60 protein-coding genes, 1 pseudogene and 1 other annotated feature (1 of these 62 only partly in view) are annotated in these 57,671 nt (G+C 39.4%); of the genes and pseudogenes, 4 read left to right on the top strand and 57 right to left on the bottom strand.

Annotation, left to right across the window (positions count from 1 at the left end; genetic code table 11):
• Nucleotides 1-50: 50 nt before the first annotated feature.
• From EDD71_RS03710 to EDD71_RS03510, 41 genes are all read right to left on the bottom strand, one after another.
• A complete protein-coding gene (locus EDD71_RS03710; RefSeq protein ID WP_166636328.1) occupies nucleotides 51-863 on the bottom strand; it encodes a M23 family metallopeptidase in 813 nt (270 codons plus the stop codon).
• A 114-nt stretch (nucleotides 864-977) separates the two neighbouring features.
• Nucleotides 978-2,024 carry a stage II sporulation protein D gene (gene spoIID, locus EDD71_RS03705; RefSeq protein WP_166636327.1) on the bottom strand — a complete coding sequence of 349 codons (1,047 nt, stop codon included), beginning with the start codon at nucleotides 2,022-2,024 and terminating at the stop codon, nucleotides 978-980.
• A 224-nt stretch (nucleotides 2,025-2,248) separates the two neighbouring features.
• Nucleotides 2,249-3,508 (bottom strand): UDP-N-acetylglucosamine 1-carboxyvinyltransferase, encoded by a 1,260-nt coding sequence (gene murA / locus EDD71_RS03700; protein WP_133627396.1) that lies wholly within the window; start codon nucleotides 3,506-3,508, stop codon nucleotides 2,249-2,251.
• 19 nt (nucleotides 3,509-3,527) lie between these two features.
• The gene (locus tag EDD71_RS03695) at nucleotides 3,528-4,232 is read right to left on the bottom strand and encodes a YwmB family TATA-box binding protein (protein WP_166636326.1); all 705 of its coding nucleotides are present in this window, start codon (nucleotides 4,230-4,232) and stop codon (nucleotides 3,528-3,530) included.
• 151 nt (nucleotides 4,233-4,383) lie between these two features.
• Nucleotides 4,384-4,788 (bottom strand): ATP synthase F1 subunit epsilon, encoded by a 405-nt coding sequence (gene atpC / locus EDD71_RS03690; RefSeq protein ID WP_133627394.1) that lies wholly within the window; start codon nucleotides 4,786-4,788, stop codon nucleotides 4,384-4,386.
• Between the two features lie 12 nt (nucleotides 4,789-4,800).
• A complete protein-coding gene (gene atpD / locus EDD71_RS03685; RefSeq protein WP_133627393.1) occupies nucleotides 4,801-6,198 on the bottom strand; it encodes a F0F1 ATP synthase subunit beta in 1,398 nt (465 codons plus the stop codon).
• Between the two features lie 10 nt (nucleotides 6,199-6,208).
• Entirely contained in the window at nucleotides 6,209-7,057 is an 849-nt protein-coding gene (gene atpG, locus EDD71_RS03680) for an ATP synthase F1 subunit gamma (RefSeq protein WP_133627392.1), read from the bottom strand.
• Between the two features lie 20 nt (nucleotides 7,058-7,077).
• The gene (atpA, locus tag EDD71_RS03675) at nucleotides 7,078-8,583 is read right to left on the bottom strand and encodes a F0F1 ATP synthase subunit alpha (RefSeq protein ID WP_133627391.1); all 1,506 of its coding nucleotides are present in this window, start codon (nucleotides 8,581-8,583) and stop codon (nucleotides 7,078-7,080) included.
• Nucleotides 8,580-9,140: a F0F1 ATP synthase subunit delta gene (locus tag EDD71_RS03670; RefSeq protein WP_133627390.1), complete on the bottom strand. Its 561-nt coding sequence runs from the start codon at nucleotides 9,138-9,140 to the stop codon at nucleotides 8,580-8,582. Before EDD71_RS03670 ends, atpA begins: the two co-directional genes overlap by 4 nt.
• Before the next feature lies 1 nt (nucleotide 9,141).
• Nucleotides 9,142-9,621, bottom strand: a complete 480-nt coding sequence (locus EDD71_RS03665; protein WP_133627389.1) for a F0F1 ATP synthase subunit B — start codon at nucleotides 9,619-9,621, stop codon at nucleotides 9,142-9,144.
• Between the two features lie 246 nt (nucleotides 9,622-9,867).
• Nucleotides 9,868-10,113: an ATP synthase F0 subunit C gene (gene atpE / locus EDD71_RS03660; protein ID WP_133627459.1), complete on the bottom strand. Its 246-nt coding sequence runs from the start codon at nucleotides 10,111-10,113 to the stop codon at nucleotides 9,868-9,870.
• A 24-nt stretch (nucleotides 10,114-10,137) separates the two neighbouring features.
• Complete coding sequence (locus EDD71_RS03655) at nucleotides 10,138-10,839, bottom strand: F0F1 ATP synthase subunit A (protein WP_133627388.1); 702 nt, start codon at nucleotides 10,837-10,839, stop codon at nucleotides 10,138-10,140.
• Nucleotides 10,840-11,199 carry an ATP synthase subunit I gene (locus EDD71_RS03650; protein WP_133627387.1) on the bottom strand — a complete coding sequence of 120 codons (360 nt, stop codon included), beginning with the start codon at nucleotides 11,197-11,199 and terminating at the stop codon, nucleotides 10,840-10,842.
• Nucleotides 11,200-11,623: 424 nt separating this feature from the next.
• Nucleotides 11,624-12,781, bottom strand: coding sequence for a non-hydrolyzing UDP-N-acetylglucosamine 2-epimerase (gene wecB, locus EDD71_RS03645; RefSeq protein ID WP_133627386.1), 1,158 nt, complete (start codon nucleotides 12,779-12,781; stop codon nucleotides 11,624-11,626).
• 17 nt (nucleotides 12,782-12,798) lie between these two features.
• Nucleotides 12,799-13,830, bottom strand: a complete 1,032-nt coding sequence (locus EDD71_RS03640) for a glycosyltransferase family 4 protein (RefSeq protein WP_133627385.1) — start codon at nucleotides 13,828-13,830, stop codon at nucleotides 12,799-12,801.
• 193 nt (nucleotides 13,831-14,023) lie between these two features.
• Entirely contained in the window at nucleotides 14,024-14,443 is a 420-nt protein-coding gene (locus tag EDD71_RS03635) for a deoxycytidylate deaminase (RefSeq protein WP_133627384.1), read from the bottom strand.
• 8 nt (nucleotides 14,444-14,451) lie between these two features.
• Complete coding sequence (upp, locus tag EDD71_RS03630) at nucleotides 14,452-15,084, bottom strand: uracil phosphoribosyltransferase (protein WP_133627383.1); 633 nt, start codon at nucleotides 15,082-15,084, stop codon at nucleotides 14,452-14,454.
• A 12-nt stretch (nucleotides 15,085-15,096) separates the two neighbouring features.
• On the bottom strand, nucleotides 15,097-15,546 hold the full coding sequence (gene rpiB / locus EDD71_RS03625; RefSeq protein ID WP_133627382.1) for a ribose 5-phosphate isomerase B: 450 nt from the start codon (nucleotides 15,544-15,546) through the stop codon (nucleotides 15,097-15,099).
• 106 nt (nucleotides 15,547-15,652) lie between these two features.
• Nucleotides 15,653-16,105 carry a low molecular weight protein arginine phosphatase gene (locus tag EDD71_RS03620; RefSeq protein ID WP_133627381.1) on the bottom strand — a complete coding sequence of 151 codons (453 nt, stop codon included), beginning with the start codon at nucleotides 16,103-16,105 and terminating at the stop codon, nucleotides 15,653-15,655.
• A gap of 12 nt (nucleotides 16,106-16,117) precedes the next feature.
• Nucleotides 16,118-17,161, bottom strand: a complete 1,044-nt coding sequence (locus EDD71_RS03615) for an L-threonylcarbamoyladenylate synthase (protein WP_133627380.1) — start codon at nucleotides 17,159-17,161, stop codon at nucleotides 16,118-16,120.
• 43 nt (nucleotides 17,162-17,204) lie between these two features.
• Nucleotides 17,205-17,936, bottom strand: a complete 732-nt coding sequence (locus EDD71_RS03610; protein ID WP_133627379.1) for a ZIP family metal transporter — start codon at nucleotides 17,934-17,936, stop codon at nucleotides 17,205-17,207.
• 124 nt (nucleotides 17,937-18,060) lie between these two features.
• The gene (locus EDD71_RS03605; RefSeq protein WP_133627378.1) at nucleotides 18,061-18,750 is read right to left on the bottom strand and encodes a hypothetical protein; all 690 of its coding nucleotides are present in this window, start codon (nucleotides 18,748-18,750) and stop codon (nucleotides 18,061-18,063) included.
• A gap of 12 nt (nucleotides 18,751-18,762) precedes the next feature.
• Nucleotides 18,763-19,140 carry a hypothetical protein gene (locus EDD71_RS03600; RefSeq protein WP_133627377.1) on the bottom strand — a complete coding sequence of 126 codons (378 nt, stop codon included), beginning with the start codon at nucleotides 19,138-19,140 and terminating at the stop codon, nucleotides 18,763-18,765.
• A gap of 398 nt (nucleotides 19,141-19,538) precedes the next feature.
• Nucleotides 19,539-20,606 (bottom strand): peptide chain release factor 1, encoded by a 1,068-nt coding sequence (gene prfA / locus EDD71_RS03595; RefSeq protein WP_133627376.1) that lies wholly within the window; start codon nucleotides 20,604-20,606, stop codon nucleotides 19,539-19,541.
• Nucleotides 20,607-20,676: 70 nt separating this feature from the next.
• Complete coding sequence (locus EDD71_RS03590; protein WP_133627375.1) at nucleotides 20,677-21,198, bottom strand: chromate transporter; 522 nt, start codon at nucleotides 21,196-21,198, stop codon at nucleotides 20,677-20,679.
• Nucleotides 21,182-21,730, bottom strand: coding sequence for a chromate transporter (locus tag EDD71_RS03585; RefSeq protein ID WP_133627374.1), 549 nt, complete (start codon nucleotides 21,728-21,730; stop codon nucleotides 21,182-21,184). Before EDD71_RS03585 ends, EDD71_RS03590 begins: the two co-directional genes overlap by 17 nt.
• A complete protein-coding gene (gene prmC / locus EDD71_RS03580; protein WP_133627373.1) occupies nucleotides 21,720-22,580 on the bottom strand; it encodes a peptide chain release factor N(5)-glutamine methyltransferase in 861 nt (286 codons plus the stop codon). The genes EDD71_RS03585 and prmC overlap by 11 nt, the downstream gene beginning before the upstream one ends.
• Nucleotides 22,577-23,494, bottom strand: a complete 918-nt coding sequence (locus tag EDD71_RS03575) for a DUF1385 domain-containing protein (protein ID WP_133627372.1) — start codon at nucleotides 23,492-23,494, stop codon at nucleotides 22,577-22,579. The genes prmC and EDD71_RS03575 overlap by 4 nt, the downstream gene beginning before the upstream one ends.
• Nucleotides 23,495-23,689: 195 nt before the next feature.
• Complete coding sequence (locus tag EDD71_RS03570) at nucleotides 23,690-23,899, bottom strand: DUF3006 domain-containing protein (RefSeq protein ID WP_133627371.1); 210 nt, start codon at nucleotides 23,897-23,899, stop codon at nucleotides 23,690-23,692.
• Nucleotides 23,900-23,908: 9 nt separating this feature from the next.
• Complete coding sequence (locus EDD71_RS03565) at nucleotides 23,909-24,487, bottom strand: thymidine kinase (RefSeq protein WP_133627370.1); 579 nt, start codon at nucleotides 24,485-24,487, stop codon at nucleotides 23,909-23,911.
• A gap of 77 nt (nucleotides 24,488-24,564) precedes the next feature.
• Nucleotides 24,565-24,780 carry a 50S ribosomal protein L31 gene (gene rpmE / locus EDD71_RS03560; protein ID WP_133627369.1) on the bottom strand — a complete coding sequence of 72 codons (216 nt, stop codon included), beginning with the start codon at nucleotides 24,778-24,780 and terminating at the stop codon, nucleotides 24,565-24,567.
• Nucleotides 24,781-24,948: 168 nt separating this feature from the next.
• Nucleotides 24,949-26,358: a transcription termination factor Rho gene (rho, locus tag EDD71_RS03555; RefSeq protein WP_133627368.1), complete on the bottom strand. Its 1,410-nt coding sequence runs from the start codon at nucleotides 26,356-26,358 to the stop codon at nucleotides 24,949-24,951.
• Between the two features lie 452 nt (nucleotides 26,359-26,810).
• Nucleotides 26,811-27,776, bottom strand: coding sequence for a class II fructose-bisphosphatase (glpX, locus tag EDD71_RS03550; protein ID WP_133627367.1), 966 nt, complete (start codon nucleotides 27,774-27,776; stop codon nucleotides 26,811-26,813).
• Nucleotides 27,777-28,128: 352 nt separating this feature from the next.
• Complete coding sequence (fsa, locus tag EDD71_RS03545; protein ID WP_133627366.1) at nucleotides 28,129-28,776, bottom strand: fructose-6-phosphate aldolase; 648 nt, start codon at nucleotides 28,774-28,776, stop codon at nucleotides 28,129-28,131.
• A 26-nt stretch (nucleotides 28,777-28,802) separates the two neighbouring features.
• Nucleotides 28,803-29,189, bottom strand: a complete 387-nt coding sequence (locus EDD71_RS03540; protein ID WP_133627365.1) for a hypothetical protein — start codon at nucleotides 29,187-29,189, stop codon at nucleotides 28,803-28,805.
• A 188-nt stretch (nucleotides 29,190-29,377) separates the two neighbouring features.
• Complete coding sequence (gene nrdG, locus EDD71_RS03535; protein WP_133627364.1) at nucleotides 29,378-29,908, bottom strand: anaerobic ribonucleoside-triphosphate reductase activating protein; 531 nt, start codon at nucleotides 29,906-29,908, stop codon at nucleotides 29,378-29,380.
• A 25-nt stretch (nucleotides 29,909-29,933) separates the two neighbouring features.
• Entirely contained in the window at nucleotides 29,934-32,042 is a 2,109-nt protein-coding gene (locus EDD71_RS03530) for an anaerobic ribonucleoside triphosphate reductase (protein WP_133627363.1), read from the bottom strand.
• Nucleotides 32,043-32,260: 218 nt separating this feature from the next.
• A complete protein-coding gene (locus EDD71_RS03525) occupies nucleotides 32,261-33,862 on the bottom strand; it encodes a CTP synthase (RefSeq protein WP_133627362.1) in 1,602 nt (533 codons plus the stop codon).
• Between the two features lie 426 nt (nucleotides 33,863-34,288).
• Complete coding sequence (locus tag EDD71_RS03520) at nucleotides 34,289-34,930, bottom strand: MBL fold metallo-hydrolase (protein WP_133627361.1); 642 nt, start codon at nucleotides 34,928-34,930, stop codon at nucleotides 34,289-34,291.
• A gap of 312 nt (nucleotides 34,931-35,242) precedes the next feature.
• On the bottom strand, nucleotides 35,243-36,919 hold the full coding sequence (locus EDD71_RS03515) for a putative ABC transporter permease subunit (protein WP_133627360.1): 1,677 nt from the start codon (nucleotides 36,917-36,919) through the stop codon (nucleotides 35,243-35,245).
• Nucleotides 36,916-37,641: an ABC transporter ATP-binding protein gene (locus EDD71_RS03510; RefSeq protein WP_133627359.1), complete on the bottom strand. Its 726-nt coding sequence runs from the start codon at nucleotides 37,639-37,641 to the stop codon at nucleotides 36,916-36,918. Before EDD71_RS03510 ends, EDD71_RS03515 begins: the two co-directional genes overlap by 4 nt.
• Nucleotides 37,642-37,868: 227 nt before the next feature.
• Nucleotides 37,869-38,082: a binding site (T-box leader), on the top strand.
• Nucleotides 38,083-38,131: 49 nt separating this feature from the next.
• On the opposite strand from EDD71_RS03510, the gene proS reads away from it, so the two are divergent.
• From proS to EDD71_RS03500, 3 genes and pseudogenes are all read left to right on the top strand, one after another.
• Nucleotides 38,132-39,568, top strand: coding sequence for a proline--tRNA ligase (gene proS / locus EDD71_RS03505; protein WP_133627358.1), 1,437 nt, complete (start codon nucleotides 38,132-38,134; stop codon nucleotides 39,566-39,568).
• A 214-nt stretch (nucleotides 39,569-39,782) separates the two neighbouring features.
• A pseudogene (locus EDD71_RS16080) lies at nucleotides 39,783-39,881 on the top strand (flavodoxin domain-containing protein); the annotation flags it as partial.
• The gene (locus EDD71_RS03500; RefSeq protein ID WP_243116390.1) at nucleotides 39,882-40,142 is read left to right on the top strand and encodes a hypothetical protein; all 261 of its coding nucleotides are present in this window, start codon (nucleotides 39,882-39,884) and stop codon (nucleotides 40,140-40,142) included.
• Between the two features lie 252 nt (nucleotides 40,143-40,394).
• Here EDD71_RS03500 and EDD71_RS03495 read toward each other — a convergent pair whose 3' ends face one another.
• Entirely contained in the window at nucleotides 40,395-41,387 is a 993-nt protein-coding gene (locus EDD71_RS03495; RefSeq protein WP_133627356.1) for an NADH:flavin oxidoreductase, read from the bottom strand.
• Between the two features lie 241 nt (nucleotides 41,388-41,628).
• Here EDD71_RS03495 and namA point away from each other — a divergent pair, with 241 nt between their 5' ends.
• Nucleotides 41,629-42,651, top strand: a complete 1,023-nt coding sequence (gene namA, locus EDD71_RS03490; RefSeq protein ID WP_207669275.1) for an NADPH dehydrogenase NamA — start codon at nucleotides 41,629-41,631, stop codon at nucleotides 42,649-42,651.
• A gap of 290 nt (nucleotides 42,652-42,941) precedes the next feature.
• Here the strand turns inward: namA and EDD71_RS03485 are convergent, their stop codons facing one another.
• From EDD71_RS03485 to EDD71_RS03415, 15 genes are all read right to left on the bottom strand, one after another.
• Nucleotides 42,942-43,364, bottom strand: coding sequence for a YwiB family protein (locus EDD71_RS03485; protein WP_133627354.1), 423 nt, complete (start codon nucleotides 43,362-43,364; stop codon nucleotides 42,942-42,944).
• 21 nt (nucleotides 43,365-43,385) lie between these two features.
• The gene (murI, locus tag EDD71_RS03480; RefSeq protein WP_133627353.1) at nucleotides 43,386-44,192 is read right to left on the bottom strand and encodes a glutamate racemase; all 807 of its coding nucleotides are present in this window, start codon (nucleotides 44,190-44,192) and stop codon (nucleotides 43,386-43,388) included.
• 14 nt (nucleotides 44,193-44,206) lie between these two features.
• Nucleotides 44,207-45,166, bottom strand: coding sequence for a tRNA 4-thiouridine(8) synthase ThiI (locus tag EDD71_RS03475; RefSeq protein WP_133627352.1), 960 nt, complete (start codon nucleotides 45,164-45,166; stop codon nucleotides 44,207-44,209).
• Nucleotides 45,167-45,273: 107 nt separating this feature from the next.
• Nucleotides 45,274-45,459 carry a small, acid-soluble spore protein, alpha/beta type gene (locus EDD71_RS03470; protein WP_133627351.1) on the bottom strand — a complete coding sequence of 62 codons (186 nt, stop codon included), beginning with the start codon at nucleotides 45,457-45,459 and terminating at the stop codon, nucleotides 45,274-45,276.
• Nucleotides 45,460-45,600: 141 nt separating this feature from the next.
• Nucleotides 45,601-46,956: a germination protein YpeB gene (gene ypeB / locus EDD71_RS03465; RefSeq protein WP_133627350.1), complete on the bottom strand. Its 1,356-nt coding sequence runs from the start codon at nucleotides 46,954-46,956 to the stop codon at nucleotides 45,601-45,603.
• Nucleotides 46,957-47,125: 169 nt separating this feature from the next.
• Nucleotides 47,126-47,863, bottom strand: a complete 738-nt coding sequence (gene spoIIR / locus EDD71_RS03460; protein WP_166636324.1) for a stage II sporulation protein R — start codon at nucleotides 47,861-47,863, stop codon at nucleotides 47,126-47,128.
• Between the two features lie 142 nt (nucleotides 47,864-48,005).
• Nucleotides 48,006-49,178: a Ger(x)C family spore germination protein gene (locus EDD71_RS03455; protein ID WP_166636323.1), complete on the bottom strand. Its 1,173-nt coding sequence runs from the start codon at nucleotides 49,176-49,178 to the stop codon at nucleotides 48,006-48,008.
• Nucleotides 49,168-50,274: a GerAB/ArcD/ProY family transporter gene (locus EDD71_RS03450; RefSeq protein ID WP_133627347.1), complete on the bottom strand. Its 1,107-nt coding sequence runs from the start codon at nucleotides 50,272-50,274 to the stop codon at nucleotides 49,168-49,170. Before EDD71_RS03450 ends, EDD71_RS03455 begins: the two co-directional genes overlap by 11 nt.
• Nucleotides 50,261-51,790, bottom strand: coding sequence for a spore germination protein (locus tag EDD71_RS03445; RefSeq protein ID WP_341472331.1), 1,530 nt, complete (start codon nucleotides 51,788-51,790; stop codon nucleotides 50,261-50,263). The genes EDD71_RS03450 and EDD71_RS03445 overlap by 14 nt, the downstream gene beginning before the upstream one ends.
• A 48-nt stretch (nucleotides 51,791-51,838) precedes the next feature.
• Entirely contained in the window at nucleotides 51,839-52,051 is a 213-nt protein-coding gene (locus EDD71_RS03440) for a CLC_0170 family protein (protein ID WP_133627346.1), read from the bottom strand.
• A gap of 112 nt (nucleotides 52,052-52,163) precedes the next feature.
• A complete protein-coding gene (locus tag EDD71_RS03435; protein ID WP_133627345.1) occupies nucleotides 52,164-52,898 on the bottom strand; it encodes a nucleotidyltransferase family protein in 735 nt (244 codons plus the stop codon).
• Nucleotides 52,899-52,903: 5 nt separating this feature from the next.
• A complete protein-coding gene (gene ispE / locus EDD71_RS03430; RefSeq protein WP_133627344.1) occupies nucleotides 52,904-53,764 on the bottom strand; it encodes a 4-(cytidine 5'-diphospho)-2-C-methyl-D-erythritol kinase in 861 nt (286 codons plus the stop codon).
• Between the two features lie 148 nt (nucleotides 53,765-53,912).
• Complete coding sequence (gene cphA / locus EDD71_RS03425; protein ID WP_133627343.1) at nucleotides 53,913-56,585, bottom strand: cyanophycin synthetase; 2,673 nt, start codon at nucleotides 56,583-56,585, stop codon at nucleotides 53,913-53,915.
• A complete protein-coding gene (locus EDD71_RS03420) occupies nucleotides 56,572-57,408 on the bottom strand; it encodes a cyanophycinase (protein ID WP_133627457.1) in 837 nt (278 codons plus the stop codon). The genes cphA and EDD71_RS03420 overlap by 14 nt, the downstream gene beginning before the upstream one ends.
• Before the next feature lie 99 nt (nucleotides 57,409-57,507).
• On the bottom strand, nucleotides 57,508-57,671 hold the final stretch of the coding sequence (locus EDD71_RS03415) for a DUF3794 and LysM peptidoglycan-binding domain-containing protein (protein WP_133627342.1). 1,402 nt of this gene lie beyond the right edge of the window; 164 of the gene's 1,566 nt are visible here — the last part of the coding sequence; its start codon lies off the right edge, out of view; it ends in the stop codon at nucleotides 57,508-57,510.

Genomic DNA, 57,671 nt, shown 5'->3' with positions numbered 1-57,671 from the left:
GCTTGACAAACCTTCCAGAGAAAGTTTGCAAGCCCCCTTCAAGTTCCACATTATTTCTTAAGGATTAAGTATTTTGATGGATCGACTATATCGTATGTTTTATTACCCTTTGTTTTCTCCAATACTACAAAATGTAAATGGGGACCATCGGATTCGGCTAACTCCTTGTAATAGCTGTCTCCAACATAGCCTATTACATCGCCTTTTTTAACTTTTTTACCTGCCTTGATGCCTTCAGGTACTTTATCCGGGTCAAGGTTGCAGTATACTGTCTTAACTCCATTTCCATGGTCTATTTCTACACTGAATCCATATGCTGTAACTGCGTTTCCTTCCAGCACTGGATCGGCACTAACTCTTGAAATCGTTCCAGCTTCAGCAGCCTTAACCTCTGTCCCTATCTCGGCCCTAATATCAATGCCCTCATGAACTTCCAGTGCGCCTCCAATGGCCGGATACTGCACAGGAGCGGTATTGCTAAATGGTCTGCTTATCTCCCCTTCTACAGGCATCTGTAGTTTAAAGCTTGACTTTACAGTACTTGTCTGTTTGGAGGAATTACTACTCGTTTTATTTGCTGTGTTTGTTATTGAGCTTGTTTTTGAATTATTGTTTGAGCTATTAGTTGAAGCCGGAACTGTTTTATTATCAGTGTCTTCAACTAAATCAGCGTTTGGCTTGTTGTCGGTTTGCTCAACATTTGTTTTGTTGTCCGATGTCAGCTTTTTATTTATGTTTGCATTATTCCTTGAAATATAGACTGCAGCTACAGCCACTATGCAGAGACAGACAAACAGAACAATGTAGAAACCCTCCCTGTCAAATATTTTTGATGATTTCTTAAACATGTTTTTTACTCCCATTTTTACACCTCCATTATGTAGTTTGTCCAGATTATGGAATATCATACATGGGATACAAAAAAATTTTTGAGCATCTTATATTTGTAAGATGCTCAAATTTCACAGTTTTTATTCCTATTTTTTTGAAATATCGCTAATCTTATTTATTGCTATACCTGTGTAATAATGCTTTAAAATTTCATCATACTTACTTCCTTTGTCAGCCATTGCCTTTGCTCCCCACTGGCTCATTCCCACTCCATGGCCGTTCCCCCTGACATCAAAAATAACCTTGCTGGATGTCACCTTTACATTAAAATCAGCTGAACTAAGGCCCATGGCCCATCTTACATCCACGCCGGAGTAGGTTTTATTTCCTATTTTAATTGCTTTGACCCTTTTTCCTTCGGTCCAGCCAAGTATTTTTATTTCGGTAGACAGGGTTTTACTCGATAGCTTAAGTTCCGGCTCCCCTTCCTTCTTTATTTTGTTATCATATTCAACCATTTTTTTAATGAAATCTGCTTTGCTTATTTCCTTTGTGGATTTAAAGGTCTTTGACACCTCCTCGCCAGAGCTTTCTACACTTACAAGATAGGGTGCTTCATATCCGAACACCTCTTTACTGTTTTCTGTCCATCCGTTGCTTGTTGAAAAATACTTAACCAGAGAAGCCAGTTTTCCATCATATGTCATTATCTGTCCCCTGGTAGCCTCAACTGCATTTTCTATTTTATTCCAATATTCAGAAGCTACACTTAAGTCCCAGTTTTTCATCCTGTCCTCCTTGGATATCCACGCCTGACAGTGTACATCATCACAAACAGCCGCCCCTTCATGGCTTTCTTTTCCTCCAAACTGACTCATGCGCGCTACAGCATAGGTTCTTGCAGCAATCGCTTGAGCTTTTAAGGCCTCTATACCCCATGATGCTGGCATTTCAGCAGCAACAACCCCCTTTACATATTCTTCAAGATCCATCTCCTCTATCTTTTTAGTTGTTTTGGACATATAAACCTTTATCTTAATAGATTCATCGTTACCCTTGCTGCTATTCGATACAGCCTGTGGTATTATATTTTGGGGAAGCCCTATTCCCTCGCCTATATTTCCCAGGATTATAATTGGTATGAATAGTGTTAATAAAATCACTGAAAGTATGTAAATCAATATCCTTCTCAATAACTTTCCCCCTTTCATAGACAGGGACAAACTCCTATATAGAATTTTATTTTCAAAGAGAAAATTTTATGACAAAAAACAAACTCAAGCCAAAAGAAGGTCAAAACTTAAAAGGGCTGACAAGCCAGATGAATTCGTTAAAACATAACGAATTTACCCGGACTTATCAGCCCTTTTCTATAAGAACTTCCGCCGTGCGGGAAGTTTTAGAGCATGGCAGCCACTTACTCAGATATTCTTTCGATATCTGCCCCAATATTTTTAAGCTTACCTACCATATCAACATATCCTCTGTCAATATGATGAACGTCATAAATTTCCGTTTTCCCCTCTGCCATAAGGCCGCCGAGAACCAGCGCAGCACCTGCTCTTAAGTCCGTAGCTTTAACCTTTGCACCGGTTAAGCCTTCTACGCCTTCCACCACGGCGCTTCTTCCATCTATCTTTATATTGGCTCCCATCCTCTTAAGCTCAGTTACATGCATAAACCTGTTTTCAAACACGGTCTCAGTTATAATTGAAGTCCCCCTTGCTATGCTCATAAGTGCCATGAACTGCGCCTGCATATCCGTTGGAAAGCCGGGATACGGCATCGTCTTAATATCAACGGATTTGAACCTTGCATTTGATACAACCCTTACCCTGTTCTGCTCCTCATAAACCTGAACCCCTGTCTCCTGAAGCTTTGCAATAATAGGCCTTACATGTTCGGGGATAACATTTTCAACAGTAACATTTCCTCCCGTTATAGCAGCTGCCACCATATAGGTTCCGGCTTCAATTCTGTCCGGAATAACCTGATGCCTTGTACCTTTAAGCTCCGTAACCCCTTCTATCTTTATCTTGTCGGTTCCAGCACCTGTAATATTTGCGCCCATGTTGTTCAAGAAATTTGCAAGATCTACTATTTCCGGCTCCTCTGCAGCATTTTCTATAACAGTCTCCCCATCCGCCAGCACCGCAGCTGTCATTATATTTTCAGTTGCTCCTACCGACGGAAAATCCAGATATATATTTGCTCCTTTGAGTTTTTTGCATATTGCCTCTACATAGCCATGTCCAAGTATTATATCGGCACCAAGGGCAGCAAACCCTTTTAGATGAAGATCAATAGGCCTTGTTCCTATGTTGCATCCCCCTGGAAGTGAAATTTTAATCCTTCCAAACCTGGATAGAATTGGCCCCATAACTAAAAATGAAGCCCTCATTTTCCTTACAAGGTCATAAGGAGGCTCCGTTGAATTTATATTATGGCCTTTTATTGTTATCTGATCCATTTTTTCATCTATCTTTATAGATGCACCAAGTGAATTAAGTACGCTGCAAATTACATAAACATCATCTAAAAAGGGTATATCATCTAAAACACATTCACAAGGGCACAGTAGTGATGCCGCTATAATAGGAAGCACCGAGTTTTTGGCTGCACTGATTTTAACCTTTCCTGTTAATCTGCTGCCTCCATTGATGACTATTTTATCCATTTATATTCCCCCATTCATATTAATATTCTGTCAATATGATTGGACTTCCTATCCATATGTAGGTGCAGCCCTTTGTTTCGCTATACCTTAAAGCCATATTCAAATTTATATACTTACCCTCTATTTCAACTCTGTCACTTATTCCTTTAACATAGCCGGTCAAGCTAACCATGTTTCTTTCATCCATTCCCTCTACAAGTCTCGCTCCAATGGAGGAAAATGCAGAGGATATTCTTTCCTTCATCTGTGGAACGCTGAGTTTCTCGTTGAACCTGCCCATGATTAACGAAGAAAAGGAGGGCTCAACCTTATAAACTTCGAAGGCTTTTGCCACAGTCCTCCTTATATTATTATTAATATTCTCGCCCAACCTATATTGTGATAGGGTAACCGAAGCATAGGTTAAATTTTCGCCGGGTATTTTCCTTACCCTGACTTTAACTTCCGTATCTTCATTTCTATAGTTTAATTCAGACCATTCATCCATCCTTGACTGAGAATACTCCCCTTCAAGCGTTAGGGCCTTAAAAATGTTTTCAGCGGTTTTTTCTATGCTTTCCCCTGATATGAAGCTTGCATGACCTTCAATTTCCATCTTCATAAATTCAGCTCCGGTATTGTTAAAGGATTTATATAAAATAGATAAGCCATCCCTTGAATTAAAAGACCTATTTAAATATAGTATTAGCAGAAGTACTGCCATTAAAACACCCCATTTTTTCATTTCCATCCCTCCCATTTGGTATTAGTAAGTATAACCAAATGGGAGAAAATTTATTCAATGATACTTACAAATTATTCCTTTTAAAACGCACAAAAAAACCCCGAAGTCAACCTTCGGGGTTTTTAAAAGATCAGGGCACAGAATTTCTGAACTATTTTGCCCTTTCCACAGCTTTTAGCCTTGCCTCGGCACGCCTTAAGGCAAGCTTTGCCCTTTCCTTATTTACCCTTTTATCGCCTGATTTAAGCCTTTCCTCTGCCCTCTCCTTAGCTTTTTTTGCCCTCTCTACATCGATTTCCTCCGGCCATTCTGCTGAATTTGAAAGAACAATAGCCCTGTTGTCCTTAAACTCCAAAAGCCCTCCCGAAAGGGCAGCGTATTTTACTTCATCGTCTTTTTTTATCTTTAACACCGTAGGTACTATACCTGCTGCATATGGAATGTGGTTTGCAAGTATTTCCACCCTTCCTGTGGTGGTATCAAGCAGGATGGAATCAACATCTCCTTCAAAGAAGCTCTTTTCCGGAGTTACGATCTTAACATTGAATTTAGCCATCCACTTCACCTCTTACCTGCCCATCATCTGCTTCGCCTTTTCCACTGCTTCATCTATTGTTCCAACAAAAAGGAAGGCAGCCTCCGGCAGATCGTCATGTTTTCCATCAAGTATTTCCTTAAATCCCCTTACTGTTTCCGACACAGGAACGTATTTTCCAGGTATTCCTGTAAACTGCTCTCCAACGAAGAAGGGCTGCGACAGGAACCTTTGAACCTTTCTTGCCCTTGATACTACAAGCTTATCATCCTCTGAAAGCTCATCAATTCCAAGTATTGCAATGATGTCCTGAAGCTCCTTATACCTTTGAAGAATGTTCTTTACCCTCTGGGCTGTTTCATAATGCTCCTCTCCAACTACCCTGGGATCAAGAATTCTGGAGGTTGAATCCAGCGGGTCAACGGCGGGATATATACCAAGCTCAACTATCGATCTTGATAGAACCGTTGTGGCATCAAGATGTATAAACGTAGTTGCAGGCGCCGGGTCTGTAAGGTCGTCTGCAGGTACGTATACAGCCTGAACCGATGTTATGGAGCCGTGCTTTGTTGATGTTATCCTTTCCTGAAGGGCCCCCATTTCAGTTGCAAGGGTTGGCTGGTATCCAACGGCTGATGGTATTCTTCCAAGGAGGGCTGAAACCTCTGAGCCTGCCTGGGAGAATCTGAATATGTTATCTATAAACAGGAGCACATCCTGTCCCTGGTCCCTGAAGTATTCAGCCATCGTAAGGCCTGTAAGTGCAACCCTCATTCTAGCTCCTGGCGGTTCGTTCATCTGTCCAAATACAAGGGCTGTTTTATCGATAACTCCGGACTCCTTCATTTCGTTGTAAAGGTCATTTCCTTCCCTCGTCCTCTCACCAACTCCTGTAAAAACGGAAAGTCCTCCGTGCTGCTTTGCTATATTGTTTATAAGCTCCTGAATGAGCACCGTCTTACCTACACCTGCACCTCCAAAGAGCCCTATCTTTCCACCCCTTGGATATGGTGCTATAAGGTCAATAACCTTTATTCCCGTTTCAAACATTTCAGGCTCAACTGCCTGCTCTTCAAAGGATGGTGCCGGCCTGTGGATTGGATAGTATTCATCTGCCTTTACCTCTCCTGCATTATCTATTGGCTGGCCTAAAACGTTAAACAGTCTTCCAAGTGTTGACTTTCCAACTGGAACAGAAATTGGCTTTCCTGTATCAACAGCTTCCATTCCTCTAACAAGGCCATCAGTTGGCTCCATGGAAACTGTCCTTACTATGTCATCTCCTACGTGTTGCATTACCTCTGTTACTATAGTTTTACCATTAAAATTTATATGAATGGCATTATATATGTTTGGAAGCTGGCCGTCTTCAAACCTTATGTCAACAACAGGCCCAATAATTTGAACTATTTTCCCTTTATTTAGTGCCATGCTCTCCCTCCTAATCCTTTAGTGCTTCTGCGCCGCTTACTATTTCGGTTATTTCCTGGGTTATGCTGCTCTGCCTTGCCCTGTTGTACTCAAGGTTTAGCTTATCCAGTATATCTCCTGCGTTTTTGGTTGCAGCATCCATAGCCGTCATCCTTATGGAATATTCGCTGGTAGTGCTGTTTGTTAGTGCATTAAATACAGCCGCCCTTAGAAAACTGGGAATTGCATAATCAAGAACGCTATCCGGAGAAGGATCAAACTCCATTTCGCTCCTTGAAGTTTCCCCCGGTCTTTCAACGGGAAGAAGTTTAAGAACCTCAACTTCCTGTTTAACCGGGGAATAAAATCTTGTATAAACGATATATATATTTCTGACCTTTCCCTCTCTGTAAACTTCTAAGGCAGGCCTTAAAATTTCTTGTGCATCCTTAAGGGATGGGGTATCTCCAACCTCAACGAACTCCGCAAGGGTTTCATATTTGTTTCTTGTAAAGAAGCTCTTTCCCCTTTCTCCAACGGTTATAAGAAGAACCTTCTTTCCATACATATGCTCTAAGGCTTTATTGATTACATTGGCGTTGTAGCTTCCGCAGAGCCCTGAATCTGAAGTAATAACTATATATACATCCGTATCGGAATTGTTTTGTCTAAAGTATATGGAATCATTTAAATCGATGCTTAAAGCAATATTTTTTATGGCTTCATTAAAGACCTCATAAAAAGGGTTGGAGCTATCAGATCTTTCCTTGAGCTTTCTAACCTTAACGGTTGCAACAAGCCCCATAGCCTTTGTTATCTTCTGTGTGTTTCTTATGGACCTTATTCTCCTCTTTATCTCTAAAAGTCCCGCTCCAGCCATGGACTTCACCTCCCTGCCCTTTACTTAAAGGTTTCTTTAAACTCCTCTATGGCAGAGTTTAGATTCTTCCTTATTTCATCATCAAGGGCCTGTTTTTCGTTTAATGTATTCCACAGCTCCTTGTGATGTGTGTGAATATATTCTATAAGTTCATGCTCAAAAACCCTTACCTTTTCAACGGGTATATCGTTAAGATAGTTATTAAGGGCAGCATAGAGTATTAAAACCTGATCTATTACATTCATAGGCTTATACTGCTCCTGCTTCAAAACTTCAACTAGTCTCTGCCCCTTTTCTATTCTAAGCCTTGCTTCCTTATCAAGATCTGAACCGAACTGTGCGAAGGCTGCAAGCTCCCTGTACTGTGCAAGCTCAAGCCTTAAGCTTCCTGCAACCTGCTTCATGGCCTTTATCTGAGCGCTTCCTCCAACACGGGATACCGATATTCCAGGGTTTATAGCCGGCCTTACGCCTGAGAAGAACAGCTCAGTTTCAAGGAATATCTGTCCATCGGTTATTGAAATAACGTTTGTTGGTATATAAGCAGTTACGTCTCCGGCCAATGTTTCTATTATTGGAAGGGCTGTCATAGAGCCTCCTCCAAGGCTATCGGAGAGCTTTCCCGACCTTTCAAGAAGCCTTGAGTGTAGATAGAAAACGTCTCCAGGATATGCTTCCCTTCCCGGTGGTCTTCTAAGAAGCAGTGACATCGTCCTATATGCAACGGCATGCTTTGAAAGGTCATCATAAACTATAAGAACATGCTTACCGTTATGCATGAATTCCTCTCCCATTGCGGTTGCCGCATAGGGCGCCAAAAACTGCATAGGTGCAGTCTCTGAAGCTGAGGCTGATACTATTATGGTATAATCCATTGCCCCGAACTCCTCAAGGGTGTTCATAAGGTGAGCAACAGTTGACTGTTTCTGTCCTATTGCAACGTATATGCATATAACATCCTTGCCTCTTTGATTTATTATGGTGTCAACGGCAATGGCACTTTTACCGGTCTGCCTGTCGCCTATAATAAGCTCTCTCTGGCCTCGTCCTATCGGCACCATTGAGTCGATGGCCTTTATACCTGTTTGAAGGGGTTCCTTAACAGACTTTCTTTCTATGACTCCAGGAGCAATAACCTCAGCCGGTCTGAATCTGTCTGTCTTTATGGGCCCCTTTCCATCTATTGGCTGTCCAAGGGCATTTACTACCCTTCCAATTAGTGCCTCGCCAACTGGAACCTCAACGGTTCTGCCCGTCCTTTTAACTATGTCCCCTTCCTTTATTCCCTGTTCCTGTCCAAATAGAACAGCACCTACGTTGTTTTCTTCAAGGTTGAGGGCCATTCCATAAATTCCGTTAGGAAACTCTAAAAGCTCCCCTGCCATGCACTTGGAAAGCCCAAATATTCTCGCTATTCCATCACCAACCTGTATTATTGTACCCGTATCTATGGATTCGAGCTTGTTTTCGTATTGTGATATCTGCTGCTTTATAATTGAACTAATTTCATCAGGTCTTATGCTCATACTTTCACCCCTTTGTATTGATCTAAAAGGCTTTTTCTCATGTTTTCAAGATTTCCCCTTATGGTGCCGTCTATAATCCTGTCGCCAATTTTCAAAAAGACGCCGCCTATTACTTCAGGGTCCACTATGTTTTGAACTTCAATATCACAGGAATACTTTTCACGAAGCCTTGTCTTAAGAAGGCTCATCTCTTCATCGTTCATTTTAACAGCCGTTGTAACATAGGCTATTTTTATTCCCTTTTCCTTGTAAACAAGATATTTATAGTCATAATAAACCGTTCTTATCTCATTTATTCTGTCGTGGTCGATAAGAAGAAACATAAGCTTTATTATTTCATCATCAACTTTTCCTTTAAATATATTTTGAAGTACCCTCTTCTTCTCATCGTTTGTAATGCTGGGATGCTCTAGAAACAGCTTGAGCTCATCGTTATTTATGAGTATGTTTGAAACATTCCTAAGCTCATCAAGGAATAAATCTATTTTATCATTGGCTTTGGCAACATCAAACAGGGCATGCCCGTATCTTCTGGATGCAACTTCATATTTTTGCATACTATACCCCTACCTTGCTTATAAATTCTCTAATAAGCTCATGGTGTTTCTCTTCATCAAGCTGCTCTCCTATGGACTTTTTGGCTGCAAGAAGGGAAAGCTCTACAATCTGTTTTTTAATTTCGTCCTGTACCCTTTCGTATTCCCTCTCTGCATCCAGCTCCGCCCTCTTTCTGATTGCCTCAGCTTCCTTTTTCGCACTCATTATTATGTCATCTGAACGCTTTATAGCCTTTGTTCTATATTCATCTATAATCTTTTTTCCTTCATCATCGGCCATTTGAAGCTTGCTTTCATACTTAACCTTTGCTTCTTCAGCCGTTTTGAGCTTTTCTTCTGCACTTTGTATTTTATCTTCAATACTTTTTGTTCTCTTATTCATAAAGTTTGTAACAGGAGTAAAGAGAAATTTTCTTAAATACCAGTATAAAATTAAAACATTTATTATAGTAAATATTACCGTAGTTAAATTAACTTCCATATGCTCTCCTCCTTTTGAAGGGGTTTAAGACAAATTACTGGCGCTACTTAAACTAAATCTTTAAACTATTATTAAATTAACTTATTATGCTAATTCTTTTATAAAAAAGCGGAGATAAAAATATATGAAGAAAGAACTAGCACCACACGTTAAATTAGCTTCAACTGTATTCCAATATATGGCTTTCAATTTTAAGAAGGCTTGCTTCAATTCATTTACATGAATAGAGCAAGCCGCAGGATTTAATTAAACAATCTTTATAAGGAGAAGAATTATTGCAACAAGAAGTCCGTATATAGCAGTTGCCTCTGAGAAGGCACTACCGATTATAAGTGTGTTTACTATGTCGTTTTTAGCTTCAGGCTGTCTGGCAATAGCTTCAACCGCCTTACCTGTTGCAATTCCAGTACCTATTCCAGCTCCAAATCCAGCAAGAGCCGCAATTCCAGCCCCAATTGCTGATAAACCTAATACAAATGCTCTTGGATCAATTCCCTGCATATGTTATTCCTCCTCTTAATGATCTGATGTAGTTTTTATAAATATCATAGTTAGCATAACAAATATGAACATCTGTATAGCCCCGTCAAACAGGTCAAAGTATACATGAAATGGTATTGGTATAACCGCCTGTAGTAGCGGTATGCCAAGATGCAATACCCCCGACAGATAGGCGAGGCCGTCATATATAAGTTCAACAAGTATAACAGCTGCTGTTATATTTCCAAAAAGTCGAAGGCTCAATGAAACCGGAACTACAAGCCTTTCAACGATGTTAAGAGGCAGCATTGCTGTATAGGGATGGGTATACCCTTTAAGATAATGCTTTATTCCATTGTTCCTTATTGCAGTTGCATGTATAAGGACAAAGGATATGATGGCAAGCCCCAGTGCCACACTATAATCTGCAGTTGGCGGCCTAAATCCTGTAAGTCCAAAAAGATTTAGAAGTAAAAGATAAATCATAAGTGTTCCAACGAAGGGAGTAAATTTTTCATATTTTTCTCCCATGTTGCTTCGGACAAGACTATTTATAGTCTCAACAAGGGTCTCAACCCATACCTGAATCCCCCTCGGCACATCATTCATCCTGCCCCTTATTAGAAGTACCATAAGCATGATAAAAATCATTACAATCCACTGGGCAACAACTGAATAGGTTATACCAAACTTCAATCCACCAATGGTAAATTCAAATAACGTTTTGACCTCTCCCATCTAGCTCACCTTCCTCCGTATGAAATGATTCAGGGAAGCATTTATAACAATGGAAAAATTCATTGTAATAAGTCCTCCAAATATTAAAAATACATTGGCATTATCGTTTTTCACCGCCTGAACTATTACATACCCAATTAGTATGTACCTTATCAGGAAAAATATAAGATGGTATACCCTTGACCTTTTCGGTCTTATTTCAAGAATGGTGTTTAACTCCAAGGAAAGAAGTATAAAATTTAGGGCGCTCAGTAAAAAACCTATGAAATAGGATTTTAGCCCATACATTCCAAGGAATGCGTAAACAAACAAACTGATTACAGCAGCAGTTATAAATCCGGCTCCTAACCTTTTTAACATAAGGCTGTTTATGCTCTGATTCAAATTATTCACCGTCCGGCTTTCTTATATTAATTTACCTTCGCTTTTTAGTTTATCCTTAATTTTAAAAAGTAACGCCTTTTAGCATTATTTAAAACTTTCAAAAAAGCCAAAGCTGGCATCCTCCTGTGGATACCAGCCTACATCTATCCTTTTTAGAGATAAACGCCTGCAAGTAGGTTGCACCATGGCTTGACAGCCTCCCCAGGGGCTGCTGTCCAACCTTTGAACATATAATTATTTTATCAGTTTAAATATAAATTTCAAAGCGATTTTATAATGAATTTAAGTCATATTATATGATTAATACCTAATTTTACTTTATAAATTAAATTAACGTGAATTATCGAAACTTTAAGCCTTTTATCTTGAAGTTATATTAAATGCTGGCGCTTGAAAATTCCTACCTTGAAGGTACAAAATCCTCCGGCCTTTTGTCAATCCTGTTGAAATAATATAGTATACTGTCAACAATCCTCTTTGAGGCATTCCCGTCCCCATATGGGTTAACTGCATTGGCCATGCTATTGTACTTCTCTTCATTTTTAAGAAGTTCAGCAGTTTCATTATATATCCTGTCTATCTCAGTTCCAACGACTTTTACGGTTCCTGCTTTAACAGCCTCGGGCCTTTCGGTTACATCCCTTAATACAAGTACCGGTTTTCCAAGATGGGGCGCTTCCTCCTGAAGGCCGCCTGAGTCCGTTAATATGAGATAGCTTCTATCCATAAGGTTATGGGTTTCCTTGGTATCAAGTGGTGGAAGAAGGTGTACCCTGTCAGTTCCGCCGAGTATGCTGTAGGCAGTTTCCTTCACCACAGGATTGAGGTGAACAAGATATACTACTTCAACGTCTTCAAAGTCCTCAGCAATTCTCTTTAAAGCTGTACATATGTTTTCAAGTGGCTTACCCCAGTTTTCCCTTCTATGGGCAGTTATCATTATGACCTTCCTGTTCTTAAAGTCTATGTTCCTGAGATCCTCAGTTTCAAAAAAATATTCCTTATCAACCGTTGTGGCCATTGCATCTATTACTGTATTTCCGGTAACGAATATATCCTCTTCCCTTATGCCTTCCCTTAAAAGGTTTTCCTTTGATGTTGCCGTTGGTGCAAAGTGCATATCCGCCATAGCACCTGTAAGCTTTCTATTCATCTCCTCAGGAAAGGGAAAGTATTTGTTAAAGGTTCTAAGGCCTGCTTCAACATGTCCAACCTTTATTTTATTGTAAAAAGCTGCAAGGCTCCCTGCAAAGGTTGTGGTTGTATCTCCGTGTACAAGTACTATATCCGGCTTTGACTTCTCAAATATCCTTTCAAGCCCTTCAAGAACCCTTGTGGTTATTCCTGAAAGGGACTGCCTTTCCTTCATTATATCGAGGTCGTAATCTGGTGTTATATCAAACAAATTTAAAACCTGATCAAGCATTTGCCTGTGCTGGGCTGTAACGCAAACGATGGATTCTATTTCTTTTCTTGACTCAAGTTCCTTAACAAGGGGAGCCATTTTAACAGCCTCAGGCCTTGTTCCAAATATGGTCATTACCTTTATTTTATCCAAAAGTACCACCTCTTCCATCAATTCCTTGTCTTTCTGGTAATAAACCCAAATTCAACTCCAATGGACAGCGTTATAAAGCATACTAAAAGCAGTATTACATAGGATTTTTGAGTCGACAGCACCATTGCTAAAACAGCAGTGGCACCGAGAAATATGCTTATAAGGTACATTATTATAACTACCTTCCTATGGCTCAAACCTAAATCTAAAAGTCTGTGATGGAGGTGACCTCTGTCCGCCTCCATAATAGGCCTTTTGTTCACCTTTCTTCTTACCATTGCAAATAGAGTATCAAATATGGGAAGCCATAGAACAAGTATTGGAACTGCAAGTGTAACTGCAGCTGCAGACTTTACCGCCCCTTGTGTTGATATAGCCGCAAGCGTAAATCCCAAAAACTGTGACCCTGTATCTCCCATGAAAATGGAGGCAGGGTTGAAATTATATGGCAAAAACCCAAGGCAGGAACCTGCAAGTATTGCCGTTAAAAGCATTGCAACCTCCCTGTTGCTTATCATAGACACTACAAATATAGTAATTGAGAAAATCATGGCAAGCCCTGCCGCAAGGCCGTCAAGACCATCTATAAGGTTTACCGCATTGGTTATCCCCACTACCCACAAAATCGTAAGTGGAATACCGAAATATCCTATATACACGCTTTCCCCATCAGCTATGAAGGGAACCGTAATACTTCCAATGGTTATACCGAAGGCAATCAGTACGGCTGAGGCTGCAATTTGAAATATAAGCTTTTGAACAGGCCTTAGAGGCTTAACATCGTCTATCATTCCTGCGATTACGAGTATTGTTCCACCGGCTATTATTCCCACAACGTGGGTATTAAATTTTGAAAAGATCAGGCTGCATATCACAAATGATATGTAAATAGCAAGTCCCCCCATTCTTGGAATGGGTTTATTATGTATCCTTCTCTCATCATCTGGTATATCTATGGCTCCAAACCTGTAGGCTATCCTCCTGGCCACCGGGGTAAATATAATGGATATCAATGCAGCCAGAACAAAAATCACCGCGTAACGAAGCATCCTTTCACACCCTTAAAACATTTTGCATAAAACAATTTTATCACAATATAGCTTCATTTACATCCCTTTTTTCTTTATCCAGCTTCATACTGTTTTTATCCCATTATACCATGACCTTCCGGAAGCTAAATAGAATAATTAAATGTAGCACATTTAAAAAAGCCGCTATCTTGTAGCGACTTTAAATAAAATTTCATATCCTTTTAAAGCTTATATTATTCCTTTTCAAAAGTTCCACAGCATAATCGTCTACCCTGTAGTCATGCCTGTAGAAAAGCCTTTTAATTCCTGCCTGTATCAGTGCTTTAGTGCAGTTGAGGCATGGAAAATGAGTTACATAAATGGTGCAGTTTTTAACTGCAATACCCTCCTTTGCACAGTAGAGCAGGGCGTTGATCTCCGCGTGAATCGTCGCTATACAGTGCCCATCCCTCATGGTATGGCCCACTTCATCGCAGTGGGGATTTCCAGAAATGCTGCCGTTATATCCTGTTGCAACGATTCTATTGTCAGAGTTTACTATAACTGCCCCTACATTTGCCCTGTCACAGGTGCCTCGGGTTGCTACCATTTCAGCAAGCTGCATAAAATATTGTTCCCAGGACTGCCTCATGGTCTCACCTACTTGGTACCAAATATCCTGTCTCCAGCGTCCCCAAGGCCGGGAACTATGTATCCGTGGTCGTTGAGCCTTTCGTCTACGTTTGCAACATATATCTCTATGTCAGGATGGGCTTCAAGAACGGCCTTTATCCCTTCCGGTGCAGCAATAAGGCACATTAACTTTATGCTCTTTGCCCCCTTGTTTTTGAGAAGCTGTATTGCATCAACGGCTGAACCGCCTGTTGCAAGCATCGGGTCTGTTACTATTATTTCCCTTTCTTCTATATCCGACGGAAGTTTCGCGTAGTATTCAACGGGCTTTAAAGTTTCAGGGTCCCTATAAAGCCCTATGTGCCCTACCTTTGCAGCAGGAATAAGCCTGAGCATTCCATCTACCATTCCAAGTCCTGCCCTGAGGATTGGAACTATTGCAACCTTTTTTCCTGTAAGCATCTTTGCCGTCGTTTTGCATATGGGTGTTTCAATTTCTATATCTTCAAGTTGAAAATTTCTTGTAACCTCGTAGCACATGAGCATCGATATTTCCTCAAGAAGTTCCCTGAAATCCTTTGAACCTGTGTTTATATCCCTCATTATTGAAAGCTTATGCTGTATAAGCGGATGGCTTATAACCGTAACTCTTGAGTCCATAGCAAATTCCTCCTATTTATAATATTTCTTTTCTATTTCAGTGATTTTGTTAACCCTTCTTTCATGCCTTCCGCCTTCAAACTCAGATGAAAGAAAGGCATCCACTATTTCAATGGCAAGGCCGGGACCCGTTATCCTTTCCCCAAGGGCTATTATATTTGCATTGTTGTGCTGGGCCGCTGCCTTTGCACTGAATGTATCGGTAACATGTGCTGCCCTTATTCCTGGAACCTTGTTGGCAGCTATAGATATGCCTATTCCAGTTCCGCATACCAGTATTCCTTTTTCATACTCTCCGCTTAACACGGCCTCTGCAACTGCATGGGCATAGTCAGGGTAGTCGCAGGAATTTGTGTCATAGGTACCAAAGTCCTTGTATTCTATTCCCCTGTCCCTTAAAAACTCCATGATAACCTGCTTAAGATTATAACCGCCGTGGTCGCTTCCTATGGCTATTTTCATATTTATCCCTCCTGAACATTCAAGTAAATATTTTATATTAAATATTTTGTGTAGACAATAGCAATTTAGTCTATATACATCAAAAAAGGGAAAGCAAGGGTATATATTATACCCGGCCTTCCCTTAATTTTCCAAATACTTTGCCTATTAGATTTTCCAGTTCAAAGGCACAGGCCCTATAAACGTTTAAATCGCCTCCAAAGGGATCAATAATATCCCTATCTTCCCCTGCGTATTCTCCTAGCGTAAACACTTTCTCCTTAAACTCAGGATATCTTGAAAGTATAGCTAACTTATGTCCCTCAGTCATTGTAAGAACAAGATCAGCACTTTTTAGGAGGTCATATGATAAAGGCTTTGATAAATGGGAAGTAAGATCCAATCCCTTTTCTTCCATAGCTTTTATTGCATTTTGGGAAGCTTTTTCACCCTGGACTGCATATATGCCTGCGGATGAAACTTCTATATCAAGTTTATTTATAGAAGCATAATGCTTTGCAATAGCTTCAGCCATGCTGCTTCTGCAGGTATTGCCAGTACACACAAAAAGAACCTTCATTCTTAACCTCCTCTACACCTCTATCACATTATACCCTGCGGCTTTTTTGAGGCGGTTCATAATAGCAAGACCAAGCCCCTCCTCGGGAAAGCCCTCAGCAAAAATATAATCTATACCTATTTTATCAAATTCTCTTAAAGAATCAAATAAATTTGCAGCTATTATTCCAAGCTGTTTTCGGCTTCCTACGGATATTTTAAATCCTCCCCTGTACCTTTCCATCGTTTCATCCGCTGCCATAATTCCTGCCCTTTTACCTTCCTTTTCAAGCTCCTCTACCCTTTTATTTATGTAATTTATAACATCCTCATCCCTGCCTCTTACTATGACCATAGGAGATTTTGGAGCATAGTGTCTGTATTTCATTCCCGGTGCCTTTGGTTTAAAGTTGCTATCGGGCTTTTTCATTATTGCAGGGTCTATTTCAACCCTTCCAATGACATCCTCAAGCATCTCCTTTGTTATGCCGCCAGGGCGCAGAATTGTAGCCACTCCACCTGTGGTATCAACGACGGTTGATTCAAGCCCAACTTCACACCTTTCTCCACCTATGATGGCATCTACCCTTCCTGAAAGGTCCTCAATACAGTGCTCAATCGTTGTAGGGCTGGGCCTTCCTGACAGATTGGCGCTTGGAGCTGCAATGGGAACTCCGGAAAGCTCTATAAGCCTTCTTGCTACTTTATTTGAAGGCATTCTTATGGCGACGCTGTCAAGCCCTGCTGTCACAGCCCCAGGTATCAGATGTGATTTTTCCATGATTATCGTAAGGGGCCCTGGCCAGAAGGCCTCCATAAGCTTTTGAGCCATTTCCGGAATGTTTTTCACGTACTTTGATATATCAAAATCAGCCACATGGACTATAAGGGGATTGTCCTGGGGCCTTCCCTTTGCAATGAAAATTTTTTTACATGCCTCTTCATTTAAGGCGTTTGCCCCTAGTCCGTACACTGTTTCCGTCGGAAAAACAACAAGTCCTCCGTTTTTTATAATTTGGGCAGCTTCATTTATTTTATCCATATCATCCTCATCTAAATAATAAACCTTCGTATCCATAACGTTTCCTCCAGTGATATTCCATGCCTGCACTATTTTAAGGCTAAAACGCCGAAGTTATTATAAGGCCTAATATTACGCCTATTATAGTTGAAATGGTTGAAAAAATTCCTTTAAACAAGTCCTTGCTTTCAGGTATCAGCTCCCCGCACACTATATAAAGCATGGTTCCTGCTGCAAAGCCAAGGCACAGGGTTATAAAAATCTTCGATATATTTCCTAAAATACCTCCGGCAAGGGCTCCCACAGCCGTAGGAAGAGCAGTCAATACTGTTAAAAGTATTATTTTAATCCTCCCAAGCCCGCTCTGCATAAGGGGGGCCGCAACCGCTGCACCTTCCGGAATGTCATGGAGACCAATAACAAGGGCCAGCTCTATTCCAAGGGACTGGCCTCCCATAAAACCCGAGCCTATGGCAAGACCCTCAGGAAAATTATGGGCTGCAAGCCCTATGCCCAAAAGCAGCGCAGTTTTAACATGCCTTCCATACTTTTTGAGCACTTTTGTGTGGGGCAGGAAAATATCCAGTATGGTGACAAAGGCTACTCCGAACAGTATGCCAAATAAAGTTATGTTAAGTCCTCCCATGAGTATGGCCTCGGGGATTAAATCAAAGGCCACAACAGCCAGCATAAGGCCTGCTGCTATGGACATTATGCTTGACATAACGATGTTGTTTGATTTTCTAAAACCAGTTGCAATGACGGCACCGGCACCTGTGCCCATTCCGCATACAACAGTTCCTATCAATGCTGCTGTAGTTATTCTTTCCAAAATTTCATCTCCCTAAAATTATATTCAATTTAATCTATTTTAGAGAAATGAAATATATTCGTTGTAAATTGACTTGTTTTGGTAGTTTTAAAACTACCAAAACAAGTCAATTTGTTTTTAATTTTCAAATATGGTTATCTATATACTCCTCAACAAACCTCCGTATATAGTCCATGGAAAGGGATGAAAACTTAGCCTCGTAGCAGCTTTTATACAGCATATAAAGATACAGGTATTTCATTGCCCCTGCCTTTTTCATTACATAGCAGTAAAATTTATTATCGGGATAAAGCTCCTCAAGATTGTTGAGGACTTTTCCATAATGGGGATTTGATTTTACAAAATTCCTGTCGAAGCTCTGAAAGGCTTTATTTCTCTTACCCCTTTCAATAACGATTAAAACCTCAAAGTCTTCCATATCCTTTTCATATACATCTACATAGCGTATCCTGTCCAGCATAATGGAAAGAGGAGCTTTAAACATTCCGTCCTTAATTTTTACCCTGTCGCCTGAAACTTCGAATAAAAACCTGTTTTTTGATATAACCTTTAATATATTTATCAAAAGGAGTATGTTTATTAGAATGAGATAACCATATGCAAAATATATCTCCCATCCAGAAAAAAGTCCATCGTTATTTAATGAAACAACCAAATAGGACATGGAAGCCATAATTATAAGGGAAAATATAATGGTTCTTTTGTTTCTGGCGTTTTCCCTTTTAATCTGCTTTTTAATCTTCATTCTAGTACCCGATGAAGAGGCATTCTTTTCAGATTTCCTGGCTTTTTTAACCTGTTTTTTATTTGTCACCCTACCACCTCTTTAAGGGCTATTTTTAACGTCCTTTATGAGGCTTTCAAGAATATACCTTTCCTTAGAGGATGTTAAAACATAGAAACTCCCATTTTCGGTTATGATCTTTGTTAAAAAGGACGTATATACTGCTCCTTTGATCTGCTCCTTTGGTACCCTGTATTTTTTTGGTATAGTAATTAAAGTTATACCCTTCTTGTCAAAAACTACATCCCTGCAGAACTTTAAACTGTAATATATCAATATTATACCATCTAATGTTAAATTGACTATGTTAACCCACCTGTAACTCTGCTTAAAGAGAAAAATGGCATAAAGAAGTATAACCGATATTACAATCGCAGGAAGAGCTAAAAACATAAACCTGTTCACTCTGAATATTTTCACATCCACCACTCCACCCTATAGTGACAGGGGCAGATTCCCATGCTCACCCGTTACCACAGCAATCAAATATTGTGTGGTACAGCCCCATCAATTCCGCATAGAAACCTACCCCTATAATTTTATTTACTCATTAAGTTAACTCGTTGTGCTAGATAAATTTACAGATCGGCGCTGCGATAAAAAATATATTTCATTCACCAACACGCTTAGCAAAGAAGTTCTAAGGCTCGGGATTTTAAAAATCAAGAACTTTCGTTAAACTCGCCTTGCTTAAGTCACGAAAGTTCTTGGATTTTTCTGCATCCCTTCGCCAGGAACTTCTAGCTCTTAGCTTTATGTGAATTTCATATATTTTTTATCTCCGCTTAACCCCTTAACTTGCACAACGGATTAAACTATTATCCTACTTCTTTTAACTTTTCTGCCTGATCGGCTGTTATAAGGGCATCTACAACTTCGTCAATATCCCCATCAAGGAAGCTTTCAAGTCTGTATATGGTAAGTCCTATTCTGTGATCCGTAACCCTTCCCTGTGGATAGTTGTAGGTTCTTATTCTTTCGCTTCTATCTCCCGTTCCAACCTGGCTCTTTCTCTCCTGGGCAATTTCTGCTCTCTGCTTTTCCTGCTCTATTTCATAAAGCCTTGCCTTAAGGATCTTCATAGCCTTTTCCTTGTTTTTTAGCTGTGATTTCTCATCCTGGCAGGAAATGACAATACCCGTTGGAAGGTGTGTTATTCTAACAGCCGAATCGGTTGTGTTGACGGACTGTCCTCCATTTCCTGAGGATCTGAAAACGTCTATTCTAAGGTCATTTGGATTTATCTCGATTTCAACGTCCTCGGCTTCAGGAAGGACTGCAACCGTTGCAGTTGAGGTGTGTATCCTTCCGCCGGCTTCGGTTTCAGGAACTCTTTGAACCCTGTGAACACCGCTTTCATACTTCAGCTTGCTGTAGGCACCCCGTCCCTTTACCATAAATATAACTTCCTTAAAGCCGCCGAGGCCCGTTGGATTTGAAGACATCATTTCTACCTTCCAATTGTTCCTTTCAGCATATCTTGTATACATTCTAAAGAGATTTCCGGCAAACAGGGCAGCTTCTTCTCCCCCTGCACCGGCCCTTATTTCGATAAATACGTTTTTATCATCATTAGGATCCTTTGGCAGGAGAAGAACCTTAAGCCTTTGCTCAGCGTTTTCCTTCTCGCCCTCAAGCTCCTTAAGCTCCTCCTCAACAAGCTCCTTCATTTCTTTGTCAAGTTTATCATTAAGCATCTCTTTGTCATCAGCAATTCTCTGTAATATATCCTTATATTTTCTATATTCCATAACTATCTCTTCAATTGCACTGTGCTCCTTGCAGAGCTTTTGAAACATGGATTGGTCGGATATAACTTCTGGGTCGCTTATCTTTTTAGTAAGTTCCTCGTATTTTTCTTCGATAAAATCAAGCTTATCAAGCATATTTCCTCACCTATTATATAAAATTTCACATTTTAATATTATAACACATAATTTAAAATGTGAACAATATCTAATACACTATAATCCCCACAAGGGCAGAGGCAATTATTACATATATTGGGTCGACCTTCTTATGGAAGAGGCTTAAAAGGCTTAATCCAAAAATTATAGCCCCCTTTATATCTATAACGCTTTCAACTGTGACGCTGTAGGCTGCAGCAGCTATAAGCCCGACAACCGCCGGCCTTATGCCTCTGAATACGTTCTTTGTGGTCTTTTTCTCATAAATCTTTATAAAAAAGGCAGCAATTAAAAGTATCATTATAAAGGATGGAAGGGCCACTCCGAGCGTAGCTGCGGCGCTTCCTAAAATTCCGCCCTCTGTGTATCCTACAAAGGTTGCTGAATTTACTGCAATTGGTCCTGGTGTCATCTGGGAAATTGCAAGTATGTCAGAGAATTCCCCAGTTGTTAGCCATCCATACCTTCCTATTACTTCCCTTTGAATAAAGGGAAGCATAGCATACCCTCCTCCAATTGAAAAGGCACCTATCTTTGCAAAGGTGAGAAAAAGCTTAATTATTATCTCCATCTTTAGTACCCCCTAACTTTCCAATAACAGCCCCTGAAAGTCCTGAAACTATGATTATAAGTATAGGATCGACATCAAAGAATATGACAAGTACCGCTGAAATAACAGCTATTATGTACCACATTGGCTTTATCTTGCTTGTCATTGCTATCTTATATACTGAAAAGGCTATAAGTGCAGCAACTGCAGGCCTTATGCCCATAAATGCCTCCTGTACAGCCTTCACGTTCATAAATTTAGTAAAGAACATGGCTACAATTAAAATAATCAAAAATGAGGGCATAATGGCTCCAAGTATTGCAGATGCTGCTCCTAAAATGCCCTTCTTCTTATATCCTATAAAGGTGGCCATATTAAGGGCAAGGGCCCCTGGAGTTGACTGAGAAACTGCAAGAATATCTATAAACTCCTCCTTTTCAATCCAGCTCTTCCTGTCAACAACCTCAGATTGAATAAGAGGAACCATAGCATATCCTCCTCCTAATGTAAAGGCCCCTATCTTTGCAAAAACCATAAACAAATCAAAAAGCATATTTTCCCCTCCATCCCATAACAACTCTATCCTTTCCGGCTAAATCTTTAATACATATGACGTTTTCAAACCCATTGATTTTAAGTATCTCCATCACCTCTTCCCTTTGATCATGACCGATTTCATAGGCAAGTAAACCACCTGCCTTGAGAAGCTTCGGGGCATCCCTTGTAATTTCCCGGTAAAAGTAAAGGCCATCTTCTCCCCCAGAAAGAGCCTCATGTGGTTCAAAGGATTTTACCTCTTCCATAAGGGTTTGTATTGTATTCTCCCTTATATAGGGAGGATTAGATACTATTACATCTACTTTTCCATGAAGCGTAGTATCAAATCCTGCCATCTTATCTGATTTTAGAACTTTAACCCTGTCTGAAACGCCGTTAAGTTTGGCGTTTTCCTCTGTAACCTCAAGGGGTGTATCCATAATATCCAGGGCATAAACCAATGCATCTTCTTTGTACTTTGCTATAGAAACGGAAATGGCTCCGCTTCCACAGCCTACATCAACCACAATTGGCTTTTCAAAACCTTCTATGGCTTTAAGCACCTCTTCAACAAGTACCTCGGTATCTCCCCTTGGAATAAGAACTCCTGGCTTTACCTTAAAATCCAGGGACATGAATTCCTGCCTTCCAGTTATATATTGTACAGGCTCGCCATTTTTTCTTCTCTCTATTCTCTTAAAGAATTCGTCGACTACTACCCCATCAAGGGGCATATCCCTGTTTAAATAGAGAAAAATCCTGTCCTTTTCAAGTAGATTGCTTAAAATAACTTCAGCATCCAGCTGGGGTGTACCTTTATCCCTCAGAATATCGGACGCTTTTTTAATGGCCTCAAAAAGCTTCACCAGTTATCATCCTCGCCTTCAGGTATTACTGCCTTAAGTGCCGCTATAGCAACCTCAAGCTGCTTTAAATCAGGCTGCCTTGTTGTTAGCTTCTGCAGCATAAGGCCTGGATATGAAAGAATTTTAGCAAGGCAGCTCTCCGATCTTCCAAGCCACTTTATAAGCTCATAGGAAAGGCCTGCAACAAGGGGTAAAAATACAATACGTGATAGGATTCTCATAAGAAGATTGGGCCATCCTAAGAAGCTAAAAAATATTATGCTTATAATCATGACAATTAAAAGAAAGTTAGTTCCACACCTTGGATGAAGAGTTGAGAACCTGGCAGCGTTTTCAGGGGTTAACTCAATCCCCTCTTCGTAGCAGTAAATGCTTTTATGCTCCGCACCGTGGTATTCAAATACCCTCTGTATATCCCTCATCCTGCTTATAAGGTAAATGTAGAGAAGAAAAATTATAAGTCTTATAACCCCCTCAACAAGGTTTATTATTATGAAATTATGGCTAACCTCTTTTATTAGATTGGCAGAGAAGGTTGGAAGTATAAAGAAAAGTCCTACTGCAATTATAAGAGAAATCATCATTGCAAATCCCATTAAAAAGTTATCGGCCTTATCACCAAGTTTGTCCTTAATAAATCTGTCAAACTTGCTCTCATCATCCTCTTCCTCAAAAAAGGAGGCGGAAAAAGTAAGGCTTTTCATTCCTATAATAAGGGAATCGAAAAGCGCCACAGCGCCTCTTATTATAGGAAGTGATAAAAATTTATTCTTTTTAGTTAAAGGGATGCTGTCCTGAACATCTATCTCTATTTCACCATCGGGTTTTCTAACGGCAATAGCTATCCTTTGAGGTCCCCTCATCATAACCCCCTCAATAACAGCCTGTCCTCCTATACTCGTCTTTTTAGCCATTTAATCACCTCTAAAAAATACTTTATTGCTATTATAGCACATATAAAAATTAATAAAAATAAACCATATACAAATGATTTTGCCAATGTTCCATCTGATAAAAAATATATTCCATTCACCAGTACGCTTGGCAAAGAAGTTCTAAAACTTCCCTGCAAGCTGAAACAGTGAATGGAATATATTACTTTTCGTCCTTTAATCCTCCCACAAATGAAGATACTTATCCGCTTCTTTTTTTCTTTTTTTTGTTTCCTCAACATCTATCTCAACCCTGTCCCCGAGTATCAATACATCCCCCTCCTTTGCTCCTTCAGGAAGCTTATCCCTATGTATATTTTTTATTGCTCCATCATCCATTACAACAACAGCAAAGCTCCCTTCAAACCTGTCTATAACCCCTTTCATTTAATCACCTCAATCCCTTGGAACTATGTGGCACTTTCTACATCTAGCTTCATAGGCCTCCTGTGCCCCAACTAAAACTATAGGATCCGAATACTTTGCAGGCTTTCCATTTATAAGCCTCTGTGTCCTTGTTGCAGGATTTCCGCATACTACGCATATTGCCTGTATCTTATCGATGAATTCCGCAATGGATAAAAGAACGGGCACCGGACCAAAGGGTTCCCCCCTAAAATCCATATCAAGGCCTGCACATATAACCCTTTTATTCTTATCGGCAAGCCTTTTACATACATCGACTATACCCATATCAAAGAACTGCACTTCATCGATTGCAATCACATCTGTGTCGGCCTTAATGAGCTGAAGTATCTCAGAGGATGAGCCGATACAAACAGCCTCTTCCTTATCGCCGTTGTGGGATACTACATCGGTTTTACTATATCTATCATCTATAACGGGCTTAAATACCTGAACCCTTTGCTTTGCTATCTTTGCCCTTTTGATTCTTCTTATAAGCTCCTCACTTTTGCCGCTGTACATTGGCCCTACAATCATTTCTATCCATCCATGATTCTTTGGTCCGTACATGTTCATTCCTCCCCCACTTTATATAAAAAAAGACCGGCTCACCGGTCCTTTACAGAATTTCCATTCTTTATTTAAAATTATTCTTCTATCTTTATGTTGTACTTCTTCATGAACTTTTCTACTCTTCCACCCTGCTCTGCAATATTCTTCTGCTTTCCTGTGAAGAATGGATGGCACTTTGAGCACATTTCAACTCTGAGCTCCTTCTTAACTGATCCAGTTACGAAAGTATTTCCACATGCACATTTTACAACTGCTTCGTGTGTATAGTTTGGATGAATTCCTTCTCTCATTTATTTCACCTCTTTCTCCATTCATGATTTTAAGAAGCTTATTAGCCGTATAATTGAGTCCCTGCATTCCATATATTCATTTTCAGCAGGACTCAAAATTTATAACAGGTCTATTCTCATCGTCAACTCTTAAAATTATAACACAGGTACTGTATTTAATCAACCATTTTAGTAGGAGCTTCCGTCCTTATTGAGCTTGACAAATACTTGAACGAAATCCCTATTGTTTCTCGTTTTCATAAGGACATTAAGAAGCTTTTCCGTTGCCTCCTGGGTTGTTTCATTTGCAAGGCTCTTTCTGATAGCTAAAACAGCGTTCAGTTCCTCAGGACTTAAGAGCAGATCTTCCCTTCTTGTTCCAGACTTGTTTATATCTATTGCAGGGAATATTCTCCTTTCCTGAAGCTTTCTATCAAGATGGACCTCCATATTTCCTGTTCCCTTGAACTCCTCAAATATAACATCATCCATACGGCTTCCTGTTTCAACAAGGGCTGTTGCAAGGATAGTGAGGCTTCCTCCTTCTTCTACGTTTCTCGCTGCCCCAAAAAATTTCTTTGGCTGAATAAGGGCTCCAGGGTCAAGACCTCCTGATAGCGTTCTTCCCGTCGGGGATATTGTAAGGTTATATGCCCTTGCAAGCCTTGTTAAGCTGTCAAGGAGTATAACAACGTCCTTTTTCATTTCAACAAGCCTTTTTGCCCTTTCAAGCACAAGTTCCGCAACCCTTGTGTGGTTTTCAGGCTCCTCATCAAAGGTAGAATACACAACCTCGCCCTTTATAGATCTCTGCATATCGGTAACTTCCTCCGGACGTTCATCTATGAGAAGTACGATAAGCTCAACATCGGGGTGATTTTTAGTTATAGCATTCGCAACCTTCTTAAGCAGAACAGTTTTACCTGCCTTCGGAGGAGCAACAATAAGCCCTCTTTGTCCCCTTCCTATAGGGGCTAAAAGGTCTATAAGCCTGGTTGCTAGGTCATTACTTGTAGTTTCAAGGCTGAGCCTTTTGTCAGGATAAATAGGCGTTAAGCTCTCAAAGGGTTTTCTGAAACCTACCTTTTCAGGAGGCAGGCCATTAAGCTCCTGCAGATATATAAGGGCCTTATACTTTTCCGTTTCCCTCGGATACCTTGCCTTACCCTTTACCTTATCACCGGTTTTTATTCCAAACTTTCTGATCTGAGAGGGGGAAACATATATATCCCTCTGCCCCTGCTGATAATTATCAAGCCTTAAAAACCCGTAGGACTGCCCCTCGATCAGTTCAAAAACTCCCTCTACGGTATCTGCATCGGATATAAGCTCCTGGATCTTTTCCCTTTTATCCTCATCTATATCATGAAGTTCAAAGCTTTCAGTTACTTTTGGCTCAGCAGCCTCAACCTCAACTTCAACGGGTACAACAGGAAGCTCGTCTTTTTTATTTTCATTTTTCTTATTCTCTTCCTCAACCTTCAATATCTCCTCTATGAGTTCACTTTTTCTATATTTGGTTATGGATTTTATTCCCATACCTCTTCCAATCTCCCTCAGTTCCTCGAGGGTTTTGGATTTTAACTCTTCAAAATTCATATTACACCTCCTGATATGATAGCAAATGCGGGTACATGAAATATACCTGACATGGTAACATTTATCTTCTATAACTTTGTAAATCAAGCATTATAAAGGGATATTTTAAAACGATTTCATGTGTTTTTTATCTCATGAAATATTAAAAACAGAAGGATAAATCAAGTTAAAATAAGTATCGAATTATATTTTGTTAATAGTTTAACTCCACCTGGAAATTATAATCCCGCAGTGAAATCGATATGATACCTTTTAAAAGTTTTTAATTAACACCCATTTAAAACAATCACCATTGGGAACTTAAAGGAAGGCCAATGCGGAAATCCTTGAAATAAAGATGTTAAAGATAAAAACTACCAATCCTTAAATTATTTTATATCTAAAGGTTTAAAATGTAAAGCATATACTTATAAACAATAGAAAAAAAACGGGAAGTAACAAATTCTTCCCGTTTATCTTCTACCTGACTTCTCTAAATTGTGCACTGCATTTACAAATCTGACTGTTCCCGTCTTCGCTCTCATTACAACCGATTGGGTTTTGGCCCTTGCATTCTGATAGTACACAACTCCTTTTAAAAGTTCTCCATCGGATACTCCTGTTGCAGCAAAATATACATCATCGCCCTTTACTATTTCGTCTATGGTCATGGCCTTTTTAAGATCAACTATTCCCATTTTCCTGCATCTTTCTGCCTCTGCCTCATTCATGGGATAAAGCCTCCCCTGAAAATCTCCCCCAAGGCATTTTAAAGCTGCTGCAGCGATTACCCCCTCAGGTGCTCCTCCAATTCCTGCAAATATATCTACACCTGTATCCTCAAAGCCTGTTGCAAGGGCTGCCTCAATATCCCCATCGGTTATAAGCTTTATTCTTGCCCCAACATTTCTAGCCTCCTCTATAAGTCCTGCATGCCTTGGCCTGTCCTGAATAACAACTGTTATGTTGCTCACGCTTTTATTAAGGGCCTCCGCAACCCTTTTTATGTTTTCACTAAAGGGAGCATCAAGGTCTATACATCCCCTTGCTCCGGGGCCCACTGCAATCTTTTCCATATACATGTCAGGAGCATGGAGAAGGCAACCACTTTTTGCCACTGCAACAACCGCAAGGGCATTGGGCATCCCCTTTGCTATAAAGCTTGTCCCATCAAGCGGGTCTACGGCAATATCAACCTCAGGTGAGCCTTCGCTCCATGTTCCTACCTTTTCACCTATATACAGCATTGGAGCCTCATCAAGCTCTCCTTCTCCTATTACAACTGTACCCTTTATGTCAACAAAGTCAAACATCCTTCTCATGCCGTCAACTGCAGCCTGGTCAGCAGCGTTTTTGTCCCCTCGTCCCATATATTTAGCTGCGTTAAGTGCAGCTGCCTCCGTAACTCTAACAAGGCCGAGCGCTAAATCTCTATCCATAAACCGTCCTCCTATATATATGCTATACTATATATTTTAAAAGATATGTTTATTATATAGATATCACATATATATGTCAATAAATTAAATGACATATATATAAATTATACAAATTTCATTATTAAACTAACTTATTGTGCTACTCTGAAAAGCCCATTGGAATAAAAGTAGAAAATATATACAGATAGGCGCTGCGATAAAAAATATATTTCATTCACCAGTACGCTTCGCAAAGAAGTTCTATGGCTCGGGATTTGAAAAATCAAGAACTTTCGTTAAAAAGGATATAAAAAAGAAAGCCAGTTAAATACCAGCTTTCTTTCGCGCCATTTCAAATATAATTTTACCTGCTTTATTTCTTTGGTACTGTCTTCCAATCCTCAAGGAACTTTTCAATTCCAAGATCTGTTTGAGGATGTTTTGTCATCTGCTTTAAAACCTTGAATGGAATTGTAGCTATGTGTGCGCCTGCAAGTGCTGCGTTAACAGCATGAATTGGATGCCTGATGCTTGCTGCTATTATCTCAGTGTCTATTGCATAATTGTTAAATATAGCTACGATCTCCTCAATGAGGTTCATTCCATCGGTTCCTACATCATCAAGCCTTCCTACGAATGGGCTTACATATGTAGCTCCTGCCTTTGCCGCAAGAAGTGCCTGTGCGGATGAGAATATAAGCGTAACGTTTGTTTTAATTCCTTCCTTTGAAAGAATCTTTACAGCTTTAAGCCCTTCAATCGTCATTGGTATCTTTATGACTATGTTTGGATGGATTTTAGCAAGCTCCCTTGCCTCCTTTACCATTCCTTCATGGTCAAGGCTTATAACTTCTGCGCTTATGGGACCATCTACTATGGAGGCAATTTCCTTTACAACCTCGATGAAGTCCCTCCCTTCCTTTGCTATAAGAGATGGATTTGTTGTAACCCCGCTGAGTATACCCCAACTCTCAGCCTCCCTTATTTCATTTACATTGGCGGTGTCAATAAATATCTTCATTTTACCCCTCCTATTTATAATAAAATTTATTTAGCTGCTCTTTCTCCTATTATCCCCAGAGCTTTTAGAAGCTCGAACATATCATCCATGTAACGCTGAACTACGTCGTCGACATATCTATCCTTTCCAAGGAAGGCTATCTCCATGCCCGTTGACGGACAGCCTATTATGGTTATTGGCTTTTCGATTATATCCCTAAGCTTAAACCTGTAGCTGTGAACCCTTTCACATGCTATACAATCTATGTCAATTAAAACCTCTTCTCTGTTTATATGGGATTTGAACATCTTGTGGCCGCATGTGCATCTGTAATTTGTTGGAATTTTCATTTCAAAAAAATTCGTACTAATTATATTATACTTTCCACATTCGCTGCATTTTACAGCGATCTTTTTGGAAGCGTCCACTATCAATTTTTTTCACCTCCGTATGATAATTATTCTCCATTTAATTTTATTTTCCTTCATATTTTTAAAAATTAAAATTCAATTTATTTTTATATATTTCATTCACCAGTACGCTTAGCAAGGAAGTTCTAGGGCTTAAGATTTAAAATTTGTATATAGAAATAGAGGTAAGGGCATAGCCCTTACCTCTATTTCTATATATCAAAGTTTAACGTTACAACTTTTCCACATTTAAGGCTTTCTTTTACGTCTATTATTCTCTGATTGGATGAACCCCTAAACCTTAATCCCTCTCGATGAAGCTTCTTTTCAAACCTGCCGTCCACCAAAACATCAGTGGCATTTAAAAGTTCACTCCAGCCTGCTCTGGAATTTGCATTTTCAAGTATATATTCATAGGTATATCCCGTATACGTCCAGACATTTAAGCCCGCTTTCCTCACCTTCTCAGCTATATACGCAAACTTATCAGCCTGCTCAAAGGGGTCTCCCCCGCTGAAGGTAACACCTTTAAGGAGGGGATTTTTCATAATGTCCTCCACAAGACTATCAAGTTCATATTCTACTCCTCCATCAAAGGAATGGGTATCCGGATTAAAACAGCCAGGACAGTTGTGCCTGCATCCCTGGGAGAAAAGAACCCTTCTTATTCCAGGACCATTTACAAGGCTTTCATAGACTATTCCGGACAGTCTCACATATCTTTTACTGGAATTATTCACCATACACACCTCTATAATAAAAGTCTATCTAAACATACACTCTCTTATTAGTTAAATGGGACCTTCTGTCCTTTCTCTCTGCAGATTTTCCGGCTCCAAACCTTTCATCAAGACCTAAATATCCCGTAACCCTTGACACTCCTTGAATATCATAACTTCCACACTTTGTACATCTTTTCTCGCCGCCGTGAAGGTACGTTCCACACTTTCTGCAGTATCTTATATGGAAGTTGATCCCTATATAGCTTATATTGGTATGTTTATAGGCATAATCTAATATATTCATTATTGTATCCCCTGTTGGATAATCATCAAGCTCAAGGTAGCTTATATGTCCCGCATTACAGAGCTTATGGTAGGGGGCTTCTATATCTATTTTATCCTTTATTGAAATTGGATACCCAACGGGTATATGATAGCTGTTCGTATAATAGTCCTTATCTGTAACGCCGGGTATTATTCCAAATATCCTTTTATCCTGAACTATAAACCTTCCGCTCAGGCCCTCTGCAGGTGTTGCATATGTACTCCAGTTCAATTTATCTTCCTCTGTTTTTCTGTCTGTATATGCCCTTATGTGGGATACTATTTTTATTCCAAGTTCCCTGGCATATTCATCTTCTCCGTGATGCTTTCCAACAAGGGCTGTAAGGGTTTCTGCAAGGCCAATGAAACCAATGGACCAGGTTCCCTGCTTAAGTATCGGCTCTATTGAATCATCGGGTGAAAGATTTTCCGAACCCTTCATTAGCCCCTGACCGGCTACGAAGGGAAGGTCCTTAACCCTTAAATTTTTCAAAACGCTATACCTGTGCATCAGCGCCTCCCTGGCAAGCTCCAGTCTGCTGTCCAGCAATTTAAAGAATTTATCTATATCGCCCTTAGCGAGTATTCCAAGCCTTGGAAGGTTGATGGTTGCAGGTGCTATGTTTCCTCTTCCCTTTGTTCCCGGCTCTCCATTTATATTTGAACAGACATATGTTCTACACCCCATTGTAGCCGGCATCACACCTCTATCATAGTAGGCCTTATTAAAATCTGCATCCAGATTCATAAAGGTTGGGTTCATTCTCTTTGCAGCAACTCTGCAGGCAAGCTTATAAAGATAGTGATACGGATCTCCCTTTTCCCTGTTTACACCTTCCTTTACTCTGAAGATTATGTTTGGAAAGATTGGCTGCTCTCCCTTGCCCAGCCCCTTTTCGTATTCTAACAGAAATATCTCACATATAAGTGCTGCATCCTTTGATTTTGGTATCCCAATATTTATTGATGAAAAGGGTACCTGAGAACCTGCTCTGCTGTGCATAGTGTTTAAGTTATAAACTATTCCCTGCATAGCCTGAGATATTTTTTTTCTGAGCTTTTTTTCAACCAGCTCATCGATTTTATCCTCTGGAACGCCAATATCTTCAAGCTCCCTTCTAATCTCATCCCTTGTAGGCTCAACAAAGACAGCCATATCATTGTCAAAGTCAGGATGAGACTGTCCACCAAACATATCGTTCTGGCTGGACTGCAGCAATATACAGGATAGCTCTGCAGCGGATTCGATCCTTTTAGGCCTGTTTATCATACCATACCCGGTATTAAAACCTCTTTCCAGTATCTCCCTTGTCGGTATATGTAAACAGTTTATAGTTAAATTATAACTGTCAAGGTCGTGATAATATACGTCTCCGTTTTCGTGGGCTTTAGCCAGATGCTTTGGCATTGACGCAAGATTATACCATTTGTTTGATTCGCTGGCAATTCTAAGAAGCTTGGAGCTAAAGTTATTTCCAACATTAGCATTGTCCCTGTCAGTTTCCACTCCAATTTGCTTTATAGCCTTCATGAGATCTGATTTAATTTCTCTGACCTTTGTTCTTTCTCTTCTATAGTTTGAATAGGCAGTTCCAATTTCTTTATAACCATTGTTTAATAAGGTTTCTTCTACTATATTTTGAATCTCTTCAACTGATACAGCATCCTTTTCAAGTTCTTCAATTCTTTTAATTACCTTTTGAGTTAACGCTACAGCTTCACTCTCCTTTAAATTAAAGGCAATCTCCGAAGCTGCAGCCTTTATAGCATCAGTTATTTTCATGTAGTTGAAATCGCTCTTTCTGCCGTCCCTTTTCACAACATGTAGCATAATTTTACCCCCAAACATACTATATCTTGTACGATATTTATTATACCCCAAATAAAAATCCTGGCAATTACAAATTTAGTTTTGTAGGTATGATACATTCAATTAATGTGAAATTGCTCTTTTTTTTAAAGTTTTTTATACCAACTTCTCCGTTGACATGGAAACGTTTCATGATTTTTCCATGAAAAATATCCCGGTAAAACCGGGATATTTTTGATTTATTTGTCTTTAAGTGACGCCTTTATGAAATCTCTAAAGAGTGGGTGCGGTCTGTTTGGCCTTGACTTAAATTCAGGATGGAACTGCACTCCAACAAACCATTTATGTGACGGTATTTCAACTATTTCAACAAGTCTTTCATCAGGGGATGTTCCTGAGAGTACCATTCCTTTGGATGTTATCTGAGTTCTATATTCGTTGTTAAACTCATATCTGTGCCTGTGCCTTTCGTATATAACTTCCTCGCCATATGCTTCGGAGGCAAAGGTGTTTTTCTTAAGCTTGCACGGATAAAGTCCAAGCCTCATTGTTCCACCCTTTTCATCTATATCCTTCTGCTCGGGCATAAGATCGATTACTGGATATGGAGTCTTAGGATCTATCTCCGAGCTGTTAGCGCCTTTGAGCCCAACTACGCTTCTTGCAAACTCGATGACAGCCACCTGCATTCCAAGGCATATTCCAAGGTATGGAACGTTGTTTTCCCTTGCATATTTTACTGCAAGTATTTTACCCTCTATTCCTCTGTCGCCAAAGCCCCCTGGAACCAGTATTCCATCTGCATCCTTTAAAAGATCCTTATAATTTTCCTCGGTTACATCAGTTGCGTTTATCCAGTCTATTTCAACTTCGCAGTCATTTGCTATTCCTGCGTGGTTTAAGGCCTCAACAACGGACATATATGCATCATGAAGCTCAACATACTTTCCAACAAGGGCAATCCTTGTCTTTCCCTTAAGGTTTTTAACTGCGTCAACCATAGCTTTCCAATCATCGAGGTCGGCGTCGGAGCATTTGATGTTAAGCTTTTTAACAACTAAATCATCAAGCCCTTCCTCATGAAGTAAAAGCGGTACCTCATAAAGGGTTTCGGCGTCAAGGTTTTGAATAACTGAATCCCCATCTATGTTGCAGAAAAGCCCTATTTTATCCTTAAGCTCAGGTGATATTGGCTTTTCAGAACGGCATACAATTATATCAGGCTGAATGCCTATGCTCCTTAAATCCCTTACTGAGTGCTGGGTTGGCTTTGTTTTTAGTTCTCCCGCCTTTCCGAGAAATGGCACAAGGGTAACATGTATAAAACATACATTTTCTCTTCCAACATCGTATTTTATCTGCCTTATAGCCTCAAGGAATGGAAGGCTTTCGATATCCCCAACCGTTCCACCTATTTCAGTTATTACAACATCCACGTCCCTTTCCTTTGCAACGCGGTATACTCTCTGCTTTATTTCGTTTGTTATATGGGGAATTACCTGAACTGTGCCTCCAAGATATTCTCCCTTTCTTTCCTTTTGAATAACTGACCAGTAGATTTTTCCAGTAGTTACATTGCTGTTTTTAGATAAGTTTTCGTCTATAAATCTTTCATAATGACCGAGATCGAGGTCCGTCTCTGCGCCGTCGTCTGTAACGAACACTTCACCGTGCTGATATGGGCTCATGGTACCAGGGTCTATATTAATATATGGATCGAACTTTTGTATTGAAACCTTTAATCCCCTGCTCTTTAAAAGACGCCCAAGGGATGCAGCAGTTATACCCTTTCCAAGCGATGAAGCAACTCCACCAGTTATGAATATGTATTTCGTTGCCATAGTGTCCCTCCTTACCGTACTCTAAACTAACTTTTTTATTTTACTTCAAAAGGTATTATAAATCAACATAAAGTTAACTCGTTGTGCTGGATAAATTTACATAGCCCCTGAACTAGCTCTGTATGAAACAAAATTCACCACAAGATTATGAAAAACGTTTTGCATTATCTAAGGGTCGATAAAAAATATATGAAATTCACATTTTTCAAATCCCAAGCCTTAGGACTTCTTTGCTAAGCGTACCAGTGAATGAAATATATTTTTTATCGCAGCGCCTACCTGTAAACATTTTCTACTTTTATTCCTATGGGCTTTTCAGAGCAGCACAACAAGTAGTGTAATAGAATTACTATATTTACTATTTCACGGCCGAACATAAAATATCCCTTTTTAAACTCCAAATAAAAATAGGCAGAGAGCATCTGCCTATTCATACTTTAAAACATATAACCTTGTTTTATTGTTATTTATATCTTCCTTCTTTATCTCAAGTACCTGAGACGACTGCTTCTCTACCCCTTCCATCCTGCTTAGGAAATCGTCTAGGGGCTCAAGGTTGAATTTTAATGCAGGTGTTTTGTAGTGCATTGGAATTATAATTGAAGGTTTAAGCTGTTTTACAACCTGTGAAGCTTCCTCTCCATTTATTGTATATACCCCTCCAACAGGAACCAAAAGCACATCAACCTTTGAAATCATCTCTATTTGAGCAGGAGAAAGCAAATGCCCAAGATCCCCCAGGTGGCATACCCTTATTCCGTCGACCTCAAAAACATATACTATGTTGTCGCCTCGCTTGCTTCCACGTTCATTGTCGTGGTATGTATGAACCCCTGTAATAGATATGTCCTTTACATAAAAGTTTCCAACCTTATTTATAACCTCATAGCTTCCCTTGACACAGTCTGTAAAATTATGATCATAATGACCGTGGCTTACTGTCACTATGTCTGCCTCTACAGAGGGAAGTTTATACCCTACGTTATCATCAAAGGGATCAGTAAGCAACCTTATTCCCTTTTCCGATGTTATTTTGAAACAAGCGTGTCCTAACCATTTAATTTTCATAAAACCCCTCCCATAGTAACCGTTCTCATGCTCTTTAAAGCATATCGCTTAGCCGCTTAAATTAACCAAGCTTTGTAATTTATTATAATGAAAACATTTGTTACTATATTATATTATCATATAAATTTTATGATTATGCACAAATTTATATTTTTTTAAATATAACGCATATTTCTTCATAAAGGAATAATATCATAAAATCCTAAAGCACGGGATGGCCGTCAGGGCAGAATGCTAATTCATAAATGGCAGAAAATTGTTATTAGCTGAAATAAAGCAGAGAAACATCGTAAAGCCCCTCTGCTTTAAAAGTTAAGCTTCTATTTCATAAAATCTTTTCCTTCCGTAACTTATCAAACAGGCATAAAGTACCACATTTATAACCGCCAAAACAATTGTAAGGACAAGGTATCCATATATGGGTGTTTTAAGAAGGAAATACACAGCAGCAGCTGTTCCATATAGAAAAATCATTCCACCAAATATTATTATCACAACGTTAATGTTTTGCTTTACTGCCTTTTGGGGGTTATCCCATATAAGCTTTGGCCAGGTAAGCTCTAAAAGTAATCCGCATATGAAGCTTGGAAGCATAAGAAGCTGTGAAATTATAAAGGCGAGCATAAGACCGCCTATAGTAACACCCATGAGAAAATACCCGATTGCACAGGTGATAAAACCTGCCATAACGCCAAATATCCCGGCATGTAAGAGCTTTGCATTTATATACTTGACGGGTTCTATGGGCATTGACTTTAGATACATAAATGCCTTCCCTTCCCTTGAAATAGCCGATGACGCAATGCTTGACATTGAACCCAAAAAAGCCCCCATACCAGCAACTATAAGGGTTGAATAATAGCTCGAAGTGTTGTACCTAAGAATTGTACCAAGCTGTGCAGCTATTACATCCCTTTGAATAAAAAGCATTGCCCCGAGGATTGCAGGAATAAGGAATATTACAAAGGGACCGTTTAAAAAGAAGATGGGTTCCCTGTTCATAAGCCTTATCTCCCTTAACAGAAGGGAAGTTAATATGTTTCTTCTTCTAAGTCCCATTTTTAATTCCTTCTCTGTCATTTTTCTTTCGGATTTTCTAACCTCGGTGCTTCCTATAAGGCTCCTTAAATACATTTCAGACATAAAACAATGAAGCAATATAACTGCCACTGCTGCAGTAAGCAGCAAAAGCATTAGTCCTGTAAATCCCCGCGTGGACGATATATCGATTATGGCATAGGTTCCCCAGGTGGATGGAGGATATATCCTTGATGCAATTGAAACCATTCCATTTTGGAATGTAAATATTTCTCTTAAGACCTCCGGATTCTTATTCATTTTCATCATGGTGTCTTGAAAAGAAAGCTGTATCACAACCCCAAATAAAGCGCCTATAAAGCCTGATATTATCATTACAACATCCTTTTTCTTTAAAAAGTTTGCAACCTTCATCAGTGGAATTATAACAATATAGGAGACAACGAGGGGTATTACAGGTATCAAAAGGGACACTATAAATGAAATTATGTAAAATAAAAGCCCTTCCCCTGATTTAACACCATATACAATCACTCCCGTTGCCATTATAATTAAAGACAGAACGGCTTCATACAAATAGCTTGTAAAGAATTTGGCAAATAAAAGATTCCAAGGTTTTAACGGCATGGAAAGAATTATATCTCCTTCCTTATCCACAAAGTATGTGGCGATTATCCCCACTATCCCAAATATGAGGGTAAACATGGCTGCAAATATAAAAGAATTGCTTATTATAATCCCCTGCTGGTTTATAGGTCTTAAAATATCGTAAAGCTGTATATTGTATATAATAAAGGCAGATGCTGTACCCAATAGCCCGATAAGTATTAACAGAATAAGGGCGATTGTCTTAAAGGCCGATTTTTTATTTGTCTTAAAGCTGTTTATAAACCCGCTGATGCCGTAGAGAGAATTAATATATATTTTCGTTAACGCCCATGCTTTTTTCATTCTTCTATCAACTCCAGGAACAGATTTTCGAGGCTGTCATTATCCTTCCTGAGATGTCTCAGCTCATCAAGGGTACCGACAAATATTATTTCCCCTTTTTTAATTATCCCTATCCTGTCGCATAGCCTTTCAGCAACCTCCATTACATGGGTTGAAAAGAAAACCGTTTTTCCTGAGTCCGCATGCTTTCTCATCATTTCCTTTAAAATAAACGCAGATTTAGGATCAAGCCCAACCATCGGCTCATCAAGTACCCACACAGATGGGTTATGGAGAAGTGCCCCAATTAGTACAAGCTTTTGCTTCATTCCGTGGGAATAGCTGTTTATGCTCGATGACAGAGCATCCCTTATCTCAAAGGCCTCTGAAAGCTCATTTATCCTCTTGTACCTTTCATCCTCCGGAACTTCATAAACATCCCCTATGAAGTTTAAATATTCCATTCCTCTAAGCCTGTTAAATATTTCGGGATTATCAGGAACAAAGCCTATATGCTTCTTTGCTTCCACAGGGTTTTTAACTATGTCTATTCCGTTTATTTTTATGGTTCCTGAATCGGGCTTTAAAATCCCCGTTATCTGTTTTATTGTTGTGGTTTTTCCAGCACCGTTTGGCCCTAGAAAGCCAAATATTTCACCATCCCTCACTTCAAGGTTTATGTTATTAAGGGCCTTAATCTTTCCCTTTCCATAGGTTTTTGATACACCCTTTATTTCTATCATTTTTTCCCCTCCCTATTATTGATATTATATTTTAACTGATTTTGGAAAACAAGGGCAAATACTTTGTTTATGATGTAAAATATTCAAAACTAAATATCATATTGCCAAGTCAGCTGCAGATCCATCGGCACATGGATATTAAACGATTTTATATCGGCTTTTTAAATGTTGTTGACAGAATAGAGCTTTTAATTTATCATGAAAACTAGATATTTTAAACTGAATATTTTAGGACCATGAAGAGGAATAGTAAAGGGTAAGCCTTTTTCAGAGAGGAAATCATATGGTGTGAGATTTCCAGAGGATAACCTTGAACCCGCCTCGGAGTTCTGGGCTGAATGATTTTCATAGGCCTCAGCGGATTTCTACCGTTATGAAATTAAGTGGGTGCATTTGCACCAATTAGGGTGGTACCACCGATACGATACCTCGGTCCCTTTGTGGATTGAGGTTTTTTGTTTGCATTAAATTATCATGGAGGGATAATTCTATGGAAAAGGAAAAAAAGTTTGTTGAAGCCATAACATCCATGGAAGAGGATTTTGCAAAGTGGTATACAGACGTAGTTAAAAAGGCTGAGCTTGTTGACTATTCAAGCGTAAGGGGATGTATGATTATCCGTCCCTATGGATACGCAATCTGGGAAAACATTCAAAAATATCTCGACAGTATGCTTAAGGAAACAGGACATGAGAACGTATATATGCCTCTTTTCATTCCTGAAAACCTTCTTAAAAAGGAAGCAGAGCACGTTGAAGGCTTTGCACCTGAGGTTGCATGGGTAACACATGGTGGAAACGAAGAGCTTACTGAAAGGCTCTGCGTAAGGCCAACTTCTGAAACCCTCTTTTGCGACCATTATTCAAAAATAATTCAATCCTACAAGGATCTTCCAAAGCTTTATAACCAGTGGTGCTCCGTCGTTAGATGGGAAAAGACAACGAGACCCTTTTTAAGAACCACTGAGTTTCTATGGCAGGAAGGACACACAGCCCACGCAACAGCTGAGGAAGCTCAGGAAGAAACAATAAGAATGCTAAATATCTATGCGAAGCTTTGCGAAGAAATCCTTGCAATTCCTGTTGTTAAAGGGCAGAAGACTGATAAGGAAAAGTTTGCAGGGGCTAAGGCCACCTATACAATAGAAAGCCTTATGCATGACGGTAAGGCTCTTCAGTGCGGTACTTCCCACAACTTTGGAGATGGTTTTGCAAGGGCCTTTGACATTCAGTATACAGACAAGGATGGAAAGCTTAAGTACGTTCACCAGACCTCATGGGGAATTACAACAAGGCTTATAGGTGCAATAATAATGGTTCACGGGGACAACAGCGGGCTTGTGCTTCCTCCTGCAATTGCACCAACACAGCTTATAATAATACCTATAGCTATGCATAAGCCTGGAGTCGTTGAAAAGGCTGCAGAGCTTAAAGAAAGGCTCTCAAAGGTTGCAAGGGTTAATATGGATGTAAGCGATAAGATGCCTGGCTGGAAGTTCAGCGAATATGAAATGAAGGGAGTTCCACTTCGTCTTGAAGTTGGCCCTAAGGATATAGAAAAGAACCAGGTTGTTCTTGTAAGGCGTGACAGCAGGGAAAAGATAGTTGTATCAATGGATGAGATTGAAACTAAGATACCTGAAATACTTCAGGATATTCAAAGGTCACTCCTTGAAAAGGCAAGGGCTGCACAGCTTGAAAAAACAAGTACAGCAACAACTCTTGATGAATTTGTCGACCTCATAAACAACAAGCCCGGCTTTATAAAGGCTATGTGGTGCGGAGAAAGGGAATGCGAAGATAAAATCAAGGAGCTCACCTCCGCAACTTCAAGATGTATGCCCTTTGAGCAGGAACATGTGTCAGACACATGCATCTGCTGCGGCAAGCCAGCAAAGAAGCTCGTATACTGGGGAAGAGCATACTAAAAAATCAGGCAGTGGACTTTCCACTGCCTGATTTTTTAGGGACGGTTCATAATTAAACAGTTGTGAACTGTCCCTTGATTTTATCTCAACCATACTCTCATCAAACATACCCTTATCCCCCACCGCTCAAGATTCAGCTTTGGATAATCCTTTTTCTATTTTATTACATAAGATGTAGAATTTATTTATAATTGATTAATTAGAGGAATTATATATCAGGGGAAAACCTGAAAGGGTCCTTGTACTTTACAAATCCAGGTACGGAAGTACTAAACGTTATGCGGAGTGGATAGCAGAAGAGGTTAAGAGAGATTTGTTTGAGATCTCCAGCAACTTTACAGGGGAGATGAAAGAAAAGGTAAATTTCTTCTATTTAAGGGGTGCTTTCAAGTATCAAAAGCTTGGTTTTGTTGACAGGATGATGATGAATGTGCTTAGGAAAAAGCTTCTAAAGAAAAAGCCTGAGGAGCTCGATGAGGATAGCAAGGGCCTTTTGGCAGCCTATGAAAATCCTATTGATTGGACGGACAGAAAGGCCATAGAGCCTATTGTTAAATGTATCAAGGAACAATAAAGTTACAGCGATTCTAAACACAAAGTATGAGGGCATCTGCAGGAAGCCAATGTCATCAACTTAAGCATCCAATATTTGTATTTCGAGTAAAATTAAAACCAAGCGGAGATAAAAAATATATGGAATGGAACATATTTTTTATCGCAGCGTAGGATTAAGTCATTACTTTCATAATATTACACACTAAGTTTATGACATTGGTAGGCAGCTGCCCCTATAAAGTTTATCAATGCATCATATCATCGGATATTGTTACCTTAAGCTCTCTATGGCCTCCTTAGCCCAGTTGGAGTTGTTATATATGGCCCTTCCTACTCCTATGAGGTCTGCCTTGCCCTCTTCAAGGAGCCTTTCAGCGGCCTTGGCATCGGTTATTCCTCCGGTTAGAATTACCGGTATGGATACCTCTTTTTTTATTGCTTCAGTAAGGGGTGAGAAGTAGCCCTGCTCGCTATTGCCCGGTATCACGTATCCGCAGAAGCCTCCTGAAACATCGATAACGTCCACTCCTGCCCTTTCAAATTCCTTTGAGGCAATTATGCTGTCCTCTATTGTTGTTCCACCTTCTCTATAATCCGAAGCACCCAGCCTCAAAAATACAGGGAAATCTTCTCCAACTGACTCTCTTACTGCCTTAATAACCTCAAGGTGAATGCGGATTCTGTTATGTATATTTCCACCATACTCGTCCGTCCTTTTGTTTGTAAGGGGTGAAAGGAATTGATTTAGAAAATACCCATGGGCTGAGTGTATCTCCACCCCATCAAAGCCTGCCTCTTTAACTCTCCTTGCAGCATCCCCAAAGGCTTTAACAATACCCTTTATTTCATCCTTATTAAGCTCATGTGGAATAGTTCCCTTTCTCGGATTAGAAACTGCAGAAGGACCAACGGGTGTTTTACCCGTAACTTCTTCAGTTGCTGCGCTTCCTGCATGGTTTATTTGCATTATAGTTTTTGAACCATTTTTATGTATAACCTCAGAAAGTTTTTTCAGTCCTTCAATTACGCTGTCGTCAGCGACTGAGAGCTGGTTTTTGCTTGCCTTTCCCTCCTGGCTTATGAAGCTGTGTTCAATAATTATAAGGGATATATAACCTCCCCTGGACTTTTCATCATAGTAATCCAAAATTTCCTGACTTACTCCTCCGTCTTCCTTTGACCTTGCAGTGGCCATAGGCGGCATAACCAGACGGTTTGAAAGGGTTAAATTCCCTATTTGCAGTGGTTTTAATAAGTATGACATAATCAAACCTCCTAATATACATAATTATATTATTGTTTACTTTATATAAAATAAGGAGATTCACACGCACTCAACCTGTTATCCTCAATTAACGGGCTTTCCACCCATATTTAATAATTCATGATTTATTTTTAATTATAGACATATACCTTCAAATAATCAAACTTACATATCCTATATTTGATTACAATCACTGAATATATTTTGCCTTAAGTGGTATTATATAGTTGAAGGAGGGAAAATCATGCTTTTTGAACCAATTAAGTTAAGAAACATTATAATAAAAAATAGAATAATGATGTCTCCAATGTGCCAGTACAGCGCTCAAGGGGATGGAATGGCAAATGATTGGCATTTTGTGCACTATGTCACAAGGGCAGTCGGAGGCACAGGCCTTATAATACTTGAAGCAACAGATGTTGAGGCAAGGGGTAGAATCACTGATTACGACCTTGGCATATGGAAGGATGAACAGATACAGCCCTTAAAAAGGATTGTTGATGAATGTAAAAAATACGGAGCCACAATTGGCATACAGCTTTCCCATGCAGGAAGAAAAAGCGAAGTAACTGACGATACACCAGTTGCTCCAACTTCTATGGAATGGAATAAAGATTATAAAACACCAAAGGAATTATCAAAGAAAGAAATAAAGGATATAATAAATAAGTTTAGGGAAGCTGCTGTAAGGGCCGAAAAGGCAGGGTTTGATATAATTGAAATCCATGGTGCCCATGGATATTTAATTCACGAATTCCTGTCACCACTTTCAAATAAAAGAACTGATGAATACGGCGGCACTACAGAAAACAGAACAAGGTTTTTAAGGGAGGTCATCCAGGCTGTTAAGGAAGTATGGCCAAAGGATAAACCCATTTTCCTTAGAGTTTCTGCAGATGACTACATAGAAGGCGGTATAAACATCGATGAGATGGTTAGAATACTCTCCTTAATAAAGGATGAGGGAATAGATGTAATAGACGTAAGCAGTGGAGGGCTTTTAAATGCAAAAATAGAGCTGTATCCTGGATACCAGGTTAAATACTCTGAAAGGATTAAAAAGGAGCTTGGATTTAAAACTGCATCAGTAGGTCTTATTACACAGCCTGAGCTTGCAGAGGACGTACTTAGGAGTGGAAGGGCAGACATAGTTATATTGGGCCGTGAGCTTTTAAGAAATCCATACTGGCCCCTTCAGGCAGCAAGACACCTCAGATATGATATTCAGTGGCCAAAACAATATGAAAGGGCAAAGCTCAAATAAGGACGATTTACATCGTCCTTATCTTTATTATTTACTTTAACAACAGCTTTAACTTAAAGCAATAATTTAAGAAGTTAAAGTGTAATTATACCTGATTTATAAATAACTTAAACCTTTTCTTTAACATTTTTTTATTTACACATAAAAAAGAGCATTTTCTTACACACATTATGTAATATCCATATTAAACTAGGGCTTTAACTATTTATGCTGCCCTTACTGGTGCAATAGACAAGATGGATATCAATTTAAGAGTCCCCTGCAAAAAAATTAACACCTGCTTTCAGGTGTTAATTTATCCTCTTTATGTTAAGCTCAAGGGCATTTTCTATCGATTCAAACCCTGAAGCCTCCATCCTGTATTCAAGCTTCACGTTTCCTCCTGCCTCGTTTACATCTATTAAAACCTTCCTTGGCTTAATTACAACTTCAAGAGCACCATAGGGAGTGCTGTAGAGGCTTTTATGATTGAGCCCCTTTTTAAATACAAGGCTTGAGTTTGTAGTCCCCCTACGGGTAATGATTAATGAATCATCTTCAATTTTCACAGTGGTCTTTGTGCCTTCCATTCCGGAGATTTCGCTTTCCTCGTACTCTGCAAAGAAGTGATCCCCCTCTTTATAGTATCTTCCTTCCGTTATAAGCTCAATTTCCTCAGGTTGTCCATCAATATATTGTAAAGTTTTAACTGAAATGAGTACCTTATTATCCACTTTATCCTCCTTCCTTCAAAATCAATATTTTTCGATATCGACCTTTTGGATGTTTGATATATCCCTGTTTAAAAAGTTGCTTCCAACCCTCGAGAACTTATCGGGATTGTCGCTAACATAATACCTGTATGATGGATTATTTTCAGGATCGTTTTGAAGACCCTTTTCCATCAAAATCTCTTTAAGCTCTAAGGCAGTCTCCTCTGCAGGGTTTATCAGGGTAACATCCTGCCCCATAACATCTCCAACAACCCTGGTTAAAAGAGGATAATGGGTACAGCCCATAACAAGAGTATCTATGTCTACATCCTTCAAAGGCTTTAGGTATTCTTCCGCAACTAAGTAGGAGACCTTCGTACCTGCCCATCCCTCCTCAACAAGAGGTACAAAAAGTGGACAGGGATGCCCTATGATCTCTGCCTCAGGATAAAGTTTCTTAATAGCATTTTCATATGCCCGACTTCCTATGGTACCTTCAGTTCCAATTATACCAATTCTTCCTGTCTTGCTTGCCCTTACGGCTGCATGGGCTCCGGGCTTTATCACCCCTATAACGGGTACTTCTATCGACTCCTGAAGCTCACCAAGGCTCATGGCAGATGCAGTGTTGCAGGCAACTACGATTGCCTTTACATTTTTGCTAAGCAGAAATCTGCTGTCCTGAAACGCAAACTTTATTATTGTATCCCTGGATTTTGACCCATAGGGTACCCTCGCAGTATCCCCAAAATAAACTATATCCTCTTCTGGAAGTATTTTCATTATTTCCTTAACAACCGTAAGACCCCCAATGCCCGAGTCAAAAACTCCAATTGGCCTTCTATCCAATTACATCCCCACCTTTATAACAAATACATGGTTATTTCTTCATCCCTTGCCGGAGATACCTCTATTATATTATACTCCTTATCCTGCTGCTTTTTGTACTTTACTCTAACCTCTTTTTCATCCCTTCCTTTGCTGTACCTTCCAGCGATGGCTGCAGCAAGTATTATGTCATCATATGAAGGGTTTCCACGAAGTATAACCGTTGATCCTTTAAAATCTATCGTATTAAATATATAATCATCCTTTTTAATAAGAGGAGTTATAACCTTTCCTTCCCTTTCATCCCTTGCTGATATTATCTTTACATCTCTATTAATTCTAAAATGTCTTCCATAATTGAGCATTTCAACATCATCGGGATTTATATCTTTATTATAATTTAAAAGATCCTTAAGTCTAGCAGAAAATCCTGGCTCTGTTAACTTACATCCTCCATCAGATAATGGATACTCCTTTATTCCCCACCTTTCTGCAAGCTCCATTGTGACCCTTCTGGATCCTTCCTTAATATCAAGAAGCTTTTCCCTGTCAACAAGCCCATCCCTTTCCATTTTAGTTGGAGGTAAATTTTTTGCACAGAGGGGTCTTAAGATATAGTCCTCAAACCTCCCGTCATTAACATCCTTTGGCATTGGCCTCTGGCTTATAACTTCACCTGTAACCATAAAATCAGCACCAAGTTCATTCATAAGTCTTCTCGAATACTTCATCATCATGCCATGACATCCAATGCAGAAATTTGCACTTTTACCATGTTCATACTTTAGGCTTTTTACCATTGAAAGATGCTCATCGGTAAAATCAATAACCTTAAGTGGTATATCTATCTGTTCACACATTTTAACTGCCCTTTCATATGTAAAAAACGCAGAGCTGAAGCATAAGCCTATGACGTCAATTCCCTGATTTTTAATCAAATTAGCGGCAAGTATACTGTCCAATCCTCCTGAAACAAGGGCAATTGCCTTTGTCATGTTTTTCAACTCCTTTTGCCTCCATCTAAATTATATTAAACTAATATATATTCTTTGTAAATATTTAATAGTTAAACATAAAAGAAGCTGGCCAAAGGCCAGCATATTTATCTTAAGTTATTCTGTTGTTCAAAGGCCCTTTCTGCATATCTTATTGCAGCGGCCACCATGTTCCCACAATTTCTTGAGGATACTCCTCCCCAACCATCAGACCTTACTATATCGCCAACTCCAAGCTCTCTGGCAAGTTCGTATTTTAACTCGTCTGACATAATGCTTCTATGTCTGCTCATTAAAATACCCCCTTTATAATTCACCAACTCAAATTAAAAATCAGTTAGCCGGGAATTGCAGGGCAGCCACCTAAATGTGCTGCCCTATTTACTTGCCATTATTATTTTCCCCCCTTGGATAGAAGATATCCCTTGTAATATTTACATCGTAAGTTCACCGTTTGGCGTATCCATTATCTTAAGTATCCTTTCCTCATTTCCATCCTGAGAATTTATATAAACTATGTATTTTTCACCATCATAATCACCATAAAACTCATAGCAGTATACCTCCCTCAACGATTCCATAGGTATTACAGCTAACCTTACGTTTCTGATGTTAAGCTTCTGGCTTACATTTTTCCTTGCCTCTTCCGGAGTTATCCTTGGATTCGGTATATCCCTGTCATAGTGGGCAATCAGGTAATGCTGCGATTCAATACCTACTATATCCCCATTGTCAAGTGCGATCTTAAGTTTAATTTGATCCGGATAGACTACATGTTTTCCATCGACATATACGTAGTTTACAAGGGCTGTGCTGTCATACTTCAGGGAAAACGTAGGTATCATATCCCTATAACCAATTGACTCCAAAAATTTTCTACCTCTTTCTACTGCTGCCTTCATGCCTATTTTATCTTCATTAACATCCCTGGAGTCCAGCATATATACTACATGCCCTCCATTTTTGCTTATATCTATGTTGACTTCTCCGTCCCTTCTGCCCTTCATTTTAACTGATAATGCATAGGCGGGTATTCTTTCTCCCTTTTTATCGCTGTACTGGCTTATGCTCTCAACTTTATCCTTACCAAGTATGTTTGCAGCAATTTCCTTGGCCTTACCAAGGCTTATTTCCTTTTCCGATAAAACCCTCGGCTTTATATTAAGTACATTTTCAGAAAAGGGGCCGTCATATATAAGAGTTGGATACTTCTGCATAGATTCTGCAATTTGTTCAAATTTCGTTTCAACTGAATTTTGAAGCCTCTTTTCAAATATTTCCTTTCCTGCAGTCCTTATCTCTCCCCAGTCCATTCTTCCCTGTGATACATCCTGTTCCAGTGCGTGGATTTGAGTACTTAAATACTGTGAATAGCTTTTAAGTTTATCAAAATTGTTCCATTCAGTCTGTGTAAGGCTTTCCCCTCTGTTGGCTGCTTTTAAAAGGGCATAGCAAAAATCTCCAACCTGGGAAAGATATTTACTTACATCCTGAAGTGCAGCGTTTGATATAGGCAGGGAGTTTAGCCTCTCCTGGGCCGCATTTGCCTGCCTCCAGACATCTGCAAACATAAGAAGACTCTGCTTCTGCGATGCACTTACAGGTATTTTTGACATGGATACCTGTATCTGCTCGACATCCGATACAAGATTGTATAGGGATCTTTCATACTGGCTTTGGAGAACGTTTCTATAATCCCTAGACTCAAGGTACATAAGGGTTCCAAAGGTGGTAGAGCCTGCAATAATAATGGAAACTATAATTGCCAGCACCGCTCTCTTCTTAAACATATAATTACCCCCTTAACGTGTTTTAAGTAAAACTCTATAAATATTTTTTGTAAAAAAAGTATTTTTATTCTTTAAAATTAAAAAAGCCCCAAGTTAGAGGTGTATGACAAGCTATAAGTTTCTTATACACCCTACACCCTGGAACTTTTAATTATCTTTAGGCAATGACTTAAAACATATCCCTTATCTTTTCAATTGTGGATTTGAGAAAGTCCACAGTTTTAAACCTGAACTCAACCTTATTTTCACTTATCTGCTTAACTTTTTCTTCAGAGGATTTGCTTGAAATCTCCCTGCTCTGCAACTGGCCCTTTGAGTTATTTGATACAACTTCTTTCTTCTCCGTCTGCTGTTTAAATGCAGTTATACTCTCTACTTCCTCATCCTTTAACACTTTTTTGAGCTCCTCATCTGTTTTTTCAGATGTATAACCCCTGGTTATGTCTATGAAACAGAGGGGTGGAAACATAACACACCACCAATTTTTCCCATCACCTTTGCCAAGTACAACCCTCAGTGCCTTATACTCTCCCGCCGGAAGCGTTATTGAATTATAGGTTTTAACAGGAAAGTTAAAATCCCCAAGCACCGCCTTAGCCCTATAGGGCTTTCCCTCTTTAATCAGAATATCGTTTGCTATCCTTTCAATCTCTGGAAGGCTCCTGTTTAATATAGCAAGCGACTCATCCCTTGAGGATGACTTCTCAAGCCTTGGGCCTATGGCCTTTAAAATAGCATCCCTAACCTTAAGCTTTACCTCCTGATCGCCGTCGAGGTCGCTGTTTGCAATGACATGAAACCTTATAAGTTTGTCCTTAATTCCACTTGCCGAAACAGATTTGTTTGTGAAACTGTTGTAGGTTAAAACTGACGCTAAGATAAGCAAAACGACTAATAACTTCTTCATGGCTATTCCCCCAAACTCGATTGTATTTAACAACTTATAGAAATATAGAATATGCAATCCATTTCTTTTATTATTTATAAGTGTTTCCATAAATAAAATTTTTAAACATAAAAAGAAATAGGTTTTTGAAATTTTCAAAAACCTATTTCTTGGAGGGACCTATTCTCCTGATATCTGCCTTTACGTCATAGCTTATTTCCGCTTTCTTAAAGGATTCATCCCAGTTTTCTTTATATTTTTTATAAACACTGTTATGGTATTTGTTTGTATAATCGCCAAACCCGAGGTAATCGGCACCTATAACATTTTGAAAATATCTCGTTGATTCCTGAAGTTCCATTTTTATTGACTCTTGAATTTTCTGCTGAATATCCTTTAGCGTATTCGTCTCAAAGAGGTTTTCCTCAAATGAATATTCCTTGATATCCCCTTCAACCTCAACCTTTACTCTGTATTTGAGATTATCTCCTCCTTCTTCGAGCCATATCTCTCTATTCATTGTATAAATAACAAACGGTATCTCTAAACCCTTATAGTTGATAACCTTTTTCCCGTTTTTAAACTTTCTGTTCATTATCTTATAGGTCCTTACATATCTGGTATCAAGATAATCTAAAAGGCTGTAATCCTTAATAAGGGCAAGCCTGTTTATTTCAAATCCTCTGCCATCCTGAGGCCTAACTTCCAGAAGGGGAACCGCTGCTAACCCATCGTTATTTCTTATTGATGACAGGAGTTCAGTTAAGGTCATATCTGTCGTTTCGGATGTTATTTTAGAGTTATCCATTATGCCGGTCACATAGACTGAGTTTAAAATTTCAAGCTTAGGATCTATTTCAAAAGCTTCCTCAGGATTTCCAGTAAAGATTACAACCTTCGCCAGACTATTTATTACTGCATCTCTCTCTATATGATCGAGTATTTCCTTAAAGGTTTCCTTATTCCTTACCAATCTTTCCGTAAGAATTACTAATCTCAATTGACCATAAAACGGCACCCTGGATGTCATCGTGGCCAACTTCTCAACGGCCTTAGTAGCGTTTACGCTTGTTACGCTTCTTATCAAAAAAGCATTTTCCCCTTCCTGTATTTTGCTGGGATTTGCCATACCAAATGTAATTTTCAGCTTCTCTGGCATATCATCATTAAAGGCTCCAGTGCTGCCTATTGGTTTATTTTCCTTATCTTCTTCATTTAAATCGATCAACATGGCAGTTATAAATACCCTTTGCTCAAGTTCAATTTTATCCCAGCATCCAGAAGTGAAAAGAAGTGTAAGTATTAATATACAAATTAATCCCCTTTTATGCTTCACCTTTCTTCCCTCCCTTCCTGTCAAGCAGGGAAGCTATAAACATGATAATTGGTACTATTATTATTGTGTAGGTTCCAAGGTAGATAGTTAAGGTATCGCTCATTTTAAAAAGCTCTACAACGCTCTCTCCTGTTAAAGATAAAATATATATAAGAGGCAGAAATATGGATACGATATGTTTTTTCTCTTTCTGATTTAAAATATCTCCTCCTATTACAGATGCTCCGTACATAGTAGATACAACTGTTGTAAAAACAAAAATCACCCAGAGGGCCATAAGCAATCCCTCAAGTCTTTCTATAAACCCTCCCGGAATCTCCGAGGCCTTAATAAGGTTTACGGTTGGATATATTAAAGAGGCTGTTTCCCTTGAGCCAAACTTCGCAAGGGTCTCCATAACTATTATTGTGTAAAACAAAGTTATAATAATTAAAGCTATTGAAGAGACCTTAAAGGCCTTTTCGGGCTTTCTTAAAAATGGAAAAATTATAAGCAGTATCTCATATCCTGAATATGCAAAGGCTCCAGATTTCAAGCCCGTAATATATTTAACAGGGGATACTGAAAAAACAGGCCTTAGATTGGTAAAATCACTTTTAGGCAGTGCAACAAACATTAGAAATACAAGTATGAGGATTATCAAAGGAGTTACCGACTCAAAGAACCTTGCTGAAGGCTCAACCCCTGTTCTTGCAAGGACAATTGCAAGTATTATTAAGGGAAATATAATAAACTCAAGGGGGGTGTTACTAAGTAAATACAATTTAATGGTTTCTGCAAAAATTCTCAAAACAATTGCTGTGAAAACCACAAAATATACAAGAACTGGTATTGCAAGTATTGTTCCAAAAACCTTTCCAAATTGTCTTCTTAATGCACCTGCAAAACCGTATTCGCTGTATTTTTCCCCAACCTTGCACATAAAGTAAATAAATATAATATTAACCAGCCCCGATAATATAGCCAGAACCCAGGCTCCTGCTTCAACTTCCTTTGCAAGGGAAGCCGGAAGGGTAAGTATTCCAACGCCTAAAATCGTATTATATATGAATACCCCAAGCTGTATGCTTGATATTTTGTCATCATTTGGAGTCATCTTCTCCACCTCCCTGTCTTAACACATCCTCAGGATCAAGATGTATCGGTCTTTTCTTTAGATACTTCCAGGGCAATTTCAATATGAATGTATCCTTCATATCCTCCATTGAAAAAGGAGCCATTGGTGCTAAGTATGGAGTACCAAAGCTTTTTAAGTTTACCAGATGTATAAGGGTAGCCATACATCCAAGTACAACTCCATAAAGACCGTAGATGGCACCAAGTATCATGAGAATGAATCTTATAAGCCTGAAGCTTGTAGCAACTTCATAATTTGGAATGGCAAAGGAAGATATTGCAGTTATGGCAACGACCACAACCATAATTGGACTTACAATTCCTGCCGAAACTGCCGCCTGGCCTATTACAATACCGCCAACAATACCTATTGTAGATCCTATTGGCCTTGGAAGCCTGACACCCGCTTCCCTTAAAAACTCCAGGGTAAGTTCCATTATTATAGCTTCTATAAAAGCAGGAAAGGGTATGCCCTCCCTGGTTGCAGCAATTGAAAGTATAAGCTTATTTGGAATTATTCCCGGATGATAGGATGTTAAGGCAATATAGAGGGAAGGGGCAACCAGGGAAAGGGTACCTACCATCAGCCTTAAAAACCTCACAAAGGTTGTAATGCTTGAACGTGAGTAATAATCCTCAGCCGATTGAAAGAAGGCATTTAAAGTAGTTGGAACAATAAGGGCAAAGGGAGAGTTATCCACAATTATTGCAACCCTTCCTTCGTAAACTGCACCTGCAACCACATCCGGCCTTTCTGTGGTTTGTATCTGCGGAAAGGGCGTAAACTGCTTTTCCTCTATAAACTGCTGAACATACCCGCTGTCAAGAACAGCATCAATGTTTATTGACTTGATCTTTTCTTCTACCTTCTGAAGTACCCTTTTATCAACTATATCATCGATATACATTATGGCAATATCCGTTTTTGACCTTGTTCCAACACGAATCTGTTTAACCTTAAACCTGGTGTCCCTTATGCGTCGCCTTACAAGGGCAGTGTTAAACCTTATCGTCTCTACAAAGCCGTCCCTTGGCCCCCTTATAACGGTTTCCGCCGATGGCTCGCTGGTATTTCTGGCAGGCCACAGCCTTGTGGCAATTATTATAGCTTTATTATATCCATCAATAAAAAGCGCAGTTTCCCCGGCCATAATAGCAAGAAGGGCATCTTCTATCTGATCAACTTCTTTGAAATCAGTAACGGCCATAGCTGAATTCTTAGTCGCATCTATTAGACTATTTCTTATATCCTCAAGGTCCGGCTTAACCTCCCTGGCTTTAAGCATAAGGGGCATTAATACGAAGTCGTTTAATAGAATTTTATCGGCCATCCCATCTATATAGCTTAAAAACATCCTGTGGCCTTCCGGACCTCCTATGTTGAATTCCCTAAAGACAACATCGTTTGAATCCATAAATGCATTCTTTACCTTCGATATGTTGTCATCAATAATTTCACTTATGGTAGTGGCGCTTTCAAACTTCTGTTCATGCAGTACTTCATTATCCCTCTTCCTTCTGTGGATTTTCAATATATATCACCCCTAAAGCCTTATATTCCTTGCAATAACATAAAGTAAAATCCCTGCTGCTATGTAAAAGTATCCAAAAAACCTTGCCGATTTGTATTCCCTGACTGCATTATTCTTTTTATAATATCTAGCATCAAACCCCAGCAGGATAATGCTTGACAAAAGAAATAATATTAAAACGTTTAAATCAAAAGTCTTTGAGATGAATCTTAAAACAGACACCATAGGAACACCTCCATATTCTCTTAGTTTAATTTTTACAGAATAAGCCACGTTTATTCAGCTGGCTAGAAATATTAAAAAGGGATCCCATATCTTATGATATATGGGACCCCTTTTAAGCCGAATCTCCTAAATATTTATTTACAAATTCGATATCGGATGGCTTATCCACATCGTTTCCAATTTCGGGATAGCTTGTTATTATAGCACTTCCCCTAATTCCAAACATCTTCCATACCTTTAATTCAACGGATGAAATTGAAAGTATGCCAAGGACAAGCTTTATGAGAAAGATTATCCCAAGCTCCCTTCCCATTTTAAAGGGTTTTTTTCTGTATTCCACAAATTTCTCAATTTTTTTAGTAAATTTATCAACAACCTGTGGATTGATATATATGATATTCCCTCCAGTAAAGGTTCCTTCCCTCATCTTAACATAGGTTCTTTTTACCTCAGGATATTTCTCATCGTTAAGCTTCTTATCTATGATAGGATAACCAACATCAATATCAAGGGCTTCACATCTTAGGGCAAAATCCCTTATAGCCTCGCCCTTTACCATTGGGATGTCGCAGGTACATATTAAACAAGGCTTGTTATATTCCCCGAGTTCATGAATCCCCTTTTTTATATTTTTCAATATATCACCCTCGGAATCTACCCATCCGTCCACAAGATGGCCTACTTTTTCCTTTATTATTTTATCGCCAACTATGTAAACCCTGTTGATGCAGCCTGAGTTTCTAAGGGACTCTATTACATATTCCACCATATACCTGGAGGCTATTTTTATAAGGGCCTTGGGAACCCCATTTTCTCCCCGGTCCCCGGCAAGAATCACTGCATTCATATTTGTTACACCTCTCCATTGAAGGTTCTTACTAAATATACTTCCTTGAGATAATCCCTTAACCTGTTATAGCATATCTCCGCTTTACCCTTATCCTTAAACAGCCCAAATACCGTTGGCCCGCTTCCGCTCATAAGGCTTCCAAGGGCATGAAATTCCATCATTATGTTCTTTATTTCAAAAATCACCGGATGCCTTTTTATGGTTACAGTTTCAAGAACATTAACCATATTTTCTGCAACACCCTCTATATTGCCCCTTTCCATATAGTCAATTATCCTCGTCGTTTCAGGATGCCTTGTTATTTCATCGAGCCTGAGGCTTCTATAAACCTCCTTTGTAGATACGGAGATGTTGGGCTTTGCAACAACGCACCATGCTTCGAAGGGCTTTAGGGGGGTTAACACTTCTCCTATACCCTCTGCAAGGGCTGTTCCCCCCATTATGCAAAAGGGAACATCAGCTCCAAGCTTTAGCCCAAGCTCCATCATTTCATCCCTATCCATTCCAAGGTCAAAAATCCTGTTCATGGCCTTTATAACGCCTGCCGCATCGGTGCTTCCACCTGCTAACCCTGCTGCAACTGGAATCCTTTTTTCTATGAAAATATCAACTCCACCATCTATATTAAATCTATCAATAATGAGCTTCGCAGCCCTATAGGCTATATTATCCTCATTATCCGGAACATCCTTATTTTTGCAGTACAGCCTTATTCCTCCCCCGTTTTTTTCAACAGTTACATCATCAAAAAGGGAGATGCTCTGCATTATCATCTTAACCAGATGATATCCATCCTGCCTCTTTCCAACTACATCAAGGGATAGGTTTATTTTTGCAGGACATTTTATAATTACCTTGTCCACCTATATCCCACCTTTCATTAAAATGTTGTAGTTATATATTATATATTAAATTAACAGATACTTCAAATAAATTGTATATTTTCCAGAGAAATAGTAATTAATAAAAACCAGGCAACGGGATTATAATATTTCCCCACCTGGCTGCAATTTACGATACAATCTCAAGCTTAATCTCTTTCTTAACCTTACCCTTTTTGAAGCTCTCAATCGTTTTGATTATTCCTTCATAATCCTCATAGAAAACAACTATACAATCCCCGTCCTGCGCATTTTCCATGGCATCTTTTAAGGCCTCCATCTCATTTAGAATTATTCTGTAATCTTTTTTGGATTTTCCCGATGATATAACCCCCTTTTCCAGAAGCTTCGCCACTTCTCCCTCTGCCCTTCCTCTCTTATCCATGTCCTCTTTAATGTAGATGTAATTAAACCCTTCACCGCCTATCCTGCCAAGCTCTATTATATGTGCGTCCATTCTATCCCCTGGAACGCCTATAACGCCTACAAGCCTTCCTGCCTCCATCTTCTTCAATGCATTTAAAACGGCAGTATATCCTCCTATGTTGTGGCCGTAGTCCACAATAACTTTAAAATTATCAAGGTTGTATATGTTAAACCTCCCGGGATTTTGTGACTCATCAAGGCAGAATGTCCTAAGCCCCTTGGCAATTGCTTCTATGTCAACCCCTAAACCAATACATGCGCTTGCTGCAGCCATGGCATTTTCTATGTTGTATTCAAGCTTTCCTTCAAAGGTTGACGGCATTTCTAGAACACCCACAATCGGCTGAACCTTATCGCCATCGAACAGGCATATAAATCCATCCTTTAAAAATACTGCCTTCCCACCGTCTATCATGTGTTTTTTAATAATTATATTATCAGGGTTTTTAGAAAAGTAAATTATATTGCTGTTAACCCTTTCAGTTAAAAGGTTTACGCTTTCATCGTCGGCATTTAAAACTGCATATCCGTTTTTCTTGACGGACTCAGCAACAAGGGATTTAACATATACAAGATCTTCAAGTGTGTTTATTCCATCGATTCCAAGATGATCCTCAGATATGTTTGTTATAACTCCCACATCTGCAAGGTCATATGCAAGTCCTCTTCTTAAAATACCACCCCTTGCCGTCTCCAGCACAGCAACCTCAACCCTTTTATCCATGAGAACTGTTTTTGCGCTTTCAGGACCCGTTGTATCTCCCTTTAAAATGCACTTGTTTCCAATGTAAATTCCGCTTGTAGTTGTCATACCAACACATAGGCCCATCATTGAAAATACATGCCCTATCATTCTTGTTGTTGTTGTTTTTCCGTTGGTTCCCGTTATGGATATAACAGGAATTGAATAGGGAGATATGCCTTCAAAATTAAACTTCTCCTTCACTGCTTCCCTATCCTTAAACAGATAATTTATAATATGCGCTGCAACGTTTCTGCTTTTTCCATAGGAAGGATACATATGCATCCTTATCCCAGGACATGCATTAACCTCGAGTATTACTCCTCCGTTTTCGTTTATGGACTGGGATATGTCGATAGTGCACATATCCACACCTGCAATATCAAGATTTAAGGCCTCGGCTGCCCTTATGGCGTATTCTATGTTGTCGGGATGGATTATATCGGTACAGTCCTTTGCAACCCCTCCCGTTGAAAGGTTTGCATTAAACCTTAATGTGACGGTTTCTCCCTTCCTCGGTACATACTCAAGGCTTAAGCCTTTACTCTTAAGATAATTTACAAGTATATCATCTATTTTAATCTTTGTCAGAGGTTTTTCATGGTCATATCCCCTTAAGGGATTTTCGTTTTCAATTTCTATAAGCTCCCAGAGGCTATGTACCCCGTCGCCCACGACGCACGGAGGCATTCTTAAGGATACAGAAACCACCTTTTTATCAACTACAAGTATCCTGTAATCCTTTCCTTCGATATATTTTTCAACGATTACCTTCTCATTTATTTTTGACGCTATTCCATAGGCCCAGAGGGCTGTTGCATCATCCTTAATGCCAACTGTTACGCCCCTTCCCTGATTTCCATCCAGAGGCTTTATAACTACGGGATAGCCTATCCTGCTGCAAACTTTTAATAAATCGTCGGCATTATCAGCACAATCTCCTTCTGCAACAGGGATACATGCAGTTTTTAATATATCCCTTGTAAGAAGCTTATCACAGGCCATGTCAACTGCAATGCATGAAGTTGAATCGGTAATAGTTGCTTCTATTCTTCTCTGCCGTGCTCCATAGCCAAGCTGAAGCATGCTGTTTTTTCCTATCCTCATCACTGGAATACCCATGTTCCTGGCTGCATCGTATATCCCTCTGGTACTTGGACCAAGCCTTATACCTGCTATTTCCTTTTCTATATGCTCTAAGGCATCCTTCATATCGAAATCCTCGCCCTTTATAAAGCTGTTTATACATATAAGTGCATACTCGGCACATAGAAGACCAGCTTCTTCAAGCTCATACTGATAAACAATGTAGTATATATTTTTATCAACGCACCTTGCTTTTCCATATTTAACATCCTTAAAGCCAAGGCTGTTTTGCATTTCTATTATCATATGCTCAAATATATGAGGAAGATATGTTCCTTCCTTAAGCCTGTCTACAAATCCACCTTCATATCCTAGAGAACAGTGATGCTTTTCAAGCCCTGGAAGCGCTTTAAGAAGCCTCTCGTTAAACCCTCCTATATCCTTTGATGGTGTTTCGTATAGTTCTTCAACATCAACTGTAAGCCTTATACAGGGTTTATAACTGTATATGTTCCTTCCTGTATAGACTCTTTTGTCAACTATCTTCATTTTTATCCTCCTTGTTTTCCCTCTTAGGTATCGGTACCCTGTTTCTCATGTCATATTTATAACCCCTTGGCAATATGTGAATCTTTATATCCGTTATGGCCAGAGTTTCCTGCGGCAGAAGCTCGGATATGTTGGTATGGGTTATAAGACTTCCATCTATCACCGTAACAGCTCCGGAACCAATGACCCGAAATACGCTGCTGCCTTCAACTACTATAGCTGTATTTTCATCTATTCCAATCCCCAGGCTTTCAGGATTCTGGGCAACCCCTCCAAGAAGCCTCCCTATTCTTCCCCTCTGGGCAAAGTGCTGGTCTATAAGTACACCCCTTATAATGTCAAGGCCAGGTGCCATTTTAAGAGCGACTTTTCTCGGTGAATCATCATCCTTTCCTGAAACCACCATGGTGGAACAAACACAGGAGGCACCTGCACTTGTTCCAACGATTAAAGTTCCATTCCTGTATGCCTGTTTAAGGCTTTCATAAAGACCTGTTCCTCCTATAAGGCTTGTTATTTTAAGCTGATCTCCTCCTGTAAAAAATACACATCCACTGCTTTCTATTTCCTTGCAGAACTCAACTTTATTTGCATCATGCCTATCCTTTATATCGATGATTTTAATGTCATGCAAGTGGAGCCTGTTAAAGGTTTTTTTGTATAAAGCCCCAACCTCCTCAGGATATTCGGTTGCAGCAGTTAAAACGATAAGAGGCCCCCCCTTGGAAGAGGTTTTTTTAACCACCTCCTTAAGTATCTCGCACTTATCTGCTTTATCCTCTGCACCTCCGATTATTATTAAATTGCCAAAATAATCTTCCATATGATCACCGTCAACCCTAAAAAATGATAGTTCTTTTATATTTTTTCCATGAAAAAGGTATTTATACAAAAAAAATCTCCCTTATTGAGGGAGAATTTTTTACTTAATGAACATTTTTTTAGGAATTAAAAGCTTCATGCCCGCTTCAATGTGATCCGGATTTTCCAGATCGTTAAGCTTTAATATATCCTCTACGGTTGTGCAGTACTTCTTTGCAATCTTCCAGAGGGTATCGTTTGGCTGTACCATATATATAACTATTG

This window comes from Fonticella tunisiensis (genome assembly GCF_004364155.1).
Taxonomy (GTDB): Bacteria; Bacillota; Clostridia; order Clostridiales; family Caloramatoraceae; genus Fonticella; species Fonticella tunisiensis.
This window is presented reverse-complemented; position numbering and strand designations above follow the sequence as displayed.

Bases quoted from the DNA above. Each gene is read 5' to 3' on its own strand.
- EDD71_RS03440 (WP_133627346.1), bottom strand. From the start codon at position 52,051: ATGGTGTCTGTTTTAAGATTCATCTCAAAGACTTTTGATTTAAACGTT.
- EDD71_RS03620 (WP_133627381.1), bottom strand. From the start codon at position 16,105: ATGAAGGTTCTTTTTGTGTGTACTGGCAATACCTGCAGAAGCAGCATG.
- EDD71_RS03570 (WP_133627371.1), bottom strand. From the start codon at position 23,899: ATGAAAGGGGTTATAGACAGGTTTGAAGGGAGCTTTGCTGTTGTTGTA.
- EDD71_RS03575 (WP_133627372.1), bottom strand. From the start codon at position 23,494: ATGGCTAAAAAGACGAGTATAGGAGGACAGGCTGTTATTGAGGGGGTT.
- EDD71_RS03640 (WP_133627385.1), bottom strand. From the start codon at position 13,830: ATGCTTCGTTACGCGGTGATTTTTGTTCTGGCTGCATTGATATCCATT.
- atpA (WP_133627391.1), bottom strand. From the start codon at position 8,583: ATGAGCATAAGACCTGATGAAATTAGTTCAATTATAAAGCAGCAGATA.
- rpiB (WP_133627382.1), bottom strand. From the start codon at position 15,546: ATGAAAATAGCCATAGGAAGCGACCACGGCGGTTATAATCTTAAGCAG.
- glpX (WP_133627367.1), bottom strand. From the start codon at position 27,776: ATGGATAGAGATTTAGCGCTCGGCCTTGTTAGAGTTACGGAGGCAGCT.
- EDD71_RS03670 (WP_133627390.1), bottom strand. From the start codon at position 9,140: ATGCAAAAATATGAAGTTGCATCCAGAAGATACGGGCATGCCCTGTTT.
- atpG (WP_133627392.1), bottom strand. From the start codon at position 7,057: ATGGCTGGAGCGGGACTTTTAGAGATAAAGAGGAGAATAAGGTCCATA.
- EDD71_RS03565 (WP_133627370.1), bottom strand. From the start codon at position 24,487: ATGTACGGACCAAAGAATCATGGATGGATAGAAATGATTGTAGGGCCA.
- EDD71_RS03475 (WP_133627352.1), bottom strand. From the start codon at position 45,166: ATGACAAAGGCAATTGCCCTTGTTTCAGGAGGATTGGACAGTATACTT.
- rho (WP_133627368.1), bottom strand. From the start codon at position 26,358: ATGAATTTTGAAGAGTTAAAATCCAAAACCCTCGAGGAACTGAGGGAG.
- EDD71_RS03530 (WP_133627363.1), bottom strand. From the start codon at position 32,042: ATGCTACATGTTGTGAAAAGGGACGGCAGAAAGAGCGATTTCAACTAC.
- atpC (WP_133627394.1), bottom strand. From the start codon at position 4,788: ATGGCTAAATTCAATGTTAAGATCGTAACTCCGGAAAAGAGCTTCTTT.
- spoIIR (WP_166636324.1), bottom strand. From the start codon at position 47,863: ATGAAGAAGTTATTAGTCGTTTTGCTTATCTTAGCGTCAGTTTTAACC.
- EDD71_RS03650 (WP_133627387.1), bottom strand. From the start codon at position 11,199: ATGTTAAAAAGGTTAGGAGCCGGATTTATAACTGCTGCTGTAATCAGT.
- EDD71_RS03615 (WP_133627380.1), bottom strand. From the start codon at position 17,161: ATGGATACGAAGGTTTATTATTTAGATGAGGATGATATGGATAAAATA.
- EDD71_RS03655 (WP_133627388.1), bottom strand. From the start codon at position 10,839: ATGGGAGAGGTCAAAACGTTATTTGAATTTACCATTGGTGGATTGAAG.
- prfA (WP_133627376.1), bottom strand. From the start codon at position 20,606: ATGCTTGATAAGCTTGATTTTATCGAAGAAAAATACGAGGAACTTACT.
- EDD71_RS03665 (WP_133627389.1), bottom strand. From the start codon at position 9,621: ATGGAAGTTAATTTAACTACGGTAATATTTACTATAATAAATGTTTTA.
- EDD71_RS03520 (WP_133627361.1), bottom strand. From the start codon at position 34,930: ATGAAAATTAAATGGTTAGGACACGCTTGTTTCAAAATAACATCGGAA.
- murA (WP_133627396.1), bottom strand. From the start codon at position 3,508: ATGGATAAAATAGTCATCAATGGAGGCAGCAGATTAACAGGAAAGGTT.
- EDD71_RS03435 (WP_133627345.1), bottom strand. From the start codon at position 52,898: ATGAATGCAGTGATTCTTGCCGGGGACCGGGGAGAAAATGGGGTTCCC.
- EDD71_RS03450 (WP_133627347.1), bottom strand. From the start codon at position 50,274: ATGACTCCAAATGATGACAAAATATCAAGCATACAGCTTGGGGTATTC.
- EDD71_RS03585 (WP_133627374.1), bottom strand. From the start codon at position 21,730: ATGCTTTTTGATTTGTTTATGGTTTTTGCAAAGATAGGGGCCTTTACA.
- proS (WP_133627358.1), top strand. From the start codon at position 38,132: ATGGAAAAGGAAAAAAAGTTTGTTGAAGCCATAACATCCATGGAAGAG.
- EDD71_RS03495 (WP_133627356.1), bottom strand. From the start codon at position 41,387: ATGTCATACTTATTAAAACCACTGCAAATAGGGAATTTAACCCTTTCA.
- EDD71_RS03710 (WP_166636328.1), bottom strand. From the start codon at position 863: ATGGGAGTAAAAAACATGTTTAAGAAATCATCAAAAATATTTGACAGG.
- atpD (WP_133627393.1), bottom strand. From the start codon at position 6,198: ATGGCACTAAATAAAGGGAAAATAGTTCAAATTATTGGGCCTGTTGTT.
- rpmE (WP_133627369.1), bottom strand. From the start codon at position 24,780: ATGAGAGAAGGAATTCATCCAAACTATACACACGAAGCAGTTGTAAAA.
- EDD71_RS03470 (WP_133627351.1), bottom strand. From the start codon at position 45,459: ATGAGCAGACATAGAAGCATTATGTCAGACGAGTTAAAATACGAACTT.
- EDD71_RS03590 (WP_133627375.1), bottom strand. From the start codon at position 21,198: ATGGAGATAATAATTAAGCTTTTTCTCACCTTTGCAAAGATAGGTGCC.
- EDD71_RS03420 (WP_133627457.1), bottom strand. From the start codon at position 57,408: ATGGAAGATTATTTTGGCAATTTAATAATAATCGGAGGTGCAGAGGAT.
- EDD71_RS03515 (WP_133627360.1), bottom strand. From the start codon at position 36,919: ATGAAAAAAGCATGGGCGTTAACGAAAATATATATTAATTCTCTCTAC.
- EDD71_RS03510 (WP_133627359.1), bottom strand. From the start codon at position 37,641: ATGATAGAAATAAAGGGTGTATCAAAAACCTATGGAAAGGGAAAGATT.
- upp (WP_133627383.1), bottom strand. From the start codon at position 15,084: ATGGACTCAAGAGTTACGGTTATAAGCCATCCGCTTATACAGCATAAG.
- fsa (WP_133627366.1), bottom strand. From the start codon at position 28,776: ATGAAGATATTTATTGACACCGCCAATGTAAATGAAATAAGGGAGGCT.
- nrdG (WP_133627364.1), bottom strand. From the start codon at position 29,908: ATGGTGAATAATTCCAGTAAAAGATATGTGAGACTGTCCGGAATAGTC.
- cphA (WP_133627343.1), bottom strand. From the start codon at position 56,585: ATGAAGATAGTTGACAAAAGAGTCTATACAGGAAGGAACATATACAGT.
- EDD71_RS03635 (WP_133627384.1), bottom strand. From the start codon at position 14,443: ATGAGGCAGTCCTGGGAACAATATTTTATGCAGCTTGCTGAAATGGTA.
- EDD71_RS03695 (WP_166636326.1), bottom strand. From the start codon at position 4,232: ATGAAAAAATGGGGTGTTTTAATGGCAGTACTTCTGCTAATACTATAT.
- ypeB (WP_133627350.1), bottom strand. From the start codon at position 46,956: ATGTTTAAGAAGAGAGCGGTGCTGGCAATTATAGTTTCCATTATTATT.
- EDD71_RS03525 (WP_133627362.1), bottom strand. From the start codon at position 33,862: ATGGCAACGAAATACATATTCATAACTGGTGGAGTTGCTTCATCGCTT.